Genomic DNA, 52,094 nt, shown 5'->3' with positions numbered 1-52,094 from the left:
GTAAAGCCGCCAGCGGTTGGTGTCCAGCGCACGCGCCACCGCCTCGAAGGCGAAGGCCACGCACCAGCCAGCGGCGGTGGGGAAGCCCGGCAACTCGCGTCGCACGGCCTGGACAGCAGTTTCGGCAATCTTGCTCATGGCGGCCTCCAAAAGAAAAAGCCAGTCCCGAAGGACTGGCTAGGTTGATTACAGCTTACCAAACTACGCCGGGCTTGGCTAGAGAATTTTTTAGCTTATCTACTCCGTACCCCCTTTTTGCTCCACGTACCGCAGCAAACTCGCCATCGCCTCCACCTGTTTAACTATGGCTTCCCACAGTTCTAGCGGCACTTTCATTTGATTCATCTCCTCGGGATCCCTTTTGTTATTGGGCAAAGGTTCCTGAGCAAATACAGGCTCCTCAACCTCAAGACGAAGTTCCGACGCTTTCTCAAGAATCCACTTTTGAAGGGCTATTATGCGTTCTTTCTTGGCTGAATCCTTAACCCGTGGCGTAGAAAGCTTCATCAGCAAGCCGAGAATGCCGGGTGTCAGGAGATAGGCCTGAAGCCTTCTTAAGTTACCATCATGAGTTTCAAGGATGACTTTATACTCCCGCAGCAGCGGGTTCCGCTCAATCAAGCTATGAATGGGGTTGTTTTCATAGCCTACAAGCTCTGCCAGCCGAGCTACAGAAACACCAATATCTACCTGACTCCCCACTTTAACCCAGGCGATCTGTAACAGACCAATAGGCGTAGCAACATCCTTTATACGCAGTACGCTCGCACTCGTCGCCGTCGCCACCTAAACCTCCCCATCTTCATCATCATCTGTCACAGCCAGCAGCGCTGCCAGGGGCACGCCGCCGTCCACCAGGCCCGCGTGGTACACCTCCCGCAGGCACTCCACAAACAGCGCCCAGTCCTCTGCGCGGGCCGCGTCCCACACCGCCAGCGCCAGGGGGTCGAGCCGGTTGAGCAAGAAGGCCCCCCTGGGGGTGTCCTCGAGGGGAGCCTTGCTCCAAAACGCCTGCCTTGCCATGCCTATATGCTTGTTGGTATCATGCATGCTGTACCTCCGTAACATTGGAGTTCACCAGGAAGCTGACTTTGATCGGGGCTTCCTGGTTGCCTGAAGTATAACTTAGCAGTTACATATCTTCAAGGGCTGTGTCTTTGGAGTCCATACTATGTTAATATTCGTCTGTGCCGCCCTGCACGCCATCCCTTCGTCCGCTTGTAGATTTACTGAAGCGTGAGGGTGTGTCTTTGTATCGCGTATTTCAGGTTTCTGAAATCTCCTACCCTGTTCTACACCGCGCCGCACGGGGTAAAACCATGCCTGATCTCCACACCCTCGCCCGCATCAAGTGCGCCCTGGAGGAAATCCTGGGGCGGTCAGTTTCGCTGGACGAGCTGGTAGAGGTACGGCGAGAGCGGCAGGATTAAGTTATCATTGGCTTCATGAAACAAAAGCTGTTGGTAGCAATGATTGCTGTGGTAGTCGGCCTTTCTTTGGCTCAAAAAGTAGACATCAATAAGGCTATGTCGACCCTTAAACAGGACAAACAGGTAACCCTGCTAAAGGAAGTTAAGCTGCCACCTCCACCTCCCCAGCGCTCTGCCGAAAAGAAGTATGAGGTTCGCATTCGCAACGAGGCCGACGAAGTATTCAACTACGTTATCTTCCTGGCCGCTCCCAAAGGAAAGCGTTACTTCAACCTCTACTCTGTTCGCTTTGAAGATGCCTACTCCTTTGACAATGCGCTTTACGGCCTCGGCTACTTAACAGGGTTCTTGATGCAGGCTTGTCTGGGCCTGACGGAAGAGAGCACTAAAAAGCTAGTGAACTGGTTTTCTGAAAAGGTTGAGCAAATCCAAGAAAGGGGAATCGGCGATTTCTCTCGGGATTTTGGGCCTGTTGAAATGAGCCTGATGGGTGGGGTGCGCTTCGACAAAAGCGGGCACCTGATTGTGGTGCTTCAGCGCAAGGGCGAGCCCGGAAAAAACTGGCCCCGGTGGTGCGAGCGATAGCAACGCTCAACTCTTTGTGACGACTCCTCGTTCTGAAGAACGGGGAGTCGTCACAGCTTCAGATTCCAAGGTCGGCCAGGAACAGCTCCCAGGCCTCCGGGATAGGAATCCCCTGTGCCCCGAGGCGGGCCCTCTCGGTGAAGATCTCCTGGGCCAGGGCCAGGGTTGCCTCCCGATCCTGGAGGGCCGCGTCTTCAAGGTAGCGCCGGAAGGGAGTCCACTCCTCCACGGCGGCCAGAAGCTCGTCCGGGTCTGCGTCTCCCGCCAGCAGGCTCTTCAGCCAAGCCCAGTAGCCCTGAGCTAGTCGGAGGGGGTGGTAAGCCACGCTGGTCGTCTCAGCCACGTTGTCTCCTGCCAGGGAACACTTAGTTTCTCCAAAGCGCTCACCCCATAGCCTGTGGCCAGGGTGCTGCTGTGGAAGGAGTATACCACGAACCAGAAGCGGCCAACTCGAGGCCCCCGAACGGAATCGGGCAGGGCGGAGGTGGGCACCATGACCGCCAGCACGGGCCCCTGAGCCCGAGTAAAAGCCAGCACCGCCACCTCCGGGTGGGCCGCTACCTCGCGGCACACGCGCTCGTACTCCTCGGGGGTCGTGGTGGGGAGCACTTGCTGCTCCAGTATGCGCGTAGCCAGGTGGGCCTCCAGGGATGAGGCCCTGCTTTTCCCCAAAAGGGCGGCCTGCTCCGGGCCCAGCGGGCGCTCTCTGCGGTTGAAAGGGGCAGCGTAGACCTGCCCGGCAGCGACGAGCCAGTCCCGGGGGTTCGGCCTGGCCTGCCCGCGGCTCTCTGCCAGCTGCCGCAGGCGATCCCTGGCCTCGGGGTGGGTAGCCAGGGTTCTGAGGTAGGCCCGCCACAGCTCGGGGTGGTAGTCCCTGGGCTCCGGGCTCCAGGCCTCTCGGCCTGGCGGGCGGCCAAAGCCCTCCAGGGGGGGTTGATCCGGCGGGCGTTGGGTGATGCGGCCCTCGGCCTGGGCCGCGCTGTACGTTACCAGGGCGGTGCGGCAGCGAAAATGCAGGGGCGGGATATGCGTGTTCCAGAAGGGGTGGTCGGCAGGCAGCACCACCCCGGCCAGGTTGAGGCAGATGCGCGAGGTACGGCCATCCAGCACCACCGAGAGCCCCCAGTAGGGCCGCTCTTGCCGCAGCTCGTCGGCGGCCTTCCAACGGCCTGCCCCGTAGGCCGATTGTAGGTTGGTGTCGAAGATGGTGCGCAGCCGGTGCGCGCTGGCACCCCCCCAGGCCCGTTGGATGCGCTCGGAAAGGCGGTCTTTAAACTGCTCAAAGGTCTCCCCCTTGGCGAGCGCGGCATCCAGCGCGTCCAGCGCCTCCTGCACCATATCGAGCTGGGCCAGCCCCGCCACAAAGAAGGCCCGGCGGCGGGCCTCCTCAGAAAGGGCGCGGTAGGCCGGGTCGGGCAGGGGCAGCCGGGCGCGAAACCAGGCGATGGCCTGCTCGGGGTCGGTGGGGGTGGCCTCGACGTTCCAGGGCATGTCAGGGGTTGGATGGCAAAACAGTTAGCCGCCAACTCTCCACGGTGGCAGTTTGAGTCACGGTAGTGGACGAGCTACGGATGCCCATCGCCACCGTTTGCGTGCCGGTCAGGTTGCTGGCGGAGGCCTGCCAGGCGTAGCGCCCGGCCTGGGCGCCGGTCAGGCCGGTGTTGCTAGCTCCTGGGGCGCTGCGCTCATTTTGCAGCGCAATCCGGGTTAGGGTGGTGGAGCTAATGGAGAATCGGCACACCGTATAGTGCACCGCGCGGTTGGTGGAGCTGGCGGCGTGAGTGGTGGAGTCGGCTGCGTCCACCGTGATGCCGCCAATCGAGCAGCGGTAGGTGTAGGTCGCTGTGGCCCCCGAGTTGTTGATGATCGTGTACCACACCTCGAGTAAAACCGTTGTCCCCGCCGAGATATCAACACTCCGACTAACCAGGTTTACGTTGGAGGTCGAGTTAATTGCGATGTCGCTGTTGGGGGCGTTGCTGTAGATAGTCGGCCCGCCCCCACCCCCCGGAGGCGCGGCCCAGCTGCCATCGCCACGCAAAAAGGTCGTGCTGTTGGGGGTGCCGCTGGCCCCGATCTTGGCAATGGTCACGGCCCCGTTGGCGATTTTTGGAGTCGTGATAGCGCCATCCCGAATTTGGTTAGAGGTGATGCCCTGCGCCAGGGCATAGATGGCCCCGGCCAGTAGGAGTAGTCCCAGGAGTGCCCGCATATACCCCTACTTCAAATAGTCCACCAGGATGCTATCGCCCGCCTGGGGAGCGCTCACGAAGGTGATGGTATTGCCGCTGATGGTGTAATCGAGCCCCGCCCCCCGGCGCTGGCGCACACCGTTGAGATAGACGCGCTCGCTCCCGGCCACGGGAGTATTCGCCAAAGTAAACACTGTGTTGGAACCATTGATGGTGCCTGCTGGCGATTCTCCCGTAACGAAATCGGCCTTCCGCAGCAGGATCGCCGGGTCTACGCCAACGCCAGACCCGCTCACGGTGAGGCCAGAGCCGCTCACCACCTGCACCGAGAAGGTGGAGCCGGTCAGGATTAAGCCGTCCCCGGCGCTATAGCTGCCGCCGGAAGTTTCTTGTGCGAAAACCAGGGCGGTAGTGCCCACCGTGATGGGGCCGTCGGTGATGAGGTTCCAACGGCTGTTGCCGAGGGTAGAACCCTCCGAAACGAACACCTGCAGACCGGGTTTGACCTCATCGTTGCCGTCAGCGTCCTCGGCTCGGGTCAGGGCCGCACCTGGGCCGTTGAATACGTACAGGCCGTTCTGGGTCTGGTTGGTCTGGTAGGCCAGAAATAAAATGTCCCCGTTGCTCAGCGTGACGCCGTCGAAGGTGTTGGTGCCGGGGTTGCTGATGTTGACGTTGCCGGTGGCGGCGGCGCGGGCCACCCGGCGGTAGAGCACACCGCGAATGGCCTGCTTGACCTGGCCCCAGTTGGGCGCGTCGCTGTCGGCCACCGCGTTGCCTACGTTGAGCAAGCGCTGGCCTCCCAGGCTGAAATTGCCGGTCATGCTCACGCTGCCGTCGGCTTTGAGGAGTAGCGAGCCATCCTGCACGTTGCCGAGCGGCAGGGTGCCGCGCACTTGTCTAGCGTTGGTTAAGTCGATTTTTTGGTTGCTCATATGCTTACCTCGCGTAGGTGATGATCAGGCTGTCTCCGGGTACGGTGCTGAACGCGATGTTGAGGGTCTGGCCAGTTAGGTAGAAGTTGAACTCGGCCAGACCGTTCAAAAACACGTTTACCGAGTTGGGGATTGGGGTGTGGGGCAGGGTGATGGAGCCGGAGAAGGACGAAGGGATTACGATTTCCAGGCGCTCAAAAGCGGCATTCCCGCCAGAAGACGAAGGCGCTACCAGGGCCGGTCGCACCACGTATACGGCCTCGGTGCGTGGCGGCTCGATCTGCAAATCTAGCTCCTGAAGCTGCAGTTCCAGCTTCAGCTCTTGCAGCTCCAGCTCGAGCACCACCTCAGACATTGCGCTCCCCCTTCCGATCCTGGATATCGAGCTGGCCGCGCAGGATGGTGCGGGGGCCATCCGGCCCCACCAGCCGCAGGACATAGCGGGCCCGCCGCAGGCTCCACAGCGCAGTTTTGCTGGCCGGGATGGTGATCTGGAAGGCTCCGGTGCTGGTGTTGAAGGTGATCTCGCCTGGCTCGGCCAGGTAGATGGGCGCATCGGGCCCCGGCCCCCCGTAGGCCGGCCACACCTCGAGCTGCAAACTATGCCCCGGCCAAGAGGTCGAGCCCGTGCGGGTGGTAAGCCGGCCAGAAAACCCCCACGCTTCCCCGCGAATGACAATCTGCGGCACCTCGGGGATGCGGTTGTAGTGCAGTACGCTCATCGGCTATCCTCCCGCTGGGCCAGCATCCCGGCCAGCTCTGCCATGAGCCAGCCCGCCTCCACCAGTTGCCGCAGCGCGCGGGTATCCAGGTCGGGGAACAGCTCAATCAGGCGCTCGCGCAGTTGCTGAGGGCTCTGGGCGGCCTCGATCTCCTGTAGCAGTCGAGCCAGCACAGGCGAAAGGCCCTGGGCAGCGGCCTCGGTGGCGGCTCCGATCATCTCGAAGATGAACTGCTGGCCGCTCATCATGCCGGGCCGCAGCTCCCGTTCCAGCGCCGCCAGGGGGCTGCGGGCCTCCTGAGGGGCCATCTGGGGCGTGCCCAGGCGCAGCAGAATCCGCTCATCCTGGGCAGGCTCCGGCAGGCCAAACTTCTCCGCCACCCAGCGCAGCGAGATGGGGTAGCCCATCTGCTGCAGGATGTCGAGGGTCTTGGCCTGCTGGGCCAGGTCCTCGGGCTCCTCCACGATGCCGATGATCTTGGGGGCCAGGCGGGCGCTGTCGGTGCCCGCGTTGAAGATGGCGAAGGGGGTCGCCAGGTCGCGCCGCAGGGTGCTGCTCAGGGCTGCCACGTCGGCCTCGAGCAGGTCCAGCCGGGTGCGGCGGTGTTCCCGGCCCAGGGCCTGGGTGCCGTGCTCTCCCTCCCCCGTGGTGAGGGTCTGGCCCAAGGTAGCCAGGGTCATCTCACGGTTGGCGATCTCGTAGATGCCCCGGTAGACCTCGGGGCCGCCGGTGGCCTTAGCCACCTCGATGATCTCGATCTCGGTGTCCTTGCTGATGATGCCCGCGGCATCGCTGCCCAGCGCCCGCACCGCCCGCTCCAGGGCCTCCATCTCCTCCTTGCTGGTGGCCGGGTCGTACTTGCCCAGCCGGTAGGGCTGGCCGTAGACCTCGGCGTAGACCACCCAGTCCTTGATGGCGTAGTGCTTGAACAAGTACCACCAGGCGTTGGTGCGCATCAGACCCGCGCGGGTGGGGCTGCCGCTGCGGGCCTTGTAGCGGTGCTCGATGGCCTGGCCGAACGTGGGCGCATAGCCCTGGGGGTAGCCCTCGGCCTGGATCAGAAAGCGCTTCTGCTGGGTATCCCAGATTAGCAGCCGGGGGTCAATGTGCTCGAGCTGCCCGGGAAACCACATCCCCCCGTCGCGCCGCCAGGCCATCCCCACCAGGCTCACGCCCTGCCCCAGGGCATCCTGCAGATCGAGCATCCAGCTCACCCGATCGGAGTTGTCCCACCACTCCCGCAGGGCCTCGGCCAGCCGCCGGGCCTGGGGGCTGTTGTCCGCCGGCTCGATGCGCCACTCGATGCCGATGGCCGAGAGCTTGCGGTCCTGCATGATCTGGGAGAGCACCCCATCGCGCTCCTCCATCTCGCTAAATAGTTCGGCCTGCTGCTCCAGGTACCCCTCGTCGGCCTCGTAGATGATGCGGGCCAGCTTCTCCGGTGTTAGCCCACGGCTGGGGTAGTTCGCATAGGGCCGGGATAGCCCCACCACCGCGCTGGGGTGCTGGGCCGGGGGTTTGCCGCTGATGGGATTACCAAACTGATCCAGGATGGGCATGGGCCTCCAAGCAGAAGCCCCTGCCGCGAGGGCAGGGGCTAGGTTACCTCCAGTATAGCCGGGCCAGGTGGGAAAGGTGCAGCCCATTTTGCGCCACGCTAAATGTCACCAGGTTTTTCCGGCCGTTTTAGGCGGGGGGAGGTGGGGGTCTAGGGGGAGAGCCGAAGGCCGGGTCAACCCCCGGCTAGATTTGGCGCTGAGCGGCCCACAGGGGTATCAGAGGGTACCTCTCCCCCCCGCAAAGCGCCCCGCTTCCACGGTGCGGTATTCGATAGGCCCCCGGCGGGACTCCCGGGCGTGGCGGGCCAGGGCCTTGGCCCAGAAGTGGTCGGCGTGGTCGCCCTCGTTGCGCTCGGCGTCGTAGCGCACGTTGCCTGCGCTGGTCACGATGCGCTTGACGCTGTGCAGCGACTGGCGGATGCGCTGGTTGCCTGCGGGGATGCGCTCCTTGCGGTCCTCGAAGCCCAGGCGCAGGCCCTGGGCCAGATCGGCCTTGGTCTCGAGGTTGAAGTGCACCGGCTCCACCTTCCAGCCAAATTTTCGCCGGGCCTCCTCGGCCAGCATCTCCCCCATCCCGGTAGCATCTATGCAGGCCCGGCGAACCCGCGGCAGCAGGGCCGAGAGGGCCTCGAGCTGGGCGTGGAAGGGGGTGTTGTGCAATTCGATCACTTTCCGGGCCCAGGCCACATCCCCCACCACCTCATCCACCCAGATCACCGTGAGGTCACGGCGCCGGGCGATGTCCATGCCCAGGTAGGCCTGGTCGGGGTCCCACTCGTCGGAGAGGGTGTCGGCCTCGGCGGCCAGGATCAGGTCGTAGGGGATGAAGGCGCTGCCCTCGTCCACGAACTCCAGCAGGTACTCCTGCTGCCAGGCGATGGGGTCGGCGATGGCCCGCTCCAGCTCCTCGGGGTCGATCTGCAGGCCCTCGCGCACGGCGTCGTAAATGGTGGTGCGGTGGCGGCTCCAGCCCTCCCCCCGCTCCCACAGCTCGAAAAACTGGTTGGCCTTGCCGTTGGGGGTGCTGGTGATGCGCACCTTGAACTCGGGGTTGCGCGTGATGATGGGGAAAACCGCAGTCCAGATGGCCTTGGAGTCGCGGTGGAAGGCGAACTCGTCCAGGTTCAGGTTGCCGCTGTAGCCCCGCGCGGTCGCGGGGTTGGCGGGGAGGAACAGGTGGCGTGAGCCGTTGGGCAGGCGGTACTCGAGCTGGGTGTACTTCTCCTCGCCCTCAAAGAAGTAGTCCTCCAGGGCCTCCGCCGCGATACGGTAGGCGTCCAGGTGGAGCTTGACCTTCTCGGCCAGCTCGAGGCTCTGCCGCTGGCCGCTGGAGAGATGAATCCAGAGGGTTTTGCGCTCCAGGCTGTCGTCTACGGTCTCGAGGGTGCTGGCAAAGCTCTTGCCGATCTGGCGGGCCGCCAGCCAGATTTTGAAGCGGCTCTTATCCTGCACCCAGCGCTTCTGGTATGGCAGCAGCATACTATTGGCCCAATCCGTAAATCTCCTGGCGGATGGTAGCCAGGGTCTCGGGGTCGAGGTTGCGGGCCGCCAGCCGCTTCTCTACCTTTTCGGCCATCATGGCGGCCTGGTCTTTGCTGAAAATCCGCTCGGCCTTTTCCAGCTGCAGGCTGGCCGTCACCGCCCGCACGCCGGTCTCGAGCATCCGCCCAACGGCTTTCGGGTCAATCTCTGAAGGGTCGAAGGTTTCCAGGTAGCGCAACAGCTTGTGGATGAGCACATTGGTAAATGCGGCCTGCAGGCTCATCTGCTTGCCGGTGGCCTGGCCGATGGCCTCCATCACCTGCTGGGCCTCGAGGGCCGCGCCCAGGGCCGGCAGCAGGTGGTTGGTGCGGTGGCGCGAGAGGCTAGCCGCGCTCAGCGCCTCGCCCCGCTCGGCGGCCCAGGCCACGATATCCTCGATGCGGTAGGGGCCGTCCGGCTTGCGCACATCCCCCAGCAGCATGGCGTCGATCTCCTCGCGCAGCGACGAGAGGCAGACCCTACAGCGGGTGGACTGCACGTAGATGGCCACAACTCCCCCCTACCTGGGCATGATCCAGCCGACAAAAGCCGCTATGGCCAGCAGGCTGTATAGCCGCCATCCCGGCTTGGCCGTGCGGCGCAGGATGAGCGCCTCCAGCTCGTCCAGGCGCTCCATGATGCGCTTCTGGCTGGCCTGGGCCGCCAGCCGCAGGGCGGTCATCTCCTCCCGGATGTCGCGCAGCTCCTCCGGGCTCATGCCCTCCTCCGCGGGAATGCTACACCGGGGTCGGAGATGTCGCCGTTGCACAGGTCCATGCCCCGGGCGGTGATCTCGGCGTACTCGAAGCCGCCCCGGCCATCGTTGCGCCAGGCCACGTTGATGTACTCCTTGCCGGGTGCGCTCAGATAGCGCAGCACCGATTCCAGCTCCTCATCGCCGGGCAGCATGTGCAGGCCCTCCAGGGTCAGCTTCAGGGAGCGCTCGGGCAGCCGCCAGGGCGCATCGGGGTATAGGGGTTTGTCGTCGAGGCCCGTCGCAAAAAGGTAAAGCGCGTATAGAACCTCGCCGCGCAGGATTTTGATGCGTTGATTGCCCAGTCTCGACATAGCTCCTCATCAGGGGTTGGGGATGGCGGGAATCTTCACGCCCAGCAGCGCAGCCAGGATGCCCACCACGATCAGGGCGGTCTTCCAGAACTCTGCCGTCCAGAAAAAGGGTGTGCGGCCCTGGGGCATGCGCTGCAACAGCTTTATAGCCAGCATTTTTTCCCGCATCTTCCGTATCTGCTCCTCCCGCCCATCCGGGGCCTGTGCCGCCAGCTCGTCCAGCATATCTTCCAGTAGTGAGCGCTCCAGGTCATTCATCCCCGTCCGTAAACGAGCCCCTGCCGCGAGGGCAGGGGCTAGGTTACCTTCAGTATAGCGCCAAATCCTGGGTTAATTGTCCAGCGGCTGCACCATGTAGAAAGCGCGGCCATCCTGCACGGCGTACCAAATCCAGTTGCCCTTGTAGCGGAACGATTCCCGCAGGATTTTGCCGTCCAGCGTCATGGGGCGGCCCACGCCCGCCAACCCGCGGTAAATGGGGATCGCCCGGGTATGGGAATGCACCGCCGAGTCCAGTTCCCTGATGTTCATCTAACCCCCTTGCAGATCTGCCGCAGGCGAATGGCCAGCTCGGCGATGCGCTCATCCACGTTGCCCCGCTCAAAGCGGCCCCGGCTTTTGCGCCAGCGGAAGATGGTGGCCCAGCGGCTGCCCGCAATCTGGTAGATCAGCAGTTCGCGCTCGGCGGGGGATAGCTCGTCCACAAATGAGTCGAAGTCCCTCTTCCACAGGCGAAGCTCATGGGCCTCGATGCCGGCCTCGGGCAGCTCGGGCACGTAGATGGGCAGGTAGCTGGCGCGGTGGGGGTTGTGGCCCCCCAACACCTTCTGCCAGCTCATCCGGCCCCGCCCCACCATCCAGATGGCCCGGAAGGCATGCTCGGCCTGCCAGAGGTACCGGCTGCGCTCGGCGAGCGGTACCTCTCCGTCGGTGGTACCAGGAACGTGAATCAAGGCTGTGCCTCCGAGAGGTACCACCCATCTTCAGTCCGCCGGATCAGGCCCTCTTCTTCCAGGCGGTCCAACCAACGGCGTACCGTGCTCTTGGGCCAGCCCAGGTTCCGAACCAGGACGGTCAAGGTAACAGGGGCCTGGTACCGCGCCATCACACTGAGCAGTTCACCGGCCCTGCCTTCCACGCTCCACTCCAAGTCCACGCTACGCTCCCGCATACGCAGCGTGGCGCGCTCGCTGACAGCACCAGCGGTACCGGCAGCTTCACTCACACGTTCGCGGGGCGTTACCTGGGGTGGTTCCGCGGTACCTGGATGTGCTGTCTGAGGTACCGGGCTTGGTACATGAGTGTGCCACACAGCCGGTACCTGCGGTACCTCTGAAGCCGTTTGGTGCGGTACCTGAACCGGCGCAGCGGTACCTCTGTGTGCCACTGGTTGATTCAGCGGTACCTCTGGGGCCACTGAGCGCGGTACCTGCACCGGCGCAGCGGTACCTCCAATAAGCTCCCCGACCACCTTGCCCACCGCGTAGGTACCGACCGGTACAAAGAGGCTCATGAGAAAAACTTCCCATAGGGCCAGTTCCGGGGCCCCCCTGTGCATGGAGAGGGCGTTGCCCACCCAGACCAGCCCCAGGGCGGCCAGGGCGCCACCCCCTGCCCAGCGGGATTGCCGCAGCAGCGAGTTGGAGAGCAGCGAAAGCAGGAAGGCGGTAAACTCCAGAGCCCCGGCCAGGCCCCAGGCCAACTCACGCGGCAGCTTGCCCAGCGATAGGGCGTACCACTCGGCCAGGTGGCCGGTGCTCATGATGAGGGTGGCAAAATAAGCCAAAAGCAGCAGAGTGATCATCAGTTTGTGGATCATGGCATCACCACCTTGATGGCCCCGGTGCGGGGCACCAGACGATAGGGTGGGCGCTCCTGGTTGGGGCAGTGCCCCGCCCAGCCCGCTTTCGGATCGAAGGTGCAGGCCTCGGCCAGCACCTGTACGAGATATCCCAGGCCAAAATGCTTCCAGCCCTGGGTGTGGCCCAGCTCGTAGCGTTCCACCTCTGCGCGCAGGGTCTGAAGGGCGTCGGTGGGCATCAAGTGCCTCCAACGGGCTGGCTCGAAGTACACCGTGGTCCCGGCCAGGTTGAAGCCCATCAGGATGTTGTCCTGGGGGCTATACTCTACCCGCCAGATGGTGGTGGGGGTCAGGTAGGCTTGCGCCCCGGAAGGGTTGAGTTCCAAAGCCACACTGAAGCCCCATCCCACGAGCTGCCCCCCGGCCAGGAGGCCCAGGGCCAGGGCGGCCAGGCTGAGCAGGCCCAGCTCGGTTACTTCAACCACGGCCCCACCTCCCGACCAGCAAGTCTTCAACGGCCACCCAGATGCGGGTCAGGCCGAGCCGTACCACCCAGTCCGGGATGACGTTAAGGACTTCGAAGACCTCGAGGCCGTCCGCCCGCCAGTCTGCGACATCCTGAGGAGTGCCCCAGGCATACCAGCCCCAGCTGTGATGCCGGCCCTGCACCTCGATGGTGTACAAGCGCTTCACGGCGCCTCCTTGAGTTTTTCCAGATTGCCGCTTAGATCCCAGTGGTTGGGATCGATATCCAGCTCCTTCAGGGCCTGCCGGATTTTCTCCACGCAGGACCAGGGCACCTGAGCGCGGCCCGCATAGCGCCCCCGCTTCTTGGGGGCGTAGCGAGCGATCAGCAGTGCCTGTTCAAGGATTTTCTCCCTGGGAGTCATCGCCACCTCCGCATGGAGTTTTCCGCTTCAAAAAGGGCCTGCTGGATAGTCTGGGGCATCTCACTGTCCCCCCAGCGCAGGGTGCGGGCCTCGCGGTAGGCCAGCACCCGCTCCAGGCTGCTTCTGATGTAGCTGAGGGCGTAGGCCATAATCCGGTCGGCCTGCTCGGGCGAGTTGGCGATGTGGTAGCGCCGGGTCATGGGATCGAACCCCACCACCTCGGGCTTGGCGCCGGCCACGCTGGGGCGGGCCGAGAGCTTGGCGCACAGCTCCACCGCTTCCCGCATCTCCCGGTCGCCCACCCCCAGGGCATGGGCCAGGGCGTCGCGGTCGAGGCCCTGGGGCCCGGCCTCCCACAGTGCTTTGAAGACCTGCCGGGCCAGTTCAACCTTGGGGTCGCTCATGCTTCCTCCCAGGTATAGGGGCCGTACTGGCCCAGGTAGGTACGAAAGGTGGATTCGCCGACCTCCAGCCACTCCCGCAGGGTGTACAGGTAAATGCCGTAGCGCGGCTGTACCTGGCCGTTTTCTTCCTCCAGGCCGTTGAAGCGCACGGCGGTCTCGAGCTCAGCGCAGCGGATCTGCACCGTCACCCCAGGGCGGTCGTGGAGGAAGGCCAGGAGCTGCTCGAGGTTGGCCGCCTTGTCGGGCCGGGCCTGTTTGAGGGCCTGCAGGCCGCGGGCGCTAGGCATGGGCCTCCTCCCTGGCCATGTGTTTTTCGATCAGCTCCAGACCGGCCATCCCGATGCCCCGGCAGGGCAGGCCGGTGAGGTGCAGCTTGAGCCAGCGCCAGACCTGCTGTTCGCTGGGGTAGGTGGCTTCCATCTCGGGCTCCACCTCGTAGGTCTTGATGTAGCCCCCATCGGGTTTTTTCCAGACCGAGTAGAAGGTGCCCTTCAGTACCAGCCTGGGGTGGTCGTAGATTTGGATGCGCTTGGCGCGCAGGCGTTTGCGGATTTCATCCTTCCTCATCGCAGTCCTCCAATAGACGCAAAGGCCGCACGTTGTGCAGCACGCGGCCCAGGGTGCGTGCCGGGAGTTCCAGCCACTCCTTGGCGCTGGGGCTGTAGAGGCCGTAGATGTGCACCACCTCCCCGGGCTCGTAGCCCAGGGGCAGCTCGGGGTCGAACTGCTCCGGCAAAGAGGCCTGGTAGAGGTAGCACAGGCGCATGGCCACGTTGCCCCGCAGCAGGAGCAGGTGGGGGCGGGGGTTCTCCCGCAGTTGCACTAGAATCTCGCCGGGGGTGAGCATAGCCAGCACTCGATGTCGTCGAGCATCCCCCGCCCGCCGCAAATCGGGCAGGCAGGGTGGATGGCCGCGCGCAGGCGCTCGGCGGCTTCCAGGGCTTCCGCCACCTCGTGGTAGAGCTGGGCCGCGGGCCAGTTGCGGTTCTTCTCGCAGATGCGGGCATAATGCCGGGCCTGGGCCGGGGTCTGGCAGCGCTGGTAGGCGCGGTCGAGGGCGCTCATGCGTCCTCCCTCCGGCTGGCGGCCAGCACGGCCATCAGGAGCATCCCCAGCAGGCCGCCCAGGATGTAGCCCAGTAAAAAAGCGGTTCCGGCGCTCACGGCATCTCCGTTCCGCGCAGCCGGTGGGGGTTGCGCAAGGTCTCGATGGTGGATTCCTTGGTGGCCTGCTCGTAGAAGATCTCCGCCGAGGCCATATAGGCGGCCAGCATGCGCCGGGCCAGGCCCTTCAGGGGGCCGGGCTCGATGCTGCCGGTCTCCTTCAGCTCGCGGATATGGGCGAGCAGGTCGGTGGCCATGTTCTGCAGGTGGAAGAGCAGGTAGTCCTCCGGCTTGTACTCGGGGGCCGGGAGGCTGTCCAGATCGGCGTATACGGGCTGGGGGTTGGTGGGCTTCTCGGGTTTTTTCATGGCTTACTCCTTTTCGAAAATGACCAGTTTGTTGCCGTGGGGGGCGATGGCGTAGGCTTTGAAGCCGGCATATTTGGCGCAGATGCGGGCCTCCTGCATGGAGGGCTGGCCCACCCGGCGGAAGAGCACCAGGGTGCGGCGAGCGCTGCGGGTATCGGCCACCAGCCAGAGGCCTTTGCTCAGGCAGGTGCTGGCCCGACCGTTCTGGGCCTGGGCCTGGGCGAAGAGGGATTGGATGACTGTTTCCAGCATGGCTACCTCAAAAAGGTCTGGATCAGCTCCAGGCCGTCGCGCTGGGCCTGGGGCGAGGTCAGGCGGGCCAGTTCCTCGCTCCAGCGCCCAGGGCTCCACAGTTCGAAACGATTTTTCATTCCGATGATGACCACCTCCTCGCGGATATCGGCGTGGGATAAGAGCTGTGGGGTCAAAGTGGTGCGACCGGCGGCGTCGAGGCGGCCCTTCAACGCACCGCCGATCAGGAAGCGGGCCAGGGCCGCCGCCTTGGGGTTGGTAATGGGGAGCTGGGCCAGCTCGGCCTCCACCCGCTGCCAGGCCACCAGGGGGAAGCCATAGAGGCAGCCTTCCAGTCCCCGGGTGATCACCAGCCCGTCGCGCAGCTCGTCGCGGAAGGCTTTAGGCAGCAGCAGGCGGCCCTTCTCGTCCAGGGCGTAGTGGTGCTCCCCGGTCACGACAGCACCCGCCCCCGCCCGGCCATATCGGCCAGGGTCTTTTCGTCAATCTTCTTCTCGAAAATCTCGGCGGCGTAGCTGATCAGCGCGGCGTAGAGGGCCTTGCGCTCGTGCTCCAGGGCGTCCTTCTCAAACACCAGCTTGTCGATCTGCACCGCGATCTGCTCCAGGCGGTCGGCCAGGTGCTCATATTCGATGTCCTCGTAGACCTGTACCCGCAGGTAGTCAGTGCGCTCGGCCTCGCTTTTGAGCTGCTTGTAGCTCTCGCGCAGGCGGGCCCCCTGGCGCACGTAGGTCTCGCGGCGCTTCAGGGCCCGCTCGGTGTTGTCGCGCTCGGCCCGCATGGCCACCAGCTGGCGGTTGATGCGGGCGATCTCCACCGGAATCTCCAGCAGCCGGCGGCGGCGTTGTTCGGCAAAGTCAGCGGTCATTTTTCCTCCTCCCACATCTGGGCGATTTCTTCGTTGGTTGGGCGCTCGGCAAGTAAAACCTTCCTCAGCACCTGCCCCCACTTGCCGGGAAGCAGGTGGATTTCGATCTGGGTCGCCAGCACCTGCACGGTGTAGGTGGCGCCCATCTCGCCGCGGGGGTCCAGGTTGCGCAGGGTGATCACCGCGCCGTCCTGCAGCCAGGGGATATCCCCGCGGATGTAGTTGGTGGGCTTGGCAGGCCAGTCGCCGGTCTCGGTGGCCAGGTACAGCAGGGTGGCGATGTCGTCCAGGCGGGGTATGCGCTCCCCCGCCACCTCAATCTCCCGGCGTTTGCGCACTAGCGACCTCCGTACCATGCGATGGCGTGGATGATCAGCACCATCAGCGCACCCGTAGCGATGTCCACCAGTAGCAATGCCAGCTTTTGTTTCATTGGCTACCTCCCGCCAGGTTGAGCTTTTGCGAGACCGCCACCACTGCTTTGACCGTGAAGGTGGCGCGGCTCAGTCCTTTATCGGCGTTGCGGGCGATGGTGCGGTCGATCTGCTTCACGAGCCGCAGCACGTCCCGCATCACCCCGCCCGTGAGTTCGTAGATTTTCTGGCGGCTGGCCTTGGGCAGCCCGGCCAGCATGGGCATCTCGATTAGCTCCTCGGGGCTCACCGGCTCCGCCTCGGCCACCACCCCGATCCGGCTCTCGATGTCCCGCCAGCGGCGGATCTGGGGGGCGAAGTCCTCGGTGCAGATCAAGATGAAGGTGCTGGATGTTTCGTCGGCCAGATATTTGAGCACCTCAAACGACTCCCGCGGCATGCGCTGGGCCTCGTCCACCACCGCCACCATGCGCTTGGCGCTGAGCTGGGTGTGCACCGTGTGCAGCAGGTCGCGGAAGCGGCGGGTGCGGGTGATGTAGAGGTTGAGGGCCAGGGCCTCCAGCAGGGCGTTGGGCTCATAGTTGGGCTGGGCGTGAATCCAGGCCGTGTTGAGCCACGGCCACTGCTCCCGCACATAGCGCAGGAAGTGCCGGGTGGTGACGGTCTTGGAGCAGCCTGCCGGGCCGGTGACCAGGGCGAAGGGAAACTCGTCCTCCACCGCGTCGCGCAGCCGGGCCGCGATGATGCGGGTGGCGCGGGTCTGCACGAAATCGGTCTCGTCATCGAGCACGTCCCCGTACTCGCTGGCCAGCCAGTCCTCTACGATCTTGTCTACGTCCTCGGGGTTGATGTATGGTGGTTGTTGAGCCATATAGCTCCTTTCTGCTTCAGCGGGGGTCTACTCCCCGTTGGAGCCCATGTTGTGGTGGGACGACAGGTCTAATTCGTCGTCCAGGGTGAAGCCTGCGGCCAGGAACTCTGCCAGGGCCTGCTCCACCTCGCGGTCGCCTGGCGCCGGGTCTAAACGGGCCTGGGGGCCAGAGATTTGCAAGGTTTCGGGTTGGGGTAGGTCGGGGGCCCGGCGGGAGAGGGCCTGGTCGAGCCGCACCATAGGGTTCATGAACTGGGCCCGAATCTCGTCGGCAGCCGCGTGGATATCCCGAATCTGCTGCCGCAGCTTGCGCCGCATCTCGCGGGCTTCCTCGCCCAGGGCGCTCCAGTTCTGGGATTCGAGTGCGCCCAGGATCTGCAGGCTGCCGTCCCGCCGGGGCAGGGCCGCGGTGTACTGGGCCGCCGGGAGGATTTCGTTGATGAGCACCACCACGTCCATGCCCTGGTAGCGGATCAGGCTGCCGTCAGGCAGACCCCAGGCCCGCCCGCGCAGGGTGATGGTGCCGTTGCCGCGCACCCGCCGGGTCTCCTGGCGGGAAAACAGCAGCATCAGGTCGCCGAAGTCGTAGCGCACCCGGCTGCTGTTGGCTGCGGTTTGCACGAACAGTTCCTCGCGGGTTTGACTGCCCAGGAGTGATTTGTGGTAGTCCTGGGTCAGCCACAACAGGGCCCGGTGCTTGAACTCCTCCTCGGTCAGGAGGCGCTCGGGGTAGGGGTCGGGGCCGCCCTCGGCCATCCAGCGGCGGGTGTTGTGCAACAGCCGGGCCAGGCGCTGGTGATCCCGCTCGTGCACATCCGAGCCGGCGTAGCCCGGCAGACCCGCCTCGAACTGTTGGTGGAAGAGACCGAAGAAGCGCTCGATGTTGCCGCGGCTGTGCGAGACGTAGGGCCGCGAGTGGGTGGACTCGATGCCCAGGTCGGCCAGGATGCGCTCGGATTTCTCCGATCGATAAACCTTGCCGTTGTCCCAGTAGATGCGCTCCGGGCGGCCCCAGATGGGCCAGTGGGCCCGCCAGGGCTCAGGCTTTTCCAGCAGGGCCAGCATGAGCATCCGGTCGGTGGCGGCCTGGTCCTCGTCGCGCGAGAATACGAAGGCCGGCACTGCGCCGCTGAACACGTCGATGGCCGCGTGGATTCGCAGCCGCAGCACGTGGTTGGTGTAGGGGTCGTACACAAACGCATCGCAGCGGGTCATATCCACCATCCAGAGCTGGTTGGCCCGCTCGGTGAGGATTTCCCCGCTCCAGACCCGCAGGTGTTCCTTGCGGGCGCGATCGTCCATCAGCGTGACCCGCAGTACGGGGTCAGACTCCATCTGTTTGCGGATGCGCCGGATTGTGGTTGCGGACAGGACGCTCCAGTCCCGGCTGTTGGGGAAGGGGCGGTAGCGCAGCAGGTTTGGGTCGTTGAGTTCGATGATGCGCCGGATGCGGGGGGCGCTGTAGCGGGGGTAGGTCATCCACAGGCCCACCACCAGCTCGTAGAGTTCCCGTGGCAGCCGAACCACCCCGGCGTCCCGCCGCATACGCCGGGACAGCGCCTGTTCGGACAGCTGGGAATCCTGGAGGCGCTGCACCAGGCGGATCACCTGGCGTTTGGAGTAGCCGTGTTGCTGGGCCGCCTGCTCCAGAAGAAGGTTCTTCTCGCCGGGGTTGGCCGCACGGTATTCGGCGTAGAAGGGCAACAGCCAGCTCATCAGCCGGTGGGCCTGCTGCATGCGCTCAGGGGTGATCTCCGGCTGGGAAGTTGGTGCGGTATCTGATGGGGCAGGCGGCTCTTCCAGGGGCGACTGCAGGATAGGGGGACTGTTCTGCTCGAATACGCGCCGCAGGGAATCCAGGTTGACCAGGCGCTTGCGGGTGTAGCCGCCGCGCTCGAGGGGAACCTCAACCAGGGTGGATTCGACATCTGGATGCTCCAGATATCGTTCGATGGTGCGAATGCCCTTACTAAGGACTCTCGCGGCTTCGGGGATAGAAACAAAACGCGACATAGCTATACTCACTCCCCTGTGTGAGTTTCCGAGGTCAAAAAATAACTGATTGGCTTATCCAGAGCCTTAGCCAACCGGATTAAGGTTTCTGCCGAAACCTTTTGGCCACGCTTACCATTGATCAGCATCGCAATATACCCTGTGGTCAACGCGGTTCTACGGCTCAGCTCAGCCTGATTAATCCCAGACTCAATCAGTGCCTCTCGCAGCTTACTGCTGATGGTTGGTTTTTTGCTCTTTACTCCCATTGGTGAGTATCATAAACTCGCTCACGGGTGTAAGTCAACATGGCACGAACCAAGCGGCACGACCTTAGAGGTCCATTCAACGAAGATATCCGCAAAGTCATGGCGGAAAAAGGTTGGACAAAGCTCGAGCAGTTTGCCGATCACTTTGGGATTGGCCGAACGACGGTGTACTCATTGGTCTTGGGTAGACAAACGTCTCAAGGCGAGTGGGTCAAGCCCAGCTTAGATACCATCATCAAGCTTTCCATTGCACTCAATCGTCCGGTTGATGAGCTGTTAAGTCGGTTATACCCCGAGCTGGATTTACCTAAACCTCAGGCGCAGGTTGCCCCAAACATGAAGAAAGCCCCAGTTGTGGGCGTCGTCGGGGCAGGCCCCGGCCAGTTCGAGCCCACGTTAAAGAGCGTCTACGTTCCCGCCGCTGTGGCCAAAGGGCGCCCGCTTGCGGCATATGAGGTCAGGGGCGACTCGATGTGCGGAGGCAAGCGCCCCATCTGCGATGGCGACATCATCGTGGTAAATATGGCCGATAAGGGTTGCAGCGGCCAGGTGGTGGTAGCCCGCCTTGTGGATGGGAGTTTTGTGTGCAAGGCTCTGAAGGAGGATAAGTTTGGCAGGCGGCTAATGTCGCTCAATCCCCTTTACACCAACTCCGCCCCGCCGGTTATTCCTGCTGAGGACGTGGACGAGGTTATCGGGCGCGTAGTCTGGGTGCAGGGGGCGCTGAATGGCGTGGAGGAATAGCTGCGCGGCCCACCGCTACATGCTATATTAGAGGTAACCTAGCCAGACATTCCCCGGAGGAAGCTCCGGGGGTTTTGTTTGGCCCAAAGGAGGAAGTGTGTGCTGAAATTCGCATCAATCCTGGCTGTCGCCAAGCTCGTCTACGCCGCGCTGGGCCTGGTGGTGCTGGTCGTGGAAGACATCATGGACGGCCAGCCAGGGGCGCAGAAAAAGGAAGCTGCAATAGCTCGGGTAAAGGAAGTAGTGACGGGCATTCTGGGGTACTGGCCCGGCTTTATTCCCGATGCCCTCCTGGGATTCCTTATTGACTGGGTGGTGAGTCGGTTCAACGCCGATGGCACCTTTCGTAAAAGCTCTGGCACTCAGACCAGCACCCCAGCCGCATCCTGACGCATGGCCGCTTTCGCCACAGACCGCACGATTAGAAAACCGCAGCTATTGGCGGTTGAAAACGGGTTTGCCTTTGGAGTTGTTCGAGCGGCTCCCCTGGGAGGTTCAGTTTGCACACCCTGACCTCTTCCGGCGTCACTTCGCAGATATCCTTGCAGGACGGTGGCGTCCCTAATCGGATTCCACTGCATCCATTCGGTGAGTTTTTCGGCAATGGCCGCCGGTTTGTGTTCGATGAGGCCAGTCTGGCGGCAGTGCGGGAGCAGCTGCGCCAGAATGGCCGGCCCTGGGTGCTCGACTGGCACCACGCCACGCTGGATGTGGAGGCTGGCAAGCGGGACAAAGCCCCAGCCGCTGGCTTTATTCAGGATGTGGTGGTCGAAGAGGGTTATGTGTATGGCCTGGTTGAGTGGACCCCGGAAGGGGCGGCGGATGTGATGAAGGGGGCCTTCGCCTTCATCTCCCCGGTGCTGCTCCACACCGAGGACGGGCACGTCGTCGGCTACCACTCGCATGCACTAACAAACCGCCCCGGCACGCAGTGGCAACGCCGGATCGGTATGGAGGAAAAAATGGACTGGTTAAGACAGATGGTAGGACTCCCCCCGGATGCCGGGGAGGAGCAGGTGCGCGCCGCGCTGGAGGCTCTGCAAGCCCGAGCCCAGCTGGGCGATCTACTGGTGCAATCGCTCGGCCTCAGCGACGCCACCGTGACCCCCGAGCTGCGGGCCCGGGTCATCCGGTTGGCCGCCAACGAGCAGGTGCTCGACGAGGTCAGCCGCCTGCGCCAACAGTTGGAGCAGGAGGCCCGTCAACGCGAGCAGCAGCGCATCCAGGCCCTGGTGGAGGCCGCGCTGGAGGACGGGCGCATCCTGCCCGACCAGCGTGAGTTATTCCTGCGCCTGGCCGCCAGCGACTTCGAGGCCACCCGCATGGCCCTGGAAGCCCTGCCCCCCCGCGTGCCCACCCAGCTACCGCAGTTGCAGCCTGCCCAGAAGCAGGAGCGCGCCGCGCTGAGCGACAACGATCTGGCCGTTGCGCAGCTGGTGGGCGTTTCTAAGGAAGCTCTACTTAAATACGGAGGTGATGAGTAATGCCTGCTGCTACCACCCCGCGCGACACCTTCATGCGTGAAGGGGATTTATTTCTGATCCCAGTAAAGGCTAACACCAAGATTTTCCAGGGCACCCTGGTCGTGGTGGATGCGGGCTACGCCGCCCCTGGCCGCACCGCCCTAAACCTGCGGGTAGTAGGCCGCGCAGAGGAAACCGCGGACAACACGGGCGGGGCCAACGGCGCGGTCAGCGTGCTGGTGCGTCGCGGCGTGTTTAAGTTCGATAACGACTCTGCCGACGCCATCACCCAGGCCGACCTCTGGGCCGATTGCTTCATCACCGACGACCAGACTGTTTGCCGCACCAACGGTAGCAACACCAAATCCCGGGCAGGCCGCGTTGTGGATATTGAACCCGATGGGGTCTGGGTGGATACCCGCTAATGGAGGTAGTGCGTGATCATCACTGATGCCAACCTTGCCAGCCTGCGTCGCAGCTTCCGCGCGCTGGCCTATGAGGCCCTCGCCCAGGTCGATCTGCAATGGAACCAGATCGCCATGCAGGCGCCCAGCAACACCAGCGCCAACACCTATGGCTGGCTGGCGGACGTTCCAGGAATGAAGGAATGGCTGGACGAACGGGACGTCAAAAACCTGAGCGAGTCCAGCTACACCATCAAGAACCGAGACTTCGAGCTGACCGTAGCGGTCAAACAAAACGACATCGAGGACGACAACCTGGGTGTGTACACCCCCATGTTCCGCATGCTGGGCGAGGAGGTGGCCTATCACCGCGATCAGCTGGTATTCGATGTGCTCAAGGCCGGCTTCACCCAGACCTGCTACGACGGCAAGACCTTCTTCGCCACCGACCACAAGGTGGGCAAGCAGACCGTCAGCAACCGGGGCAACGTGCCCCTGACCGCGGCCAACTTCGAGGCCGCCCTGGCCCAGATGCAGAAGATTCCCAACGCCGCCGGGCGGCCCATGCGCCTGTTCATGGGCACCGGCGAGCGGGCCCCGCTGCTGGTGGTGGGGCCCGACCTGCGGGCCACCGCCGAGAGTATCGTGGCGCTGCGTACCCTCTCAGGGGGCGGGGAAAACCCCAACTACCAGAAGGCGAGGTTGCTGGTGGTGCCCGAGCTGTCGGGCACCGCCTCGGCCTACTGGTTCCTGCTCGAGACCAGCCGGGCGGTCAAGCCCCTGATCCTGCAGGTGCGGCAGGAGCCGCGATTCACCGCGCTGGATCGCCCCACCGACGAAAACGTCTTCAAGCGCAAGGAGTACGTCTACGGCTTTGACGACCGCAAAAACGCCGGGTACGCCTTCTGGCAGCTGGCCTACGGCAGCACCGGCGCTTAATTAAGAGGTTAGACCATGTTCACCATCGCGGATGTACGGGCCAACCTGGCGGAGGATGTGCTGATCTATCTCGTGGACGACGAGAATGAGAAGGCCATCACCCCCGCCGCAGAGGCCCGCATCCAGGAGGACATCCGCAAGGCGGTGGCCGAGGTCAACTCCTACGTGGCCCAGCGCTACACCCTGCCCCTGCCGGAAATCCCGGATGTGCTGCGCGATAAAGCGATGGACGTGGTCAAGTACAAGCTCTTTTCCCGCCGGGGCATCCGTCCTGGCACCGCCGACGAGACCATCCGCCAGAACTACGAGGACGCCCTGCGCTGGCTGCGCGACCTGGCCCTGGGCAAAACCAGCCTGACCTTCAGCGGCAACAGCGGCTCCGACGGGCCTGCGGTGCCCCAGGGGGTACTGCCCCGCATACGCGCGGCCAGGCGGGTATTTTCCCGCGAGAAACTGGAGGACTTCTGATGGGCGTGCGGATCGTGGGGGATGTAACCCGGCTCAACCGCGCGCTGCGCAAACTGGCCGCTACCCGGCTGGATCGCGCGGCGGCCAGCGTGGGGGAGGCCCTGGTCTCCTCCACCATCCAGCGCTTCAACGAGCAGAAGGGCCCCGATGGGCGGCCCTGGGAGCCCCTGGCTGCGGCCACCGTGGCCCCGCGCAAAAAAGATTTCAAGAAGTCTGGTGGGCTGCGAAAGCAGGCAATGGAGCGAATGGAGAAGCGAAAAATCCTGATTCAATCGGGCCGCCTGCGCAACTCCATCTCTGCCAGGCGGGACGGCAGCAAAGTGGCCGTCGGCACCAACCTGGTCTACGCCGCCATCCACCAGTTCGGCGGTCTGGCGGGCCGCGGGCGCGGGGTGCGCATTCCGGCCCGCCCCTACCTGGGCATCTCGAAAGCAGATGAGGCCGAGATCGAGCGCATCCTGAAGGAGGCCCTGGGTGGTTAGCCTGGTTCGCCAGCACCTGACCCGCGGCCTGGTCTCCACCGGGCTGCCGGAGCGGTATATCCGTCAGGAACAGCGAAATCGGGGGGAGGCGTATCCCACAGACCTGTCGGCCTGGCTCTACCCGCTGCAGGGCGAGCTAAACCGGGCCGGCAAACGGCTGTCGGTAGAGCAGACCCCTGTGCGCTCCCGCCGCTGGCTGTGGCTGGGCGGGGCCAATATGCGCTGTGAGCTGTACGCCCGCAACGAGCCGGAGCTAAACCAGATTCTCCAGGGCTTTCTGACCTGGCTGTTCGATCACACCCTGGTGGACAGCGCGGGGGTGCGCTTCAAGGTTCCGGCGGAGCGCATCCGCTTCAGCTACCAGGACGAGGAGGGGGTGCTCATTGCCCAGAACGGTATCTGGCTCGAGATCCCGGTCGAAATCGGCATCTACCGCGACAACGCCTGGACCCCGATCACGGTCGAGATCGAGCGCGAAATTGAAGGAGGCGCAAGTGGCGAGTGAGAAGGATAAAGAACCGCTGGAGCTGCCCACGGTGGAGGAGCTGGCAGCTCAGCACGGCGTGGAGGCCTGGGCCCTGGCCGGTGTGCGGGTGCGCGAGCGCTGGCCCATCGGGTTTCGGGTCAAAGAAGAGGTGTTTTTGAAGGCGGTGGAGCGCTTTTTGAAAGGCCCCACCGATGGAGGAAGTAGATGAGCCTGCCGGGTGTTTATCCGATTATTCAGGATGGCGGCCTGGGCGCAGTGGCCCCGTCCGGGGATGGGGCTCGGGTGGTGGTGGGGGTTTCCAGCGCAGGGCCCCTCAACCAGGTGATTGGCCTTTCCGACCTGGGCGCGGTGCCCTCCACCCTGGGCACGGGCCCGTTGGCGCGGGCGGTGGCCGACCAGCTCGCCTATGGCGGGGGCCAGGTCTACGCGGTGCGGGCCAGCGCGGATGTGGCTGGCACCGTGACCCCCGACGTGGGCAACCCCGCCAGCCCTGCGGTCACCGTCACGGGCAGCCCGCTGGATGCCTACGATTTGCAGGTGCGGATCACCCGCGCCGGGGCACTGGGCACATCGGCGTTCGTGTACAGCCTGGACGGGGGCGACAGCCTCAGCCTGGAGATCGCCACCGCGGCCACCTACGTCATCCCCGGCACCGGCCTGACCCTCAACTTCGCGGCGGGCAACTACGTGCTGGGCGATGTTTACAAGTTTGCGGTGACAGCGCCCAGGTGTAGCGTATCGGCGGCCCAGACCGCCATCCGGGCCGCGCTCGGCTCGGCCCTGCTCTACGAGTACATCCAGCTGGCCCAGCCCAGCGACGCCGCCATGTGGGCGGCCCTGGATGCGCTGGCCCTGGAGGCGGAAAACCAATTCCGTTACATCTACTTCGTGGCCGAAACCGTTCCTCCGGGCAGCGATGCAGATGCCTGGGTCAACGCCCGGCTGGTGGAAAAGGCCAGCTTCGCCTCCAAGCATGTGCAGATCGTAGCCGCCTGGGGCGAGGTGGTGGATACCCTGAGCGGTCGCCTCGAGGTGCAGAGTCTGGCCTCGCGGATCGCTGCCCGCAGCAGCCGCAACCCCGTGCACATCAAAACCTCCTGGGTGCAGCAGGGCCCCCTGGCGGGCCTGGTGGTGCCCGCGCCCTTCACCACGGGCCAGTACGGCAAGGCCACCAGCTTCAACAACGCCCACGCCCTGGCCCTGGACAATGCTGGCTTCACCACCATCTATAAGTTGATTGGCCGGGACGGCTGGTTCGTGGTGGACGACCGAATGGCCGCCGCCCCCACCAGCGACTACAAGATCGTGCCCAACCGGCGGGTGATGAACAAGGCCACCACCCAGGTGCGCCAGGCCCTGCTCGATTTCGTGCAGCAGGGGGTGGATCCGCTCGATCTCAATGCCTCCCTGGCTACCCTGGTGGCCCGCGCCAATACCCCCTTGCGCATCATGCAGAGCAAGGGCGAGATCGTGCGGGGCCGGGTCATCATTCCCCCCGGCCAGGACATCCTGGCCAGCTCGTCCCTGCGGGTGCAGGTGCGCATCGTCCCGCTGGGCTATCTGCGGGAGATCACCCTGGACATCGGCTTCGAGAACCCCTTTCTGGCGGCCTAGGAGGTGATCCATGATTAACGGCAGATACTACGACTGGGAACACATCACCCTCAACCTGAAGGGCCGCACCCTGGTGGATGTGAAGTCCATCAGTTACGGCGACGAGCGAGGGGCCGAAAAGGTGTACGGCAAGGGGCTGCGCCCGCGCGGATACCGCCTGAAGCGCTACAGCGGCAAGGACGGGCAGGTCGTGCTGCTGCGGGAGGAGTACGACCGCATGCTGGAGGATTCCGAAATCCAGCAGAAGGGCCTGTACAACATCGACCCCTTCGAGATCGTGGTCAGCTACGACAAGGGGGATGGGAACCCCAAGACCGACGTACTGCAGGACTGCATCTTTACCGAGCGCAGCTTCGACAACATCGAAGAAGACGGCGACGAACTGACCGTTACCCTGAGCTTCCAGTACCTGAGCCTGAAGTCCAACGACCAGGACGCCCTGGTGGAGTGAGATAAATGGCCGACAAATCCAACGCCTATCACGTTTTTGAGACCCCGGAGGGCAGGAAGTTTGCCTTCCAGAAACCCACCACCGCCCAGATCGACGCCCTGGTGGCCCGCACCCGCAAAAGCCCCACCCAGGCCACCGCGTTTTTCACCCTGGCCATCATCGAGCCCGCGCAGCGGGCCGAGTGGGAGGCCCTGCTTTCCGACAAGCCGGGCTATGCCACCGAGGTGGTCGAGGCCGTCATGGAGAAGCTGGGTTTTCCGATCAGGGGCTGATCGTAGATGAGGCCCCGAGTCCCCTCGAGCAGTACGCCGCCCTGGTCGAATACTGGTTGCACCAGCCAGCCAGCCAGGACATAGACGAGCTGCGCAGCCAGGTGCGCCGGGCGCTGTGGCTCGAGAAGCGCTACCTCAAACCCCCACCCTGACCCGGGTGGGGGTCAAATCTTAATCTTTTTCTCTCATAATTGCCCTTTATCGTATTAGAATCTCATGATAGTTTTGGCCTATTTATGAGTGCAGTTATTTCACTGTGGCTTTGGTTACTTTTACGCAATATGTTTCACGCCGGGGTGCTTTTGTTATCGCAAAAACAGCAACTTTTTGATGTTTCACCCACTCCGCCAATGTAGCATTGTTCACTTTTGGCGGAGTGGAAAATTATGTTTCACGATTTTTATCTGTTGTACACAGGTTTTTTAGCTTATTTTTGTATGTTTCACCCACTCCGTCATGGCGGAGTGGCGTTTTAAGTAATAAGGTTATAACTTTTTAGGCTGCTGGACGTTGTTTTTTCCACTCCGCCATTTGGTTTTATTTGACTTAGTCTATTTTGGCGGAGTGGCTTTATGAGAAATTTTCTTGACTTAGTACAAAATGGCGGAGTGGCTAGCGCTACATTATATACTTAGTACACGCAATGCTATTTTATTTATTTTTACCATGTTTATCGCATTATTCTAGTGTGTTGGGCTGCTTCGTTGGATTTTTTATTTTTGTATTAGTGACTCTCATTTCTGTTTTTTGCTAAATTTATTGTACTCATTGTTTTCATAATGCCCACATAGTGAAAAATAGCGCGTTTCGTTTTGACATTTAGCGTGGCGCAAAATGGGCGTTAGTGACATTTAGCGTGGCGCGCCCCAGTTTTCAGGCGCTTCCACCTCGATCTCACTTTTTTGCAGTCCCATACGGCATTTTTCCGCCTCATTCCGCTTCATTCCGGCTCTTCCACTGGTGACATTTAGCGTGGCGCGTAACAACACCCACTTTCTTCCACCCGGTACTCGCTTTTTTTCGCGTCCCTATCGCACGTTTCCGCACGCTTCCGGTTGTTTCGGTTCCGCAACCCTTCTTTGAAGTGTATCTCGTAGCAATACACCATCTGGTGGGGATTCTGCCCATTTAGCTTTCTTAGAGTGGGGAAAAGTGGGACCAAGGTGGGAGACAGTGGTAAAAAGTGGGGAATGCGTGGTACATTACTGTTCAGAACAGCACCTCCGGTGGGAAACGCTCGTGGGGAGACGGGCCCAAAAAACAAGTCTGTGCAGGAGAACACGAGATGCCCTTCGGTGAACACCAGTATAGCCTCGATGACAAAGGCAGGGTTGTAATCCCTCAGCCCTTCCGCTCGTTTATCGAGGATGGTGTGGTGATTACCCGGGGCCTCGAGGGCTGCCTTTACATGTACCCCCTGCTGGCCTGGAGCAACATAGAACGCCAGTTGCAAAACGTGCCCCTGATTGACCGGGCAGCCCAGGAGCTGGTGCGCTTCTTGTACTCTGGCGCCCACAAGACCCAGATGGACAACGCCTCGAGGGTAACCATCCCCCCGCCCCTTCGTAAGTTTGCCGGCCTCGAGGACACCAACGATGCGGTGGTGGTCGGCGCGCCTACCCGGTTGGAGTTGTGGAGCGAGAGCCGCTGGTGGGCCAACATCACCAAGTTTGTGGAGAACCCCACCACCCCCGAGGCCCTGCGGGGCCTGATTGGATGAGCCATGTATGCGACTCCTGTCCTGTTTTCAAGCGCCCAGTCACCCGTGCGACAAAGGAGGGGTGTGAACCATACCTCGGTGCTCTACCGCGAAGCCCTGGACTGGCTGGCGGTTCGGCCTGGCGGGGTGTATGTGGACGCCACCCTGGGTGGGGCAGGCCATACCCAGGGCATCCTGGAACGGGGCGGGCGGGTAATTGCCTTTGACCAGGACCCCGAGGCCATCGCCCGAGCCGAGGAGCTGGGCCTGGCAAACCTGACTCTGGTTGAAGCCAACTTCCGCGAGCTGGTGCCCGAGCTGCAGAGGCGGGGCCTGAGGCAGGTAGACGGCATCCTGGCCGATCTGGGGGTGTCTAGCTTTCACTTCGACGACGCCCGGCGGGGCTTCAGCTACCAGCAGGAAGGCCCCTTGGACATGCGGATGGGCACAGGTGCGCTCACGGCAGCCGAGGTGGTCAATAGCTACCCTGAAGAAGAAATCGCCGAAATTCTCTACCGCTACGGCGAAGAGCCGCGTTCAAGGCGCATCGCCCGCTTTATTGTGGAAAACCGTCCCATCGTCACCACCACCCAGCTGGCCGAGGTAATCCGCCGGGCCACCGGGTACCGAGAGGCCGGGCACCCCGCCCGCAAGACCTTCCAGGCACTTCGCATCTACGTCAACGACGAGTTAGGTGCGCTGGAGGCCTTGCTTCGAGGCGCCGAAGAAGTACTGAAGCCCGGGGGCAGGCTGGTCATCATCAGCTTTCATTCGCTCGAGGATCGTCTGGTTAAGCATTTCTTGCGCGACTCTTCCGTCCTGAAACCCCTTACCAAGAAGCCCATCACCCCTTCGGAAAGCGAACAGCGCGCAAACCCCAGAGCCCGCAGCGCCAAGCTGCGGGTAGCAGAGCGCATAGATGGAGGCATAGCATGAAAACGGTATTGCGATGGGGCCTGGTGTATTTACTGTTACTGGCAGGCCTGACCGCCCTGGGGCACTACAACCAGCAACTGAGTGCCAATCTGATGGCGCTCCAGGCCATCGAGGCCGACCGCAGACAAAAAGAGACCCTACTCCTCTTGCAGCGCTATCAGCAGGTTTCCCCATTGGCACTGCGGGAATGGGCCGAGGCCAATGGTTACATCCCCATGAGCCTGGCCCGCTGGGCCAGCCCTGTGCAGACAGAAAGGAGCGCCCCTTGAACCGTTTAGGAACGAGTGAACAAGCCTCCCTGAGCCGGGGCTGGGTGGTGTTGCTGGCTTTTGCCGCCTTTCTGCTGGGGCTGGGGTACGGTTTTTATGTGCTGTGGCACAATGCCCCCAGCCTCCCCTTGCGGCCCGTATCGGCTCGAGCAGACGCCCCTCCTTTACGCGGAAGCCTGGAAGCGGCCGACGGCACCCCGCTGGCCTTTAGCACCAGGGAGGATGCGCGCTTGTATCCCCTGGGTCTTTCAGCCACCCAGCTAATCGGCTTTGGGGAGCGCAGCACCGGCAAGGGGCTTGCAGGCCTCGAGCTCGACCTGGAAAAGCTGCTCGCCCAGGGCCAGAGCCTGCGCCTGACCCTGGACCCGCTGGTGCAGTCCATCGCTGAGCAAGCTCTGTGGAAGGGGCTGAAGGCCGCCCAGGCCGACTGGGGTTCGGTGGTGGCGATGGAAAGCAAAACCGGGCGGCTTCTGGCAGTTGCCAACGGCCCGGCCTTCGACCCCAGCGCCCCTCGACTCAACCTCCAGCAAGACATTTCTTGGCGCAACCACGCCTTTGCATACGCACTGGAACCCGGTTCTACCATCAAACCCCTCACGGCTGCGGTGCTGCTGGAGGAAAACATGGCCCGGCTGGACACCAAGGTCTATGCCCCCATGAGCCGTCGTATCGCAGGCTGGACCATCAACGATGTGGTCAAGCACCCCGAGACCCTCACCCTGAGCGAAGTGCTCAAATTCTCCTCCAATGTGGGCATCACCACCCTGGCCGAGCGAATTCCGCGTGAGACGCTGTTTAACTACTTCAAGAAGATGCACTTCACGGATGCCACGCTTCTGCCGCCCCTGTCCTACCAGCCCCGGATTGCTGTACAGGTTGCGGCCCCCCATGTCCGCCCGGTGCACCGCTGGGGGCCTGCCGAGTACGCCAACGCCACCTTCGGCCAGGGTTTCCTGATCACCCCCTTGCATTTAGCAGCGGCCTACAACATCCTGGCAAACGATGGGGTCTTTCGCCAGCCGATTCTGTTCGAAGGCAATACTTCTCAAAGCAGCGTGGTATTCCGCCCTCAGGTAGCCCGTGAGATCCGCAAAGCTCTTACCGACGGCATTGCCGAAAATGCCAGACTCCCTGGCTATGTGCTGGGGGGCAAAACCGGCACGGCCCAGGTGGTGGTGAATGGCCGCTACAGCAACAGTGTTTATGCGGCGCTGTTCGCTGGCTTCATCCCATCCAATACTCCCCGCGTGACGGTGGTAGTGAACCTTTTTCACCCCAAGGGGGGGCGCATCTACGGCTCCCAGGTCGCAGCCCCCATCTACCGGGACATTGCAGCCCGGCTCTTTGCGCTCTGGGGAATTCCGCCCCAGTTGGACAACTCATCCGGCAAGGGTAAACTGGTCAACCGATGAGTGTGTTGTGCAACTTGAGGACAATACTCATGTGAGGCTATGGTGCAGAAAAAAGGGCCGCGAGAACTCCAACCTGAGTGGGTAGCCAGCCTGACGGGTGGAAAAGCGCACGAAGGCGCTGCTGTAGCTCACGACTTGCACTGGGACTCGAGGAAAGTAGCACCAGGGGTAGCCTTTTTTGCCCTGCCTGGCGCGAAAACCCACGGGCGGGAGTTTGGCTTGCAAGCCCTGGAGGCCGGAGCGGCCTTCGTGGTCACCGACCTCGCGCACCCTGGCGCGGTGCAGGTCGAGAAGCCCGAGCGGGCTTTGCTGGCGATAGGGCGGGCCCTGCGCGACCGGTTCGGGGGAACGGTGCTGGCGGTGGGGGGTAGTTCGGGCAAAACCACCACCAAGGAGTGCCTGGCCCAGGGCCTGGGCTGGCCAGCCCCCGAGGGCAACCTGAACAACGCCCCCGGCCTCGCTCGCTTCTTTTTGCACCTGGAGGAGGGCGAGGGTGCTGTGGTGGAGCTGGGCATTGACCGGCTGCTGGAGATGGCCGAGCTCACCTACCTGGCCCGGCCCGACTTTGCCGTGCTCACCAGCCTGGGTGAGGAACACCTGGAGGGGCTGGGGAACCTGGAGAATGTGATCCGTGAGGAGAGCTGGCTCTTGCAGGTGAGCGCCCTGAGGCTGTCCAGCATCCAGGCCGCCGAGGTGGTGCGGCTGCCAAACCTGAAGACCTACGGCATAGGGGCTGGGGATTTTCGGGCCGAAAACCTCGAGCTCGGCCTCAACGCTAGCCGCTTCCATTTTGAAGGGCACCCGGTCGGTCTCCCCTATCCGGGGGTCGGGCCGGTGATGGGCGCGCTGGCCGCCCTGGCCGCAACCCGGATGCTGGACAAACCCCTTGCCGACACCATCGAGCGGCTGGCCGCCCTCCGGCTCCCCCCAGGCCGGATGCAGCGCTTGCAGCTGGGGGGGGTGGACTTTATCCACGATGCCTACAACTCGAATCCCTTATCCTTCCGGGCCGGGATGCAGTTCCTGCAAACCCAACCGGGGCGCAAGTGGCTGGTGCTGGGCCGCATGGCCGAGCTCGGCGAGGAGGCCTTGAAGCACCACCTCGAGGCTGCCCGGCTGGCGGCTGCCATCAGCCCCAACCTGATTTTTGTCGGGCCATTTGCCCAGCAGCAGGCGGCCGAAGCGGGGGGCAGCGCCGTAGAGACCGTGGAGGAGGCCGCCGAGCTTCTGGCCCGCTCGGCTGTGCCGGGCGACCTGGTATACCTGAAGGCCTCGCGCAGTGTGGGCCTCGAGCGCTTGCTCGAGCTGTGGCCCAGGGAGGAAGCATGAGAGCAGGGCTGGTGGCATTCTCCTTAGGCTTAGCGGCGTGTGCACCCCAGCCACAAACCCCCCCGACCGCCGCCACAGAACCCTTCCTGATTGAAGGGGGTGTGGTGGAGGGCCGGCTGGTGCGGGCGGTCGGGCTGCAATTGGCCCTGCCCAACCCCACCCCGCTGGTCGCTCGCAGCGGCAATACCCTGCTGGCCGCCTACCCCTTTCAGTTGCTCATCTACCAGAACGGCTTCATCCAGGAGAGCCTGCCCCTGCCGGGGGTGCCCACCTTTGTACGAGCAAAACCTCTGCCCCTGGTAGGCCTGGCGGACAGGCTCTACGTACCAGGGCTCGGCACCCTCCCCTACAAAGCCAAAGACGCGCTCAACACCAGGGAGGGGGTCTACTGGCTGGATGACGAGGGGATTAGCCTCGAGCGCCGGAGGCTGGCCGAGGGGCGCTTCGACTTCCTGGCCGCCGGTGAGCGCTATGTCTACGCCTTTGGGCGCGAGGCCCTGCGCCTGCCCGACCGCACCCGGGTACCCCTGCCGGGGAGCGTGCGGGCAGCGGTGGTGCTGGAAGACCTTTATGTGCTCACCCCCGAGGGCCTGCACCGCCTGAGTTTGGAGGGGCTGCGCCTGGGCTTCCGCGCCGGAGCGTACAGGGGCCTCGAGACCGATGGGGCCTTCCTCTATACCCTGGAGGCGGGCCGCTTGGTTACCCTGCGACTGAACCTGGATATAGCCAGCAGCTCTGCTCCCAAAGCCTGGGCACCATCTCGTCAAAATCTCGTCACCCCCGCCACCGTTTTCGTGCCATGGGAGGTGCCATGAACACCCTGGCCGCCGCTGCACTCTTGAGCTGGTTCCTGGTGGGACTCTGGATTACCCTCATGCAGTCGCTCCGCCTCGGCAAGCAGGTACGGGCCGATGGCCCCCAGAGCCATCTGGCCAAGATGGGCACCCCCAGCATGGGCGGGGTGGCTTTTTTGCTGGCTGCCGCCCTGGTGTACGGGCTCTCGGGGGGCGATAAGTGGGCTGGGCTCTGGCTTTTGGTGTTGGGCATGGCCCTCCTGGGCCTGGCCGACGACCTGGCCGGCTCACTGCGAAGGCCCCTCAGAGCCCGCGAGAAGCTGGTAGTGCAGGTACTGATGAGCCTGGTGTTTGCCATCTGGGCAGCCCGACAGGTGCAGTACACGCCGTATCCTGCGCTGGACGTTCTGCTCTTCACCCTGGTGATCATTGCCGCCTGCAACGCTTTCAACTTTACCGACGGGGTAGATGGGCTTTTGGCCAGCGTTTCGGCGGTGATTTTGCTGCCCTTTGTGGGGCTCCCCACTGCGCAGGCTGTGGTAGGCGCCTTGCTGGGCTTCTTGTGGCACAACGCCCCCAAGGCCACGGTCTTCATGGGCGACACCGGCAGCATGGCCCTGGGGGCCCTGGTCGCCGGGTTGTTCATTCTGGAAGGCAAGCTCTGGTGGCTGCCCCTGGTGGCCCTGATCCCGGTGCTGGAAGTGCTTTCGGTTTTCATCCAGGTGGCCTATTTCCGCCGCACCGGCAAGCGCTTCTTCAAGATGAGCCCCCTGCACCACCACTTCGAGCTGTCGGGCTGGCCCGAAAGCAAGGTGGTGTTTCGCTTTGTGGTGGTCACGGCACTGTGCACAGCACTTGCGGTACACCTGTGGGGAGGCCCGGTATGAGGCGGCTGGTGTATGGGCTCGGGCGCAGTGGCCTGGGGGTACTGGGCTACCTGCATCGGCACGGGCTATCGGCCCGCTTCTACGACGACCAGCTCAAGCCCGATGAAGCGGGGCAGGCCCAGGCGCTGGGGTTTGAACAAGAGCCCGACCCCACACCCGGAACCTACGATGAAGTGATAGCAGCCCCGGGCGTGCCCATCCAGCACGATCGCCTGCAAGCCCTGCGGGCGGGCGGTGCGGAGGTAATCGGGGAAGCCGAACTGGTCTACCGCCACTCCAAAACCCCGCTTATCGGCATCACAGGTACGGCAGGTAAAACCAGTTGCACCCTGTTCACCGGGCACTTTTTGCGGGCCCTGGGCTTCAAAGCCCTGGAGGGCGGCAACATTGACCCACCACTGGCCAGCGTGGTGGACGAGGCCGAGGTGGTGGCGGTGGAGATGAGCAGTTTCCAGCTCGAGCGCACCCGGCACTTCAGGCCCAGGGTGGCGGTGCTGCTGCTCCTGGGGGTAGACCACCTCGACCGCCACGGCAGCCTGGAGGCCTACCACGCCGCCAAGCTCAACTTGATCCGAAACCTCACCGCCCAGGACGCCCTGGTCTACAATGCCAGAGATCCTAAAATCCTGGCCGCCATTGAAGGAAATCCGGCTCAGCGCTACCCCTTCGAGCCCCATAGCGACCCGCGCGAAACCAATCTGAACGCAGCCCTGCAAGCCGCTTTGGCCTATGCCCACATCGTAGGGCGCGAACAGCCTGAGCGGGTTCTTGCGCTCGAGGCCACCTCCGCCGCCCTAGAACCCTTCCGCGCCTCGGCCCCCCGCCCCGAAGCCCGCTACGAAATCTTCGCCCGTATTGGCCAACTACAGTTCATAGACGATTCCATCGCCACCCGCCTCGACTCGGTACGCACAGCCCTGGAGGCCGCGCCCCCTCCGGTGGCCTGGATCCTGGGAGGGGTGGACAAGGGGGCCCCGGTGGAGGAGTTGCGCGAGGTGGTGGCGCGCAAGGTCAGGCTGATTCTGGCCATTGGCCGCGACGGCAGCCGGCTGGCCGCACCCTTCAAGAACCTGGTAGAGGTGGTGCAAATCTCCGAACCCAATGGACGAAAGGCGCTGGAACAGGCGGTCATCGAGTCCGTCCAACGGCTTACCTCGGGCAGTGTGCTGTTGGCTCCGCTGGCTACCTCGTTCGATCAGTTCAAGGACTACAAAGAACGCTCTAAAGTATTCCGGGAAGTTGTGTTCAACATGGGAGGTATTCGTGGATAGCATTCTGCTGCTGGCCCAGCTCATGCTTTTTGCCTTTTCGGCCCTGGGGGTGGCCACCTCCGACTGGATGCGGGCCGCGCCAGAGCAGCACAGCCTGGAAAACCTGCGCAACATCGCCATCTCGCTGGCCCTGATGTTGCTGGTCTCACGCTTACGCCCTCAATGGGCCATCTGGGCAGCGCGACCCTTTTTCCTGCTCTCGCTTCTGCTTTTGGTTGCGAACCTGTTGGTGGGGTTCGGGCCGGGTAGTGAACGCAGGTTTATTGATCTGCCCTTCACCTCCTTTAACCTGCAAGCCTCCGAGCTGGCCAAGCTGGCAGTGGTGCTGTACCTGGCAGCTTTCTTCCACAACAAGCCCACCGATTACCCCATCATCGGCCCCATCGTTGCCATCAGCCTGGTATCGGGCCTGATCATCGCCTCGCCCGACCTGGATACGGGCCTTTTCGTGCTGCTTTTATCGGGCTTTTTGCTGGTGGTAATCGGGGTTCCCTGGCGGCGCCTCCTGGCCATTGGCTTCAGTGCCTGGCTTCTGGCCCTCTCGGTCTCGGGCTTGTATCTGGAGCGCTTTGAGAAAGTACGGGATCGCTTCGAGGGTTGGAGCATCTATGTCAGCGGGCGGGTAAGCGAACTGAGCCCGGAAGTCATCCGGGGGCCCTTGTACCAGATCACCCAGGCGCACAAGATCATCGTGAATGCGGGGCCTTTCGGGCAGGGGGTGGGGGCCCGGATGCCCAACCTGCCCGAGTCCCACAACGACTTCGTGCTGGCCTCCATCATCTGGTCGGGGGGCTGGCTGGCGGGTTTCATGGTCTTGCTGGCCCTGTGGCTGATACTGGCTCGAGGGCTCCAGATAGCCGCAAACCTGGAAGGTTCCAGGAGCGTGCTGGCGCTGGGCTTGACCCTGTACCTGGTTTTGCAAGCTGCCCTCAACATCGCAGCCGTCATCGGCACCATTCCGATTGGCGGTTCCCCGCTGCCCATGGTGAGCATGGGTGGCAATTCGATGATCATGGCCGGGCTGGCCATGGGGCTTTTGCAAGCCCTCTCACGCGAGGCCTTCGCTCACAAAAAGGAAACCGAAGTCGGGGAGGCCCAGCCGTGAAAGCGTACAGGAGAGCAATACTGCAACGCGCATGGAGGCCCTGCGCCAGCAGGCGGGTTTGGGAATGGGTGGCAACGCGGGCTGCTCTCCCCTGTGCATTACGAGCATCCTCTACTCCGCTTCGCCCTGCTCCCTGGCTCCATAAAGGAGGCACATGGTGATCGTTACAGGCGGGGGCACTGGCGGCCACCTCTATCCGGGGCTGGCGGCGGCGAGCGCCCTGCTGGAAGCAGGCGAGCCCGTAACCTACGTGGGGGCGCTGGGTGGGATTGAAGAGCGGGTTCTGCCCGAGAGTGGCCTACCGCACCACCTCATTCCTGCCGGTAAACTCTCACGCGACGCTTTGCGCCCCAAAGAAGGAAAAAAGGTACTACAGGGCCTTTGGGCCGCACGGCAGCTGGTGCGAGACTTAAGGCCCAAAGCGGTACTCAGCATGGGGGGTTACGCGGGTTTTCCTGTGGCTTTCGTGGCCGCGCTGCAGGGGATTCCCATGATCATTCACGAGCAAAACGCCAAACTGGGCCTGGCCAACCGGATGCTGGCCCAGCTCGCCCGGCGGGTCACCCTGGCCACCCCCATAGAGCTGGCCCCTGGGCTGGCCCGTAAAACCCAGGTGGTGGGCTATCCGGTACGGGAGGAAAAACGTCCCCCAGCCGAGGCCCGGGCCGCCCTTGGGCTCGAGCCCAACCGCCCCACCCTCCTGATTCTGGGCGGCAGCCAGGGCAGCCAGGAGCTCAATGAGCAGCTGCCCGAGCGACTGTACCCACTTTTGGGCAAGTGGCAGATCCTGCACCAGTGTGGGGTGCGCTGGGAGGAAAAACTCAAAGCCCTGGAACGGCCTCACTACTTTGTGCGGGGCTATGTGGACAGCGTGCTGGCCTGGAGCGCTGCGGACTGTGCCATCACGCGGGGCGGAGCAGGTACCCTGTCCGAGGCGGCCTACCACCAGGTACCGGTGCTGGGGGTGCCGCTGCCGCGCCACCTTGATGGGGGCGCCCAGTGGGCCAACGTGGGCTTTTATGCCGAGCGCGGCGCGGCCCTGCGACTTGAGTCCTGGGCGCAGTTTGAGGCCGAGCTTAACACTCTGCTCGACCCCTCCACGCGGGCCCAAATCCGCGATAGACTTGGGGGGTTATCGCCAGCCGGAGCAGCCCGGCGGCTGGCCCAGATCGTTTTGGAGGCAGTGTGAAGCATTATCACCTGATGGGTATTGGGGGCATTAGCATGAGCGGGCTGGCCCGCATTCTACGCAAGGACGGACACCGGGTCAGCGGCTGCGATAGCCAGCTTTCCGACCTGACCCGCCAGCTCGAGCGCGAAGGCATCCAGGTCTACCAGGGCCATAGCCCATCGCACCTCGAGGGGGTAGAGGTGCTGGTCGCCTCCACCGCCATCAAGGACAGCGAGCCCGAACTGGCCACCGCCCACACCCTGGGCATCCCGGTCTGGCGGCGGATTCAGGTAGTGGCCGAAATCTTGCGCGGGGGTTACAGCCTGGGCGTAACCGGCTCCCACGGCAAGACCAGCACCACCTCCATGCTGACCAGTATTTTCATTGCAGCCCAGAGTGACCCCACGGTTCTACTCGGGGCTGAGCTGGGCCTGATTGGCGGCAGCGCCAAGGTGGGCTCCGGGCGCTACCGCATTGCCGAGGTAGACGAGTCCGACCCCCTGTTTCGCTTTTTGCAACTTGACGTGGCGGTGATCACCAACCTCGAGGCCGACCACGTATCGCCTGACGGGCAGGCCCGCCCCAACTACCACACCTCCTTTGAAGTACTCCAGGACGCCGTACACTCTTTTGCCAGCCGGGCCGGGCACATCATCTACAACAGCGAACCCCGCTGGCGCTTGCTGGATCAGCTCACCCAGGGCTGCCCCCGCAGTAGCTTTGGCTTAGAGGAGGGCGACTGCCACGCCGCCAATATTGCCCTCGAGCCTTTCGGCAGCCAGTTTGAGCTGGTCTGGCGGGGCCAAACCCTGGGCAGGGTGCGCCTGCAAGTGCCCGGCGAGCACAACATCAGCAACGCCCTGGCCGCCTCGGCTGCCGCGCTCGTGGCGGGGGTTCCCTTCGAGGCCATCCGGGAGGGGCTTTTGCAGTACACCGGGGCCAGCCGCCGCTTTGAAAAGGTGGGCGAACTCAACGGAGCCCTGGTTGTGGACGACTACGCCCACAACGCCACCAAACTTTTTGCTTTGCTCAAAGCGGCCCGCAACACCGGCCTGCGGGTACGGGCGGTCTTCCAACCCCACCGCTATGGGCGCAGCGAGCAGGAGTGGCCCCTCTACGCAAAGGCCCTCGAGCAGTCCGACGAGGCCCTGATTCTCGATGTCTACAGCGCCGAGGAGACCCCCCTTAGCCTCTCCAGCGCCCAGATTGCCGGGCGCATGCTGGAACACCTGCATGCGCGGGGACACCAGGCCCGCTACGACAGTTGGGAGAACATTCTCAGCTACCTGCGCCAGACAGCAACCCAGGGCGATCTGATTCTGACCATTGGGGCCGGGAGCGTCTCGAGGCTGGGGCGCCTGCTGGTAGCCCAGAAGGAGGCCGTATGACCGGGGTCTGGTGCAGAGGGAATGGGCACAGGGAAAGCCACAGATGCGAGGTGCTGCTGTGAAAATAGCCCGTCTGCCGCTTGCCAGGCTCACCACCATCGGGGTGGGGGGAGAGGCCGAGGTCTGGACAGTCGAAACCCTGGCCGACCTCAAAGAAGCCACCCAGGCCCCCTACCGGGTGCTGGGCAACGGCTCCAACCTGCTGGTTTCGGACGCCGGGGTACCGGAGCGGGTGATCCGGCTTGCGGGCGAGTTTGCCCTTTGGAACCCCGACCTTACGGGCTGGGTGGGGGCCGGGGCACTGGTGCCCAGTCTGCTACAAGCCTCCGCACGTCTGGGCCTAAGCGGGCTGGAAGGCCTGCACGGCGTGCCAGCCCAGGTAGGGGGAGCGGTCAAAATGAACGCCGGTACCCGTTTCGGCGAGATGGCCGATGCCTTGGAGGAAGTGGAGCTATTCCACGATGGCGGCTTGCATTGCTACCGGCCCTCGGAACTGGGCTTCCGGTATCGGCATTCCGAGTTGCCCGAAGGTAGCCTTGTGACAAGGGTCAAGCTCAAACTGACCCCCTCCAGCGAAGAAGCAGTGCGGGCCAGGATAGCCCTGGTAGATGCAGCCCGCAAAGGCCAGCCCAAAAGGAAAAGTGCGGGTTGCGCCTTCAAGAACCCGCCCGGTGACTCGGCAGGTCGTTTGATCGATGTGAGGGGTCTCAAAGGAACCACTGTGGGTAAAGCCATGATCAGCCTCGAGCACGGCAACTTTCTGGTGAATCTTGGTGGGGCGACCGCCGCCGAGATGTATGCCCTGATCCGCAAGGTTCAAGCCGTGCTGCCGCTGGAGGTGGAGTGGGAGATCTGGGGCGAGATTAAGCCTGCCGAAGCGGAGGTGAGCCGATGAAAATGAGCATAGCACGCTGGTGGGTCAGGAATGCCCGGTACCCTACATCCCCCGCGCTATGCAGCCGCTCAATCAACGGAAGGGTAAGGTTTCCGAGCGTTGCCGGAGCACTCGCAAAAGGGAGGTGGGGATGATCCGAGCGGTTCTGATTGCCCTGCTGCTGGCCTCTTTGGGGGTAGGCTCGTATGTGGCGCTGCCCACCGAGCAGGTCGAAATCGTGGGCAACCAGCATCTATCCCGGGGCGAGATCGAGCAACTGACCGGCCTCGAGCCTGGCCGCCCCTGGCTGTGGGCCTGGCCCTCCAGGCTCGAGCCCCTCAAGCAAAACCCCTGGGTCAAATCCGCTGTGCTCGAGCGCCCCGCGCCGGGCCGGTTGCGCATTGTGCTGGAAGAACGCGCCTCCATCGCCAATCTGGTTCAGGGCCATCAGCGCTATGGCCTGAGCGCCGATGGCGTGCTGTTGCCGGGTGCGCCCACACGGGGTCCGGTGCTCGAGGGCCGGGGCGAACTTCCCATTGCTGACTTGCTTTCTCTGATGCAGACTTTTCCAGATGCCCAGCGCATCCGCTACAGCGTCGCGGGTTATCAGGTCGTAGCGCCAAACCTTAATGTTTGGGCCAGGAACGTCAGAGAGTTGCAAGATTGGGCCAAAGCCCGCAGAATAGGCAAAAGTGACGCAAGCAACCCTCTTGCGCACCCCGGCGCTTCGCCGGAAAGCCGTATCTATGTGTATTCCTGGGGGGTGAGTGCTCGCCGATGATTCTCGTAGGTTTAGATGTAGGAACCACCAAAGTGACTGCAGTCATCGGTGAACTGTCTTCGGATGGCATCCTGGACATCATCGGAGAAGGCACCGTTCCCTCCCATGGCCTTCGGCGCGGGGTGGTGACCAACCTCGAGCGCACCACCGAGTCCATCCGCCAGGCTATCTTCCAGGCCGAGCGGGTGGCCGGGGTCAAGGCCGAGCGGGTCTGGGTGGGCGTGGCCGGGGCCCATGTCCGCAGCGTGACCAGCCACGGCCTGGCGGCCATCCGGCGCGGCCAGCAAATTACCGTAACCGATGTCGAACGGGCCATCGAACAGGCCAAGGCCTACCCCTTCGAGGGCGACTACGAACTCATCCACGCACTGCCCCTGGAGTTCCGCGTGGACGGACAGGAGGGCATCCGCGACCCCATCGGTATGGCCGGGGTGCGCCTGGAGGTCGACGTACATCTCGTCGCGGGCAGCAAGGGCCCTCTCACCAACCTGCGTAAAGCGGTCGAAGATGCTGGCCTCGAGCTGCAGGGCATGGTCCTGCAGGCCTACGCCTCCGGGCTGGCCGTACTCTCGCCCGAGGAACTCTCTATGACCGTGATGCTGGTGGACATCGGCGGGGGAACCACCGATGTGGCGGTGTTCCGCCAGGGGCGGTTGGCCCACTCGGCGGTCATTCCCCTGGGCGGCGACCACGTCTCGCAAGACATCGCCAAGCTACTGCAAATTCCGGTAGAGGAAGCCGAGCGGGTGGCCAAAAAGTATGGCGCCGCCCTGCCCGAGCTGGCCGACCCGGAGCTGGTCTTGGAGGTAAGCCAGGAGGGGGCTGCACAAATCTCCTACCAGGCCCCCGACTTAGCCCGCATCATCCGTCCACGCCTGCGCGAGATCCTGCACCTGGCCCGCCAGAGCGTGGACGAAGCCCTGGGGCCGCTGGAAATTACTGTGGGCAAGGTTATCGTGACCGGCGGTGCTAGCATGGTGCGCGGCCTGGAAGAGCTGGCCCGCAAGCAGTTCAACCTGCCCGTGCGGCTGGGCAAGCCCCTGGGCGTGCAGGGCCTCACCGATGTGGTGGCCTCCCCGACCCATGCCACAGCGGTGGGGCTGGTTCGCCACGCCGCCAACCTGGCCGCCCAGGCGCCCCTACCCCGCGGGCACCGTCCGGGCCGTAGCAAAACCAGCCCGGCCAGCAAACCTGTCCTCAACACCGAAGGAGCAGCCAATGCTGCCAGCGGGCTGTGGGAGCGCATCAAGGGGATGTTCAAGAACTTTTTTTAGCGGTATTTTCGTATCGGCTCGAAGCACTGAAGCAACCAGCAGAGGGTACCAGGAGAGATTATGGGTGACGTACAGATCAAGGTAATCGGACTTGGGGGCGCAGGCAACAACGCAGTCAATCGCATGATTGAATCGGGGCTTACCGGTGTGGAGTTTATTGCCGCCAACACCGATGCCCAGGTTCTGGCGACCAGCCTGGCCGATGTACGCATCCAGTTGGGCGACAAACTGACCCGCGGGCTGGGGGCCGGCGCCAACCCCGAGATCGGCGAGAAAGCAGCTCAGGAAGCCGAAGAGCTGGTAGGCGAATACCTCGAGGGCGCCGACATGGTCTTCATTACCGCCGGGATGGGCGGCGGCACCGGCACCGGAAGTGCTCCGGTGGTGGCGCAAATTGCCAAGAGCCTGGGGGCCCTCACGGTAGGGGTCGTCACCCGCCCCTTTTCGTGGGAGGGCCCCCGTCGCCTGCGGGCCGCCGAGGAAGGCATCAAGCGCCTGCGCGAACAGGTAGATGCCATGGTGGTCATCTCCAACGACCGGCTGCTGGGTGCGCTGGACAAAAAGGTTTCGGCCAAGGACGCCTTTATGATTGCCGACCGGGTGCTCTACCACGGGGTGAAGGGCATCACCGACGTCATCAACCTGCCCGGCCAGATCAACCTCGACTTCGCCGATGTGCGCACCCTGCTCACCGGTGCCGGCCAGGTCTTGATGGGCATAGGGGCGGGCCGGGGTGAAAACAAAGTTCAGGAAGCGGCCCAGTCGGCCATCCAGAGCCCCTTGCTGGACCGCTCGGTAGATGGGGCCCGTAAGCTCCTGGTCAACGTGGTGGGTGATGAGGACATCTCGCTGATGGAAGCCAGCAGCGTGGTGGAGCATATCCGCGAAGCCACCGGCATGGAAGACGTGGACGTGCTGTATGGCCTCACCTACGACAACCGGGCCCAGGACGAGATGCGGGTCATCTTGATTGCAGCAGGATTTAACGAGAGCGCTGTGGTGGCCAAGCCTGGGGGTCGGCCCCTTATGGACTTCCCTACCAGCAACGTGGATGTCGGCAACTTCGACATCCCTGCTTTTATCCGCTACGGTGACGGCGACTACCCCCCCAAACGGGGCAACTGATTTCATGCCAATAGCGGATAGCTAATAGCTTATAAAGCAGTTTCGCTATCAGCTATTTGCCTTCAGCTATGAGCGATGGTTGTCTTAGGCATTGACCCCGGCATCACCAACCTGGGCCTGGGGGTGGTTGAGCAGGTCGGTAAGCAGGCCCGGATGCTCCATGCCGAAGTGGTCAAGACCACCCACGGGGAGCCAGCCCCGGCACGGGTGGGACAGCTCTATCGGGCCGTGTACAAGGCTGCCACCACCTTCCGGCCCCAGGCCATCGCGGTAGAGGAACAGTTTTTCTACCGGCAAAACGAGCTGGCCTACAAGGTGGGCTGGGCCATGGGGGCGGTGTTTCTGGTAGCCGATCAACTCGCCATTCCGGTCTATGGCTACGGGCCGCCCAAAGTCAAACAGGCCCTGGTGGGTCATGGCCAGGCCGACAAGCACCAGGTGGCCTATATGGTACGGGCAATTTTGGGCCTAAAGACCCTCCCCAAGCCCACCCACTTAGCCGATGCGCTGGCCATCGCCCTGACCCATTGTTTTTACCATCCGCTTAGGTCAAATAAACCGCTAAGCTGATGGCTTGGTTTTAAACTGCAGATTGCTATGAGTCGTCTTGTTTGGGTTGTGCTTATCGCAACAGTGGGAGGGCTGGGGTTCTCCCAAGGCGTTCGCAGCCTGGGTATGGCCGGTTTGGTGCTGCCCGGCCCCGGCGCAGCTTACCTGAACCCGGCTTATGCGGCCTTTCCGGGGGGGCTATATGGTGCTGACCAGGGTTTTCAACTACCCATTGGGTTGCTGGGGCTGGTATTGCGGCCCGAAAGCAACCCCCTGCCCGCACTGGGAGGTCTTTCGAACCTGACCAATGAGAACAGCCCCTTCGATGTGCTTAGCTTTTATGACCAGTTCTCACATCCCTACGAGTTTCTCATCAACCCAGCCTCCTCGAGGGCCTTTATCAACCCCAATACGGGCTACCCCGAAATTCAGATCAGCGTAGATGCCACCGGCATCCAGATTACCGACTACCAGGGCAACCCCATCAACCTTGACTTTGGGCTGGGCACGCCCGCAGGGGTGGGCTCTAGCAAGGCCCTTACCCCCGCTCCCCTGTTGCGGATACCCTTTTCCTTAGGGAGCAACCTGTACCTCGACTTCGGCCTGTTCGCGGGGGGCTTTGGCCTGGGCCTTTCGCCCAGCGATAGCCTTCGCCAGGCTTTGCGCAGCGGACAGGTCCAGCCCAGCACCGAGTATGCCCTCAACCTGACCGGAACGGCACAAGCGGGCATCAGTGTGGGATTTGGCTATGCAACCCGGCTGCCCGATGTGCCCATCCCCGACTTCGGCCCGGCCAAGTTGTATGTGGGCACCCGGGGGGAGGCTTTCTACGGGCTGGCCTACCTCGAGGGCAACTTCAGTGCGGGCGTCCAAACCGATGCCCAGGGCCAGTTCGACCCCAACCAGCCACCGGTCTACCGGGGTAGCGTGTTTTACACCATTCCCGGTAATGGCAACGGTTTTGGGGCCCGGGCCGACATCGGCGTGGTCATGGAAGCCCAGGGCACTACGGTTGGGCTGGGCATCCGCAACGCGCTGGGTTTCGCCCGCTGGAGCGGTACGGAGCTGCGCTGGGATGGCACCTCCAGCAACCCCATCTCGGGGCAGGGCGAGCGCAGCAGCTTTGGCTTTGTGCCTGCGTTCTTCCTGAACGCCGCTACCCGAATACCCCTCGAGGTTGGCGCGTTGATGGTCGGAGGCGACCTGGGCTACGAGTCTGGCCTCTATGGCCGGGTGGGCGGCGAGTACAGCCTAGGGCCTGCCCGCTTCCGGGCCGGGCTGGGCCTCGACAACGGCTTCCGCTTTGGGTTGGGAGCCGGGTTTGTAGGGCCAGGGTTCACCGTAGACACGGCCCTGACCACCCACCGTGCACCCATTGTGGGCAACACTGTGTTCGGTATCGCCCTCAGCCTGGGTTTGGGGTTTTGAGGTGAAACATGCCTAGACTTGCTCTTGTTGCTCTAATCTTGCTGCTGGCGGCGTGCAGTGCTGCGACTCGCTATGTCATCAACGTCAATGTCCTCAGCTTTATTCCGCAGAACCAGCGTACCCTGACCATCCCCTCGGGCTCGGGCTCACTCTTGTTTCCAGGGGCCGACCAGGAAGGGCTCCTGGTGCCCCTGCCCATTCAGCTAGATATCCTCGAGCGCGGACAGATTCTGGTAGTCGCCAACCTCACCAACACCGGCGGCTCTACCTTTAGTGGCAGCTACGAATTGCGCCTGGCCCCTGAAAACGACCTCAACGTCAATGACAATGCCGGAGGCGACATCGGACTCGGAGCCGGCAGCTTCAATGTGCCGGTAGGCGGTACCCAGGAAATCTCAATCAACCTGACCCTTAGCGACACCCAGAATAAAAATGCCCTTGACATCATTAAGGGGGGCAGTTTCCGCGTGGCGATCCGGGTCGGAGCGAGCAGCTCAGGGGGCACGCTGGCGCTGAACCAGGGCCGCATCTCAGTTACCGGGCGGCCTTTTGCCGTCATCAAGTGAAGGAAAAACGACCCCAGCTTACTGAGCTTCGCTCACCTGGCGTTGGGCCAGCACAATTTCTTTGGTAGGAATCCGGCTGTGGATGAACCAGAAGCCCACCAGACCCAGCACCAACACCAGCACCTTGACCCAAAAAACTGGGATAAAAAAAATGGCGCTGGTTAGGGCAAAAAAACTCAGCATGCACAGCGCGAAAATCTTGGCCTTGCGGGACATACCCAGCCCGTTGCGGTAATCCTGCACGATGGGCCCCACTTTGGGCAGGCTGAGGATCCAGTTAAGAAACCGCTGACTGCTCCGTGAAAAAAAGTAAGCAGCCAGGATAAAAAACACCGTGGAGGGCATCCCCGGTACCACTGTGCCGACAAAGCCCAGTCCTGCAAAGAAAAACCCCAACGATAACCACAGCGGGCGAAGCGGATTGATGGACGACTTCATAACTTCCCAACAGTATGCCAGAAAAACCCCAGGGATAAATGTACCCAAACCCCTGGCCTGGAAGCCTGTCCGCGCTGGGTGGTTTCCAGGTATACCCCAAAAATTCATCAGCCGACCACAATCGGCTGATGGCTGATGGGCTTATTTCGAAGGGCTTTACAGCAATCCGGCCTCGCGCAGGAGTTTGAGTGCGGTGTCGAGGGGCAGCTTCTCAAAGTCTACCTTGGGGCTTTTAGCCACTGCCTGGTTGAGGGGCAGCAGGTTGGGGGAAAGCACTATGCCCCGGGCTACCGGGTACTCGGCTATTTCGCTGGTGAAGAATTGCTGGCCCTTGGGAGAGAGTAGCCACAGCAAGAAACGATTGGCCGCCGAAAGGTTCTTGTTGGTCTTGAGGATACCGGCCCCGGTTATCAAAGCTAGGCTACCCACATCGCCATCGGCAAAGTAGTAGGTGCCAATTGCCTGGCCGGCCCGCACGAAGCGTTGAATGTAGTAGTGGTTGGTCGAGCCCAGGTCGATCTCACCCGCCCGGATGGCTTCCATCATGGCGGGGTTGGAGGCGTAAGCCTTGGGCTCGAGGGCCTTCATCTCGCTCAACCACTGGCGGGTGCGCGCCTCGCCAAACTGCGCTACCATGGCGGCAATCATGTCCTGGAAGCTGCTGTAGGTGGGCGTCCAGCCAATTCGGCCCTTGTACTGGGTCAGCCTGGGCAAGTCCATAATGCTCTTGGGCAGGTCTTCGGGCTTGACCCGGCTGGGGTTGTAGGCCAGAACCCGCAAACGGATAGTCAGGGGCACCCACTGGCGGCTGGCAGGTACGAAGCTGGTAGGAACCCGCGTAATCGAGTCCCCCAGGCGAATAAAGAGACCCCGCTCGGAAGCCACCCCCAACGCCCCAGCGGTATTGGCCCAGAAAATATCGGCCGGGCTTCGGGTTCCCTCTTCCTGGAGGGCTGCCAGAATCTCGGCATCACGCCCATAACGCACATTGACCTTGATGCCGGTCTCGGCCTCGAACTGTTTGACCAGCGGTTCTACCAGCCCTTGCCCGCGGCCCGTATAGACGGTGAGGCTTTGCTGCTGGGCCTGAGCAAAACCCAACAGGGCTAGAAGAGCAGTCACCAGGACAGGGTATCTATTCACTTTGTTCCTCCTGATTTCTTCTGAAAGCCGTTTTCGGCTCGAGGGGAGTCTATTCGGGCCAGCGTCTAATGTCAAGTATTCCAGTCGGATTTATATAGTTTTGATAATGGGAATCATTCGCATAGGCACTTGCGCGGTAGACTTGAACTGTGAGCAGGTTTTGGACACCGCAGGTTATTCGGGCCATTGGACAAATCCTGGCTGTTTCGTATCCTTTGCTGGCGCTATCGGCGGGAGCCCGCTCGATCTATCAGCTTTTCTTCAAACCGGGCGTTACCGACTACTTCCCCCCTGCCCTCTCGGCAGTAGCGGCAGCAATTTATCTGGTAGCGACGGTGGCTTTCGTGACACGCAAACCCTGGGCCTGGTGGGTTTCGGTGGGGGCCCTCTCGTTCGAGATGACCGGGGTGTTGGTGGTAGGCACCCTGAGTTTGGTGATGCCGGAGGTCATTGGGCGCACGGTCTGGCACGACTTTGGCATTGATTATGGCTTTCTGCCCCTGTTACAGCCCCTGCTGGGCCTGGTCTGGTTGTTCTGGCCCGAAAACCGCAAGCTGTTCTTCGGCCCAAGACCCACGTCTAGTCAGCCCTCTCGCTAGCAGGCAGGTTCACTTTCACCATCCAAGTCGAGTACCCAGTACCGTGGCCCCCACCACCAGGAGCCCCAGGGCCATCTGCGTCCAACCTACCACCTTGGCCGGCACGGGAGGCTTCTGGAAGGTAAATAGTGACAAGGGCAGCAATAGCGCCAAGGCCGCCACGCTCAGCCAGGGCACCAGGCCCACCCAGGCCCCAATCGAAAGGCCCAGCAAGGCCAGCAGCTCGGCCCGGTACACGGCTTGTACATTTGCTATTTCGCCCCGTGCGCGGCGTACTTGGGCCCGCGCATAGTAGATGGAGGCTACCGAACGGGCGGCCAGCACCCCCCAGAGACCATAGGCCAGACCGGCCTCAAAGTCGGCAGCCAGGGCCATACTGCTGGCCATCGCCCCCATCGCCACCGCCCCCGCCAGCTCGGGGAGCAGGTTGCGCCCCTGGTTATGGGCGTCGAACCAGAGCTGCACCCCCACCAGAGGTAACGCCAGAAGCAGGGGCCAGCCGAAGGGCCCCCTGGACGTCCAGAGCGCCAATAAAAGCCCTGCCAGGGCCAGGCTTCCGTACAGTATGGCAAAGTTGCGAGCCAGCGGTGTGCGCGGAAAGCGCTTGCCGCGCCCCAGGTCGGCCAGCCAGAGCTTGAGGGGGTGCCGGGTGAAAAAGGCAGCTAGGGCGAAAACCCCCAGGCCCAGCCCGGCCCAGCTTGGGGCTAACAGCAGGCCCAGCAGAATGGGCTCGAGGGTAAAGCCCCAGCCGCCGTGTTCGTTTGGAAGGGCCACGGTTTTGAGGGGCACCCTGGGGGTGGATGAGAGCGGCATCATACTTTGGGCAACAAAGTTAGCAGCAGCACCAGAGGACTTTCGGCCCGTATGGCGTGTACCAGACCGGCGGGCATGTACACCCAGCACCCCGGTTTGGCTTCCTGTTCATCCTCGCCCAGCTTCAAGCGTCCCTGCCCTGAAAGAATCTGGAGGATGGCCGGACGGGCGGCGGTGTGCTCGGAGAGTTCCTGCCCGGTATCGAAAGCGAAAAGTACGGTCTTGACACCCCCTTCGCTATACAGCGTACGGCTCAGAATGCCCCCGGAGGGCACCTGCGCTTCTTTGTAGAGGTCGGGTATGAAATGGTGGGCGGTCTTCATAAGGCTTCACCCTCGAGTTTTTCAGAACGCCCCGTGACATCTGTCCCGCCGGGCGGGGCTAAGCTCTTCCTGAACATGTCATTCTACGAATACCTGTTTGTGCGCAGCAGCCTGTTTTTTTTGCTGTACACGGTACTCACCGGCACCGCTTTTTACCTCTGGCCCGGCCTGGTGCCCTACCTCAAGACCGCCCACGTCCACGCCGGACTGGTGGGGTTCTTCTTGAACCTGGTGATGGGGGTGGCCTTCTGGATGATGCCCCGGCCCGCGCAGATACGCCAGGAAGGACTGGAAGCCCTGGCTTACTACACCCTGAATGCGGGGTTGCTCTTGCGCCTGGTGGCGGAGCCCTGGGCGCTTTACAGTGGAAACCCAGGCCTGCGGGCATTGCTGGTTCTGTCGGGGGTTTTGCAGGCCGCTGGAGTGGCGGTCTTTGCCTTTGCCATGAGCCAGAGGGTCTTTACCCGAGAGCAGCTCTTGCAGATGGCCGCAGCGCGAAAAAAGAAAAGTGTTTAAAGCGAGGCCACCGGGCCTGTTGCACTTAATTCCAAATCCACAAGAACCCCTTGCCTTCTCCCCTGGCGGGAGAAGGTGGCGACACCCCGACCGTGCTATCTACAAACAGTGACGGGAACGCAATTGACTGCACCTGGGGTGTCGCCGGATGAGGGGGTTTGGGACAACTTTCAAAACTACCTGTACAGGTAAAGTCGGTATAAAGCGTTGCAAGAAAGCCCCTACCAGCCGGAGCCAGGCTGTGCTACACGCGCCCATTGAAACCTGAAAACAACTTGACCGGGGCCTACACCTGGAAAGCCATCTCCCTGGAAATCTCTACTCCATCCCGTTCCATGCGGCTGCGGTACTGTTCAAAAAGGCTTCGGGCCTCGGCTTCCTGGCCGCTTTGCCTAAGGGTTTCCAACAGGCGCAGGTAGGCCTCTTCGCGCCAGGGGTCGAAGGTCAGGATGCGGCGGTAGGCCTCCTGGGCCTCGCGGGGCCGCTGCAGCGAGAGGGCCACCTCGGCCACCCGGAACAAAGCCCCCACCGCACGTTCGCGCAGGTAGCTGCGCTCGAGTTCGGCCCAGTCAGCGTACAGCTCATCGGCCAGGAAGTCGCCTTTATAGAGGGTCAGGGCCTGGCGATACAGCTCGAGGGCCGCCGCCCCCTGATGCCGCTCAGCCTGCTCCAGGAGCGCTTCAAAGCGCTCTACATCCAGAAAATAACGCAGCTGAGGGGCAAAGCGGTAACCCTCACCCTCCCGCAACACCACCTGGGGCTGGCTGGGGTCGGGTTCCAGGGCCTGCCGGAGATCGTGCACCAGCACGTGCAGCCGGCCCTGGGTCTGGGCGGGGTCTTCGTCCGGCCAGAGGTGCTCGCAAAGCTCCTCTCGGGACAGGGTCTGGCCGCGGTAGGCCAGCAGCAGTTTCAGGAGGGTCTGGGCCTGACGGCGGCCAAAGGCCCTGGGCGTCAGGATCTCACCCGCGCGGCGCACCTGAAGCCCGCCCAGGGTGTTTATCTCCAACCAGGGGGCCTCCAGGGTCACCTGCGGTTCGGGCCACAGCAACTCGGCACCCAGGCGCTCGAGCCACTGCACGGCTGCCACAGCCTGACCGGGGGGCTGGGGCAAACGGGTGAAGTGAAACTGTTGCACCCCAACCACCTGGGAGCCCGCCCAGAGGGGCAGGCAGTAACGGGGCCGCCCCTCCTGGATATGAGGGCAGGGCTCCAGGCCCGTCCGAACCCCCTGAACCCGGCCCTGCCAGACCCTGCACAGGACCATGTGGGGACAGGCCGGCATGGGCCTTCCGTGAACCAGGCTCTGCCCGTCCTTGAGCACCAGCCGCACGCCCGAGGCGCCGCTGAGCGCCACCGCCTCACTTAGAAGCACCTCGAGCCCCTCGGCCTCGGCCCGCTGGCGCAGGGCCTGGGCAATGGCCCGCAGGCCATTCTCGCCCAAGCGGGTAAGCACGGTGTACAGCGAGGCCGCCAGCACCGGCCCCAGCAGGTTGAGCGACTGCAACAGGGCCTGGTCATCCACATCGGGGTCGCGGCTGGCCAGATTCAGCACCCCAATCAGGCCCTGGGGGAGCTCGAGGGGATAGCACACATAGGTCTTGTAACCCAGCTTTTTGACCTTCTGGCGCAGATAGCGGGCATCCGAGGCCAGATCGTGGGTCACCAGGGGACGCTGACCCAGGGCCACCAGGCCCGGGTAGCCTTCCCCCCAGGCGAACCACGGTTTTTCCATGAAGGCTTCGCGGTGCACCCCGTCGTAGGCGGTGAGCACCAGGTAGTGGGTCTGGGGATCGGCCAAGAACAACTCGGCAGCCTCCATTCCCAACCCTCGGCGCAAGGCAGCCAGGAAAACCTGCAGGGTCTGGAAGAAACGGCCCGGCTCGGCCGTGAGCTTGCGGGTAGCCCAGGCCAGCGAGGTCAGCAAATCGTCCGCCTGGCATTCTGCATTGGGCTTGAGTTCCACCCGCACGCCGCTATCGGCATAGCCCTGGCACAAAAGCCGCCGGCCATGCCAGCTCAAAGGGGTACTGGCCTGGTAGGCCCCATAGCGAATTTCCCGCTGCACCGGGCAGCGCACGCACAGCGGACGGCCAAAGGCGTCGGTACCCCCAATCACCTCCGCGCAGGGTTTGCGCAGTACCGCCGCTGCAGGCAGACCAAAAAAAGCGGCCGCACCCGCAGTCCAGTGGACAATCCGTCCATCTTCGTCCAGTTGCCAGCTTACCGGATTCATGGTTCTTTTCCCAGGTTAGGGGTTTCGGGTGGTGCAAATGTCCCAAACCCGTAAGCGCTCTGTAAGCATGCCGGCCAAAGCTAGGGGTGTATGGCCCAGGAACCTACCCAGCGCAACCTGCCCCCACCCAAAATGCCGGTCTACCTGGTGCTTTTGTGGCAGGACCAGGCGGGCCGCTGGGAGGGCCGGATCAAGGACGCCAGGACCGGGGTCGAACATCCCTTCTCGGCCATCGAAGAACTTCTGTCTTGGCTGGAAAACCACACAGAACAAAGGAGGCTGGCATGAAACAACTACTGGTGGTCGTGGCCGCCCTGCTCGGTCTGGCGATTGCTGCCGATGGAGCAGTGCTTTACAGCCAGAACTGTGCAGGCTGCCACGGCGCAAACGGACAGGGTATACCGGGGGTCTTTCCACCCCTATCGGGCAACCCCCGGATACAGGACGAGGCCTACGTGGTCAAGGCGATTCGCCAGGGCATCAGCGGCCCGCTGGAAGTAGGCGGCCAGACCTACAACGGGGTGATGCCCGCCATGCCCCAAATTTCCGAATCAGACGCCCGGGCGATTGCCGCGTATACCAGGGGACTCGGTGGAACCCCAGCGGCGGCCCCCGAGCCCACCCCCATCCAGTGGACGCCCCA

General features: G+C 63.0%; 74 protein-coding genes (1 of these 74 running past the window's edge). 35 read left to right on the top strand and 39 right to left on the bottom strand.

What is annotated here, in order from left to right; translation table 11 throughout:
- The 3 genes from Mhypo_RS06825 to Mhypo_RS06815 all read right to left on the bottom strand — a co-directional run.
- Positions 1 to 138: the beginning of a hypothetical protein gene (locus Mhypo_RS06825; protein ID WP_119340547.1), read on the bottom strand. The gene continues 405 nt to the left of window position 1, outside the view; the window shows 138 of its 543 coding nt (coding positions 1-138); its start codon is at positions 136 to 138; its stop codon lies beyond the left edge, outside the window.
- A 99-nt stretch (positions 139 to 237) separates the two neighbouring features.
- The gene (locus tag Mhypo_RS06820) at positions 238 to 786 is read right to left on the bottom strand and encodes a hypothetical protein (RefSeq protein ID WP_119340546.1); all 549 of its coding nucleotides are present in this window, start codon (positions 784 to 786) and stop codon (positions 238 to 240) included.
- On the bottom strand, positions 787 to 1,050 hold the full coding sequence (locus tag Mhypo_RS06815) for a hypothetical protein (RefSeq protein WP_119340545.1): 264 nt from the start codon (positions 1,048 to 1,050) through the stop codon (positions 787 to 789).
- Positions 1,051 to 1,445: 395 nt separating this feature from the next.
- On the opposite strand from Mhypo_RS06815, the gene Mhypo_RS06810 reads away from it, so the two are divergent.
- Complete coding sequence (locus Mhypo_RS06810; RefSeq protein ID WP_119340544.1) at positions 1,446 to 2,015, top strand: hypothetical protein; 570 nt, start codon at positions 1,446 to 1,448, stop codon at positions 2,013 to 2,015.
- A gap of 58 nt (positions 2,016 to 2,073) precedes the next feature.
- Here Mhypo_RS06810 and Mhypo_RS06805 read toward each other — a convergent pair whose 3' ends face one another.
- The 31 genes from Mhypo_RS06805 to Mhypo_RS18885 form a co-directional block, all read right to left on the bottom strand.
- Entirely contained in the window at positions 2,074 to 2,358 is a 285-nt protein-coding gene (locus tag Mhypo_RS06805; protein ID WP_147075207.1) for a hypothetical protein, read from the bottom strand.
- Positions 2,316 to 3,506, bottom strand: a complete 1,191-nt coding sequence (locus Mhypo_RS06800; RefSeq protein ID WP_119340542.1) for a phage head morphogenesis protein — start codon at positions 3,504 to 3,506, stop codon at positions 2,316 to 2,318. Before Mhypo_RS06800 ends, Mhypo_RS06805 begins: the two co-directional genes overlap by 43 nt.
- A 1-nt stretch (position 3,507) precedes the next feature.
- Positions 3,508 to 4,227, bottom strand: coding sequence for a hypothetical protein (locus Mhypo_RS06795; protein WP_119340541.1), 720 nt, complete (start codon positions 4,225 to 4,227; stop codon positions 3,508 to 3,510).
- A 6-nt stretch (positions 4,228 to 4,233) separates the two neighbouring features.
- The gene (locus Mhypo_RS06790; protein ID WP_119340540.1) at positions 4,234 to 5,142 is read right to left on the bottom strand and encodes a hypothetical protein; all 909 of its coding nucleotides are present in this window, start codon (positions 5,140 to 5,142) and stop codon (positions 4,234 to 4,236) included.
- A 4-nt stretch (positions 5,143 to 5,146) separates the two neighbouring features.
- Entirely contained in the window at positions 5,147 to 5,497 is a 351-nt protein-coding gene (locus tag Mhypo_RS06785) for a hypothetical protein (RefSeq protein WP_119340539.1), read from the bottom strand.
- Positions 5,490 to 5,864, bottom strand: coding sequence for a hypothetical protein (locus Mhypo_RS06780; protein ID WP_119340538.1), 375 nt, complete (start codon positions 5,862 to 5,864; stop codon positions 5,490 to 5,492). Before Mhypo_RS06780 ends, Mhypo_RS06785 begins: the two co-directional genes overlap by 8 nt.
- Complete coding sequence (locus tag Mhypo_RS06775; RefSeq protein WP_170148233.1) at positions 5,861 to 7,423, bottom strand: phage portal protein family protein; 1,563 nt, start codon at positions 7,421 to 7,423, stop codon at positions 5,861 to 5,863. Before Mhypo_RS06775 ends, Mhypo_RS06780 begins: the two co-directional genes overlap by 4 nt.
- A 216-nt stretch (positions 7,424 to 7,639) precedes the next feature.
- Positions 7,640 to 8,902 carry a terminase large subunit domain-containing protein gene (locus Mhypo_RS06770; RefSeq protein ID WP_027877625.1) on the bottom strand — a complete coding sequence of 421 codons (1,263 nt, stop codon included), beginning with the start codon at positions 8,900 to 8,902 and terminating at the stop codon, positions 7,640 to 7,642.
- Position 8,903: 1 nt separating this feature from the next.
- A complete protein-coding gene (locus Mhypo_RS06765) occupies positions 8,904 to 9,455 on the bottom strand; it encodes a phage protein Gp27 family protein (RefSeq protein WP_119340536.1) in 552 nt (183 codons plus the stop codon).
- A gap of 9 nt (positions 9,456 to 9,464) precedes the next feature.
- A complete protein-coding gene (locus Mhypo_RS06760) occupies positions 9,465 to 9,662 on the bottom strand; it encodes a hypothetical protein (protein ID WP_043981983.1) in 198 nt (65 codons plus the stop codon).
- Entirely contained in the window at positions 9,659 to 10,012 is a 354-nt protein-coding gene (locus Mhypo_RS06755) for a hypothetical protein (RefSeq protein WP_027877628.1), read from the bottom strand. The genes Mhypo_RS06760 and Mhypo_RS06755 overlap by 4 nt, the downstream gene beginning before the upstream one ends.
- A 9-nt stretch (positions 10,013 to 10,021) precedes the next feature.
- Entirely contained in the window at positions 10,022 to 10,270 is a 249-nt protein-coding gene (locus tag Mhypo_RS06750) for a hypothetical protein (RefSeq protein WP_027877629.1), read from the bottom strand.
- A gap of 72 nt (positions 10,271 to 10,342) precedes the next feature.
- The gene (locus Mhypo_RS06745; RefSeq protein ID WP_119340535.1) at positions 10,343 to 10,543 is read right to left on the bottom strand and encodes a hypothetical protein; all 201 of its coding nucleotides are present in this window, start codon (positions 10,541 to 10,543) and stop codon (positions 10,343 to 10,345) included.
- A complete protein-coding gene (locus tag Mhypo_RS06740) occupies positions 10,540 to 10,965 on the bottom strand; it encodes a hypothetical protein (RefSeq protein WP_119340534.1) in 426 nt (141 codons plus the stop codon). The genes Mhypo_RS06745 and Mhypo_RS06740 overlap by 4 nt, the downstream gene beginning before the upstream one ends.
- Positions 10,962 to 11,831 carry a helix-turn-helix domain-containing protein gene (locus Mhypo_RS06735; RefSeq protein ID WP_119340533.1) on the bottom strand — a complete coding sequence of 290 codons (870 nt, stop codon included), beginning with the start codon at positions 11,829 to 11,831 and terminating at the stop codon, positions 10,962 to 10,964. The genes Mhypo_RS06740 and Mhypo_RS06735 overlap by 4 nt, the downstream gene beginning before the upstream one ends.
- Positions 11,828 to 12,298, bottom strand: a complete 471-nt coding sequence (locus Mhypo_RS06730; protein ID WP_119340532.1) for a hypothetical protein — start codon at positions 12,296 to 12,298, stop codon at positions 11,828 to 11,830. The genes Mhypo_RS06735 and Mhypo_RS06730 overlap by 4 nt, the downstream gene beginning before the upstream one ends.
- Positions 12,291 to 12,506 (bottom strand): hypothetical protein, encoded by a 216-nt coding sequence (locus Mhypo_RS06725; RefSeq protein ID WP_119340531.1) that lies wholly within the window; start codon positions 12,504 to 12,506, stop codon positions 12,291 to 12,293. The genes Mhypo_RS06730 and Mhypo_RS06725 overlap by 8 nt, the downstream gene beginning before the upstream one ends.
- Entirely contained in the window at positions 12,503 to 12,703 is a 201-nt protein-coding gene (locus Mhypo_RS06720; RefSeq protein ID WP_119340530.1) for a hypothetical protein, read from the bottom strand. Before Mhypo_RS06720 ends, Mhypo_RS06725 begins: the two co-directional genes overlap by 4 nt.
- Positions 12,700 to 13,107, bottom strand: coding sequence for a hypothetical protein (locus Mhypo_RS06715; RefSeq protein ID WP_119340529.1), 408 nt, complete (start codon positions 13,105 to 13,107; stop codon positions 12,700 to 12,702). The genes Mhypo_RS06720 and Mhypo_RS06715 overlap by 4 nt, the downstream gene beginning before the upstream one ends.
- On the bottom strand, positions 13,104 to 13,394 hold the full coding sequence (locus Mhypo_RS06710) for a hypothetical protein (protein WP_119340528.1): 291 nt from the start codon (positions 13,392 to 13,394) through the stop codon (positions 13,104 to 13,106). The genes Mhypo_RS06715 and Mhypo_RS06710 overlap by 4 nt, the downstream gene beginning before the upstream one ends.
- A complete protein-coding gene (locus Mhypo_RS06705) occupies positions 13,387 to 13,674 on the bottom strand; it encodes a hypothetical protein (RefSeq protein WP_119340527.1) in 288 nt (95 codons plus the stop codon). The genes Mhypo_RS06710 and Mhypo_RS06705 overlap by 8 nt, the downstream gene beginning before the upstream one ends.
- The gene (locus tag Mhypo_RS06700) at positions 13,661 to 13,954 is read right to left on the bottom strand and encodes a hypothetical protein (protein WP_119340526.1); all 294 of its coding nucleotides are present in this window, start codon (positions 13,952 to 13,954) and stop codon (positions 13,661 to 13,663) included. The genes Mhypo_RS06705 and Mhypo_RS06700 overlap by 14 nt, the downstream gene beginning before the upstream one ends.
- Positions 13,930 to 14,172: a hypothetical protein gene (locus Mhypo_RS06695; protein ID WP_027877637.1), complete on the bottom strand. Its 243-nt coding sequence runs from the start codon at positions 14,170 to 14,172 to the stop codon at positions 13,930 to 13,932. Before Mhypo_RS06695 ends, Mhypo_RS06700 begins: the two co-directional genes overlap by 25 nt.
- A 94-nt stretch (positions 14,173 to 14,266) precedes the next feature.
- Positions 14,267 to 14,578 carry a hypothetical protein gene (locus Mhypo_RS06690; protein WP_119340525.1) on the bottom strand — a complete coding sequence of 104 codons (312 nt, stop codon included), beginning with the start codon at positions 14,576 to 14,578 and terminating at the stop codon, positions 14,267 to 14,269.
- A 3-nt stretch (positions 14,579 to 14,581) separates the two neighbouring features.
- Positions 14,582 to 14,830, bottom strand: coding sequence for a hypothetical protein (locus tag Mhypo_RS06685; RefSeq protein ID WP_119340524.1), 249 nt, complete (start codon positions 14,828 to 14,830; stop codon positions 14,582 to 14,584).
- A gap of 2 nt (positions 14,831 to 14,832) precedes the next feature.
- Complete coding sequence (gene mraZ, locus Mhypo_RS06680) at positions 14,833 to 15,267, bottom strand: division/cell wall cluster transcriptional repressor MraZ (protein WP_119340523.1); 435 nt, start codon at positions 15,265 to 15,267, stop codon at positions 14,833 to 14,835.
- Positions 15,264 to 15,698, bottom strand: a complete 435-nt coding sequence (locus tag Mhypo_RS06675) for a hypothetical protein (protein ID WP_119340522.1) — start codon at positions 15,696 to 15,698, stop codon at positions 15,264 to 15,266. The genes mraZ (Mhypo_RS06680) and Mhypo_RS06675 overlap by 4 nt, the downstream gene beginning before the upstream one ends.
- Positions 15,695 to 16,036, bottom strand: coding sequence for a hypothetical protein (locus Mhypo_RS06670; protein WP_119340521.1), 342 nt, complete (start codon positions 16,034 to 16,036; stop codon positions 15,695 to 15,697). Before Mhypo_RS06670 ends, Mhypo_RS06675 begins: the two co-directional genes overlap by 4 nt.
- 91 nt (positions 16,037 to 16,127) lie before the next feature.
- Entirely contained in the window at positions 16,128 to 16,943 is an 816-nt protein-coding gene (locus Mhypo_RS06665; protein WP_119340520.1) for an AAA family ATPase, read from the bottom strand.
- A gap of 27 nt (positions 16,944 to 16,970) precedes the next feature.
- The gene (locus Mhypo_RS06660) at positions 16,971 to 18,956 is read right to left on the bottom strand and encodes a DDE-type integrase/transposase/recombinase (RefSeq protein WP_119340519.1); all 1,986 of its coding nucleotides are present in this window, start codon (positions 18,954 to 18,956) and stop codon (positions 16,971 to 16,973) included.
- A gap of 8 nt (positions 18,957 to 18,964) precedes the next feature.
- A complete protein-coding gene (locus tag Mhypo_RS18885; RefSeq protein ID WP_119340518.1) occupies positions 18,965 to 19,204 on the bottom strand; it encodes a helix-turn-helix domain-containing protein in 240 nt (79 codons plus the stop codon).
- Positions 19,205 to 19,243: 39 nt separating this feature from the next.
- Here Mhypo_RS18885 and Mhypo_RS06650 point away from each other — a divergent pair, with 39 nt between their 5' ends.
- The 30 genes from Mhypo_RS06650 (at position 19,244) to Mhypo_RS06505 (ending at position 45,386) form a co-directional block, all read left to right on the top strand.
- Positions 19,244 to 19,948: a helix-turn-helix domain-containing protein gene (locus Mhypo_RS06650; protein ID WP_119340517.1), complete on the top strand. Its 705-nt coding sequence runs from the start codon at positions 19,244 to 19,246 to the stop codon at positions 19,946 to 19,948.
- Positions 19,949 to 20,047: 99 nt separating this feature from the next.
- Positions 20,048 to 20,338 (top strand): hypothetical protein, encoded by a 291-nt coding sequence (locus Mhypo_RS06645; RefSeq protein WP_119340516.1) that lies wholly within the window; start codon positions 20,048 to 20,050, stop codon positions 20,336 to 20,338.
- 110 nt (positions 20,339 to 20,448) lie between these two features.
- Positions 20,449 to 21,432, top strand: a complete 984-nt coding sequence (locus Mhypo_RS06640) for a phage protease (protein ID WP_119340515.1) — start codon at positions 20,449 to 20,451, stop codon at positions 21,430 to 21,432.
- Positions 21,432 to 21,836, top strand: coding sequence for a hypothetical protein (locus Mhypo_RS06635; RefSeq protein WP_119340514.1), 405 nt, complete (start codon positions 21,432 to 21,434; stop codon positions 21,834 to 21,836). The genes Mhypo_RS06640 and Mhypo_RS06635 overlap by 1 nt, the downstream gene beginning before the upstream one ends.
- 12 nt (positions 21,837 to 21,848) lie before the next feature.
- The gene (locus Mhypo_RS06630; protein ID WP_119340513.1) at positions 21,849 to 22,754 is read left to right on the top strand and encodes a Mu-like prophage major head subunit gpT family protein; all 906 of its coding nucleotides are present in this window, start codon (positions 21,849 to 21,851) and stop codon (positions 22,752 to 22,754) included.
- Positions 22,755 to 22,769: 15 nt separating this feature from the next.
- On the top strand, positions 22,770 to 23,222 hold the full coding sequence (locus Mhypo_RS06625; protein WP_051529382.1) for a gp436 family protein: 453 nt from the start codon (positions 22,770 to 22,772) through the stop codon (positions 23,220 to 23,222).
- Positions 23,222 to 23,704: a phage virion morphogenesis protein gene (locus Mhypo_RS06620; protein WP_119340512.1), complete on the top strand. Its 483-nt coding sequence runs from the start codon at positions 23,222 to 23,224 to the stop codon at positions 23,702 to 23,704. The genes Mhypo_RS06625 and Mhypo_RS06620 overlap by 1 nt, the downstream gene beginning before the upstream one ends.
- Positions 23,697 to 24,209 (top strand): hypothetical protein, encoded by a 513-nt coding sequence (locus tag Mhypo_RS06615; protein WP_043982031.1) that lies wholly within the window; start codon positions 23,697 to 23,699, stop codon positions 24,207 to 24,209. The genes Mhypo_RS06620 and Mhypo_RS06615 overlap by 8 nt, the downstream gene beginning before the upstream one ends.
- Complete coding sequence (locus Mhypo_RS06610; protein WP_043982033.1) at positions 24,199 to 24,399, top strand: hypothetical protein; 201 nt, start codon at positions 24,199 to 24,201, stop codon at positions 24,397 to 24,399. The genes Mhypo_RS06615 and Mhypo_RS06610 overlap by 11 nt, the downstream gene beginning before the upstream one ends.
- A complete protein-coding gene (locus Mhypo_RS06605) occupies positions 24,396 to 25,805 on the top strand; it encodes a DUF2586 family protein (protein WP_119340511.1) in 1,410 nt (469 codons plus the stop codon). Before Mhypo_RS06610 ends, Mhypo_RS06605 begins: the two co-directional genes overlap by 4 nt.
- Positions 25,806 to 25,815: 10 nt before the next feature.
- The gene (locus tag Mhypo_RS06600) at positions 25,816 to 26,256 is read left to right on the top strand and encodes a hypothetical protein (protein WP_027877654.1); all 441 of its coding nucleotides are present in this window, start codon (positions 25,816 to 25,818) and stop codon (positions 26,254 to 26,256) included.
- Positions 26,257 to 26,261: 5 nt separating this feature from the next.
- Entirely contained in the window at positions 26,262 to 26,528 is a 267-nt protein-coding gene (locus tag Mhypo_RS06595; protein ID WP_027877655.1) for a DUF6848 family protein, read from the top strand.
- A gap of 1,285 nt (positions 26,529 to 27,813) precedes the next feature.
- Complete coding sequence (mraZ, locus tag Mhypo_RS06590; RefSeq protein WP_119340510.1) at positions 27,814 to 28,248, top strand: division/cell wall cluster transcriptional repressor MraZ; 435 nt, start codon at positions 27,814 to 27,816, stop codon at positions 28,246 to 28,248.
- Between the two features lie 3 nt (positions 28,249 to 28,251).
- Entirely contained in the window at positions 28,252 to 29,163 is a 912-nt protein-coding gene (gene rsmH / locus Mhypo_RS06585) for a 16S rRNA (cytosine(1402)-N(4))-methyltransferase RsmH (protein ID WP_170148232.1), read from the top strand.
- Positions 29,160 to 29,432, top strand: coding sequence for a hypothetical protein (locus Mhypo_RS06580; RefSeq protein WP_119340508.1), 273 nt, complete (start codon positions 29,160 to 29,162; stop codon positions 29,430 to 29,432). The genes rsmH and Mhypo_RS06580 overlap by 4 nt, the downstream gene beginning before the upstream one ends.
- Complete coding sequence (locus Mhypo_RS06575; RefSeq protein WP_119340507.1) at positions 29,429 to 30,844, top strand: peptidoglycan D,D-transpeptidase FtsI family protein; 1,416 nt, start codon at positions 29,429 to 29,431, stop codon at positions 30,842 to 30,844. The genes Mhypo_RS06580 and Mhypo_RS06575 overlap by 4 nt, the downstream gene beginning before the upstream one ends.
- A gap of 39 nt (positions 30,845 to 30,883) precedes the next feature.
- Positions 30,884 to 32,173 (top strand): UDP-N-acetylmuramoyl-tripeptide--D-alanyl-D-alanine ligase, encoded by a 1,290-nt coding sequence (locus Mhypo_RS06570; protein ID WP_119340506.1) that lies wholly within the window; start codon positions 30,884 to 30,886, stop codon positions 32,171 to 32,173.
- Positions 32,170 to 32,988 carry a hypothetical protein gene (locus Mhypo_RS06565; protein WP_240637150.1) on the top strand — a complete coding sequence of 273 codons (819 nt, stop codon included), beginning with the start codon at positions 32,170 to 32,172 and terminating at the stop codon, positions 32,986 to 32,988. Before Mhypo_RS06570 ends, Mhypo_RS06565 begins: the two co-directional genes overlap by 4 nt.
- Entirely contained in the window at positions 32,985 to 33,854 is an 870-nt protein-coding gene (locus Mhypo_RS06560; protein WP_119340505.1) for a phospho-N-acetylmuramoyl-pentapeptide-transferase, read from the top strand. The genes Mhypo_RS06565 and Mhypo_RS06560 overlap by 4 nt, the downstream gene beginning before the upstream one ends.
- Positions 33,851 to 35,125 carry a Mur ligase family protein gene (locus Mhypo_RS06555; RefSeq protein WP_119340504.1) on the top strand — a complete coding sequence of 425 codons (1,275 nt, stop codon included), beginning with the start codon at positions 33,851 to 33,853 and terminating at the stop codon, positions 35,123 to 35,125. The genes Mhypo_RS06560 and Mhypo_RS06555 overlap by 4 nt, the downstream gene beginning before the upstream one ends.
- Positions 35,118 to 36,230, top strand: a complete 1,113-nt coding sequence (locus Mhypo_RS06550) for an FtsW/RodA/SpoVE family cell cycle protein (protein WP_119340503.1) — start codon at positions 35,118 to 35,120, stop codon at positions 36,228 to 36,230. Before Mhypo_RS06555 ends, Mhypo_RS06550 begins: the two co-directional genes overlap by 8 nt.
- Positions 36,231 to 36,384: 154 nt before the next feature.
- Positions 36,385 to 37,419, top strand: a complete 1,035-nt coding sequence (locus Mhypo_RS06545; RefSeq protein ID WP_119340502.1) for a UDP-N-acetylglucosamine--N-acetylmuramyl-(pentapeptide) pyrophosphoryl-undecaprenol N-acetylglucosamine transferase — start codon at positions 36,385 to 36,387, stop codon at positions 37,417 to 37,419.
- Entirely contained in the window at positions 37,416 to 38,789 is a 1,374-nt protein-coding gene (murC, locus tag Mhypo_RS06540) for a UDP-N-acetylmuramate--L-alanine ligase (protein WP_240637149.1), read from the top strand. Before Mhypo_RS06545 ends, murC begins: the two co-directional genes overlap by 4 nt.
- Before the next feature lie 58 nt (positions 38,790 to 38,847).
- A complete protein-coding gene (locus tag Mhypo_RS06535) occupies positions 38,848 to 39,684 on the top strand; it encodes a UDP-N-acetylmuramate dehydrogenase (protein ID WP_119340548.1) in 837 nt (278 codons plus the stop codon).
- A gap of 130 nt (positions 39,685 to 39,814) precedes the next feature.
- Positions 39,815 to 40,444 (top strand): cell division protein FtsQ/DivIB, encoded by a 630-nt coding sequence (locus tag Mhypo_RS06530; RefSeq protein WP_119340501.1) that lies wholly within the window; start codon positions 39,815 to 39,817, stop codon positions 40,442 to 40,444.
- Positions 40,441 to 41,718, top strand: a complete 1,278-nt coding sequence (ftsA, locus tag Mhypo_RS06525; RefSeq protein WP_119340500.1) for a cell division protein FtsA — start codon at positions 40,441 to 40,443, stop codon at positions 41,716 to 41,718. Before Mhypo_RS06530 ends, ftsA begins: the two co-directional genes overlap by 4 nt.
- A 60-nt stretch (positions 41,719 to 41,778) precedes the next feature.
- Positions 41,779 to 42,843, top strand: a complete 1,065-nt coding sequence (ftsZ, locus tag Mhypo_RS06520; protein WP_119340499.1) for a cell division protein FtsZ — start codon at positions 41,779 to 41,781, stop codon at positions 42,841 to 42,843.
- A gap of 75 nt (positions 42,844 to 42,918) precedes the next feature.
- Positions 42,919 to 43,413 (top strand): crossover junction endodeoxyribonuclease RuvC, encoded by a 495-nt coding sequence (gene ruvC, locus Mhypo_RS06515; protein WP_119340498.1) that lies wholly within the window; start codon positions 42,919 to 42,921, stop codon positions 43,411 to 43,413.
- Between the two features lie 27 nt (positions 43,414 to 43,440).
- A complete protein-coding gene (locus Mhypo_RS06510; RefSeq protein ID WP_240637148.1) occupies positions 43,441 to 44,820 on the top strand; it encodes a TetR family transcriptional regulator in 1,380 nt (459 codons plus the stop codon).
- A gap of 8 nt (positions 44,821 to 44,828) precedes the next feature.
- Complete coding sequence (locus tag Mhypo_RS06505; protein ID WP_119340496.1) at positions 44,829 to 45,386, top strand: hypothetical protein; 558 nt, start codon at positions 44,829 to 44,831, stop codon at positions 45,384 to 45,386.
- A gap of 18 nt (positions 45,387 to 45,404) precedes the next feature.
- Here Mhypo_RS06505 and Mhypo_RS06500 read toward each other — a convergent pair whose 3' ends face one another.
- Both Mhypo_RS06500 and Mhypo_RS06495 read right to left on the bottom strand, forming a co-directional pair.
- Complete coding sequence (locus Mhypo_RS06500; protein ID WP_119340495.1) at positions 45,405 to 45,824, bottom strand: YbaN family protein; 420 nt, start codon at positions 45,822 to 45,824, stop codon at positions 45,405 to 45,407.
- Between the two features lie 156 nt (positions 45,825 to 45,980).
- On the bottom strand, positions 45,981 to 46,967 hold the full coding sequence (locus Mhypo_RS06495; protein WP_119340494.1) for an iron ABC transporter substrate-binding protein: 987 nt from the start codon (positions 46,965 to 46,967) through the stop codon (positions 45,981 to 45,983).
- Between the two features lie 149 nt (positions 46,968 to 47,116).
- Here Mhypo_RS06495 and Mhypo_RS06490 point away from each other — a divergent pair, with 149 nt between their 5' ends.
- Positions 47,117 to 47,566: a hypothetical protein gene (locus tag Mhypo_RS06490; RefSeq protein ID WP_119340493.1), complete on the top strand. Its 450-nt coding sequence runs from the start codon at positions 47,117 to 47,119 to the stop codon at positions 47,564 to 47,566.
- Between the two features lie 15 nt (positions 47,567 to 47,581).
- On the opposite strand, the gene Mhypo_RS06485 is transcribed toward Mhypo_RS06490, so the two are convergent.
- Together Mhypo_RS06485 and Mhypo_RS06480 are read right to left on the bottom strand one after the other, a co-directional pair.
- Positions 47,582 to 48,382: a YwiC-like family protein gene (locus Mhypo_RS06485; RefSeq protein ID WP_119340492.1), complete on the bottom strand. Its 801-nt coding sequence runs from the start codon at positions 48,380 to 48,382 to the stop codon at positions 47,582 to 47,584.
- Complete coding sequence (locus Mhypo_RS06480; protein ID WP_119340491.1) at positions 48,379 to 48,702, bottom strand: cupin domain-containing protein; 324 nt, start codon at positions 48,700 to 48,702, stop codon at positions 48,379 to 48,381. The genes Mhypo_RS06485 and Mhypo_RS06480 overlap by 4 nt, the downstream gene beginning before the upstream one ends.
- Before the next feature lie 75 nt (positions 48,703 to 48,777).
- Here Mhypo_RS06480 and Mhypo_RS06475 point away from each other — a divergent pair, with 75 nt between their 5' ends.
- A complete protein-coding gene (locus tag Mhypo_RS06475) occupies positions 48,778 to 49,218 on the top strand; it encodes a hypothetical protein (protein ID WP_119340490.1) in 441 nt (146 codons plus the stop codon).
- 286 nt (positions 49,219 to 49,504) lie between these two features.
- On the opposite strand, the gene Mhypo_RS06470 is transcribed toward Mhypo_RS06475, so the two are convergent.
- Entirely contained in the window at positions 49,505 to 51,451 is a 1,947-nt protein-coding gene (locus Mhypo_RS06470; protein ID WP_119340489.1) for a BTAD domain-containing putative transcriptional regulator, read from the bottom strand.
- 90 nt (positions 51,452 to 51,541) lie between these two features.
- On the opposite strand from Mhypo_RS06470, the gene Mhypo_RS06465 reads away from it, so the two are divergent.
- Together Mhypo_RS06465 and Mhypo_RS06460 are read left to right on the top strand one after the other, a co-directional pair.
- Entirely contained in the window at positions 51,542 to 51,739 is a 198-nt protein-coding gene (locus Mhypo_RS06465) for a hypothetical protein (RefSeq protein ID WP_119340488.1), read from the top strand.
- A partial coding sequence (locus Mhypo_RS06460; protein ID WP_147371341.1) for a c-type cytochrome occupies positions 51,736 to 52,094 on the top strand: 359 nt, incomplete at its 3' end. The genes Mhypo_RS06465 and Mhypo_RS06460, both read left to right, overlap by 4 nt.

Origin of the sequence: Meiothermus hypogaeus, from assembly GCF_003574035.1 — a bacterium.
GTDB classification, from domain to species: domain Bacteria; phylum Deinococcota; class Deinococci; order Deinococcales; family Thermaceae; genus Meiothermus; species Meiothermus hypogaeus.
Note: the sequence above shows the minus strand (reverse complement) of the source record. Positions and strands in the feature narration are given on the sequence as shown.

Coding starts and splice junctions, on each gene's coding strand:
- Mhypo_RS06745 (WP_119340535.1), bottom strand. CDS start 10,543: ATGAACATCAGGGAACTGGACTCGGCGGTGCATTCCCATACCCGGGCG.
- rsmH (WP_170148232.1), top strand. CDS start 28,252: ATGTATGCGACTCCTGTCCTGTTTTCAAGCGCCCAGTCACCCGTGCGA.
- Mhypo_RS06790 (WP_119340540.1), bottom strand. CDS start 5,142: ATGAGCAACCAAAAAATCGACTTAACCAACGCTAGACAAGTGCGCGGC.
- Mhypo_RS06695 (WP_027877637.1), bottom strand. CDS start 14,172: ATGAGCGCCCTCGACCGCGCCTACCAGCGCTGCCAGACCCCGGCCCAG.
- Mhypo_RS06605 (WP_119340511.1), top strand. CDS start 24,396: ATGAGCCTGCCGGGTGTTTATCCGATTATTCAGGATGGCGGCCTGGGC.
- Mhypo_RS06720 (WP_119340530.1), bottom strand. CDS start 12,703: ATGACTCCCAGGGAGAAAATCCTTGAACAGGCACTGCTGATCGCTCGC.
- Mhypo_RS18885 (WP_119340518.1), bottom strand. CDS start 19,204: ATGGGAGTAAAGAGCAAAAAACCAACCATCAGCAGTAAGCTGCGAGAG.
- Mhypo_RS06635 (WP_119340514.1), top strand. CDS start 21,432: ATGCCTGCTGCTACCACCCCGCGCGACACCTTCATGCGTGAAGGGGAT.
- Mhypo_RS06795 (WP_119340541.1), bottom strand. CDS start 4,227: ATGCGGGCACTCCTGGGACTACTCCTACTGGCCGGGGCCATCTATGCC.
- Mhypo_RS06580 (WP_119340508.1), top strand. CDS start 29,160: ATGAAAACGGTATTGCGATGGGGCCTGGTGTATTTACTGTTACTGGCA.
- Mhypo_RS06760 (WP_043981983.1), bottom strand. CDS start 9,662: ATGAGCCCGGAGGAGCTGCGCGACATCCGGGAGGAGATGACCGCCCTG.
- Mhypo_RS06570 (WP_119340506.1), top strand. CDS start 30,884: ATGGTGCAGAAAAAAGGGCCGCGAGAACTCCAACCTGAGTGGGTAGCC.
- Mhypo_RS06465 (WP_119340488.1), top strand. CDS start 51,542: ATGGCCCAGGAACCTACCCAGCGCAACCTGCCCCCACCCAAAATGCCG.
- Mhypo_RS06545 (WP_119340502.1), top strand. CDS start 36,385: ATGGTGATCGTTACAGGCGGGGGCACTGGCGGCCACCTCTATCCGGGG.
- Mhypo_RS06530 (WP_119340501.1), top strand. CDS start 39,815: ATGATCCGAGCGGTTCTGATTGCCCTGCTGCTGGCCTCTTTGGGGGTA.
- Mhypo_RS06665 (WP_119340520.1), bottom strand. CDS start 16,943: ATGGCTCAACAACCACCATACATCAACCCCGAGGACGTAGACAAGATC.
- Mhypo_RS06705 (WP_119340527.1), bottom strand. CDS start 13,674: ATGAGGAAGGATGAAATCCGCAAACGCCTGCGCGCCAAGCGCATCCAA.
- Mhypo_RS06785 (WP_119340539.1), bottom strand. CDS start 5,497: ATGTCTGAGGTGGTGCTCGAGCTGGAGCTGCAAGAGCTGAAGCTGGAA.
- ftsA (WP_119340500.1), top strand. CDS start 40,441: ATGATTCTCGTAGGTTTAGATGTAGGAACCACCAAAGTGACTGCAGTC.
- Mhypo_RS06815 (WP_119340545.1), bottom strand. CDS start 1,050: ATGCATGATACCAACAAGCATATAGGCATGGCAAGGCAGGCGTTTTGG.
- Mhypo_RS06620 (WP_119340512.1), top strand. CDS start 23,222: ATGGGCGTGCGGATCGTGGGGGATGTAACCCGGCTCAACCGCGCGCTG.
- Mhypo_RS06470 (WP_119340489.1), bottom strand. CDS start 51,451: ATGAATCCGGTAAGCTGGCAACTGGACGAAGATGGACGGATTGTCCAC.
- Mhypo_RS06735 (WP_119340533.1), bottom strand. CDS start 11,831: ATGATCCACAAACTGATGATCACTCTGCTGCTTTTGGCTTATTTTGCC.
- Mhypo_RS06715 (WP_119340529.1), bottom strand. CDS start 13,107: ATGAGCGACCCCAAGGTTGAACTGGCCCGGCAGGTCTTCAAAGCACTG.
- mraZ (WP_119340510.1), top strand. CDS start 27,814: ATGCCCTTCGGTGAACACCAGTATAGCCTCGATGACAAAGGCAGGGTT.
- ftsZ (WP_119340499.1), top strand. CDS start 41,779: ATGGGTGACGTACAGATCAAGGTAATCGGACTTGGGGGCGCAGGCAAC.
- Mhypo_RS06505 (WP_119340496.1), top strand. CDS start 44,829: ATGCCTAGACTTGCTCTTGTTGCTCTAATCTTGCTGCTGGCGGCGTGC.
- Mhypo_RS06800 (WP_119340542.1), bottom strand. CDS start 3,506: ATGCCCTGGAACGTCGAGGCCACCCCCACCGACCCCGAGCAGGCCATC.
- Mhypo_RS06595 (WP_027877655.1), top strand. CDS start 26,262: ATGGCCGACAAATCCAACGCCTATCACGTTTTTGAGACCCCGGAGGGC.
- ruvC (WP_119340498.1), top strand. CDS start 42,919: ATGGTTGTCTTAGGCATTGACCCCGGCATCACCAACCTGGGCCTGGGG.
- Mhypo_RS06485 (WP_119340492.1), bottom strand. CDS start 48,382: ATGATGCCGCTCTCATCCACCCCCAGGGTGCCCCTCAAAACCGTGGCC.
- Mhypo_RS06560 (WP_119340505.1), top strand. CDS start 32,985: ATGAACACCCTGGCCGCCGCTGCACTCTTGAGCTGGTTCCTGGTGGGA.
- Mhypo_RS06770 (WP_027877625.1), bottom strand. CDS start 8,902: ATGCTGCTGCCATACCAGAAGCGCTGGGTGCAGGATAAGAGCCGCTTC.
- Mhypo_RS06755 (WP_027877628.1), bottom strand. CDS start 10,012: ATGTCGAGACTGGGCAATCAACGCATCAAAATCCTGCGCGGCGAGGTT.
- Mhypo_RS06710 (WP_119340528.1), bottom strand. CDS start 13,394: ATGCCTAGCGCCCGCGGCCTGCAGGCCCTCAAACAGGCCCGGCCCGAC.
- Mhypo_RS06565 (WP_240637150.1), top strand. CDS start 32,170: ATGAGAGCAGGGCTGGTGGCATTCTCCTTAGGCTTAGCGGCGTGTGCA.
- Mhypo_RS06700 (WP_119340526.1), bottom strand. CDS start 13,954: ATGCTCACCCCCGGCGAGATTCTAGTGCAACTGCGGGAGAACCCCCGC.
- Mhypo_RS06810 (WP_119340544.1), top strand. CDS start 1,446: ATGAAACAAAAGCTGTTGGTAGCAATGATTGCTGTGGTAGTCGGCCTT.
- Mhypo_RS06675 (WP_119340522.1), bottom strand. CDS start 15,698: ATGACCGCTGACTTTGCCGAACAACGCCGCCGCCGGCTGCTGGAGATT.
- Mhypo_RS06685 (WP_119340524.1), bottom strand. CDS start 14,830: ATGCTGGAAACAGTCATCCAATCCCTCTTCGCCCAGGCCCAGGCCCAG.
- Mhypo_RS06500 (WP_119340495.1), bottom strand. CDS start 45,824: ATGAAGTCGTCCATCAATCCGCTTCGCCCGCTGTGGTTATCGTTGGGG.
- Mhypo_RS06750 (WP_027877629.1), bottom strand. CDS start 10,270: ATGAATGACCTGGAGCGCTCACTACTGGAAGATATGCTGGACGAGCTG.
- Mhypo_RS06480 (WP_119340491.1), bottom strand. CDS start 48,702: ATGAAGACCGCCCACCATTTCATACCCGACCTCTACAAAGAAGCGCAG.
- Mhypo_RS06780 (WP_119340538.1), bottom strand. CDS start 5,864: ATGAGCGTACTGCACTACAACCGCATCCCCGAGGTGCCGCAGATTGTC.
- Mhypo_RS06690 (WP_119340525.1), bottom strand. CDS start 14,578: ATGAAAAAACCCGAGAAGCCCACCAACCCCCAGCCCGTATACGCCGAT.
- Mhypo_RS06625 (WP_051529382.1), top strand. CDS start 22,770: ATGTTCACCATCGCGGATGTACGGGCCAACCTGGCGGAGGATGTGCTG.
- Mhypo_RS06660 (WP_119340519.1), bottom strand. CDS start 18,956: ATGTCGCGTTTTGTTTCTATCCCCGAAGCCGCGAGAGTCCTTAGTAAG.
- Mhypo_RS06475 (WP_119340490.1), top strand. CDS start 48,778: ATGTCATTCTACGAATACCTGTTTGTGCGCAGCAGCCTGTTTTTTTTG.
- Mhypo_RS06600 (WP_027877654.1), top strand. CDS start 25,816: ATGATTAACGGCAGATACTACGACTGGGAACACATCACCCTCAACCTG.
- Mhypo_RS06775 (WP_170148233.1), bottom strand. CDS start 7,423: ATGCCCATCCTGGATCAGTTTGGTAATCCCATCAGCGGCAAACCCCCG.
- Mhypo_RS06650 (WP_119340517.1), top strand. CDS start 19,244: ATGGCACGAACCAAGCGGCACGACCTTAGAGGTCCATTCAACGAAGAT.
- Mhypo_RS06510 (WP_240637148.1), top strand. CDS start 43,441: ATGAGTCGTCTTGTTTGGGTTGTGCTTATCGCAACAGTGGGAGGGCTG.
- Mhypo_RS06555 (WP_119340504.1), top strand. CDS start 33,851: ATGAGGCGGCTGGTGTATGGGCTCGGGCGCAGTGGCCTGGGGGTACTG.